The 55,670-nt window shown below is 55.2% G+C and carries 62 protein-coding genes (2 of these 62 running past the window's edge); 14 read left to right on the top strand and 48 right to left on the bottom strand.

What is annotated here, in order from left to right:
* The 10 genes from phnC to phnF all read right to left on the bottom strand — a co-directional run.
* Positions 1–828: the 5' portion of a phosphonate ABC transporter ATP-binding protein gene (gene phnC / locus ACIP6T_RS07930; RefSeq protein ID WP_345829181.1), read on the bottom strand. The gene continues 3 nt to the left of window position 1, outside the view; the window shows 828 of its 831 coding nt (coding positions 1–828); it begins with the start codon at positions 826–828; its stop codon lies beyond the left edge, outside the window.
* 265 nt (positions 829–1,093) lie between these two features.
* A complete protein-coding gene (phnN, locus tag ACIP6T_RS07935; RefSeq protein WP_345829180.1) occupies positions 1,094–1,624 on the bottom strand; it encodes a ribose 1,5-bisphosphokinase in 531 nt (176 codons plus the stop codon).
* Entirely contained in the window at positions 1,624–2,760 is a 1,137-nt protein-coding gene (gene phnM / locus ACIP6T_RS07940; RefSeq protein WP_400456273.1) for an alpha-D-ribose 1-methylphosphonate 5-triphosphate diphosphatase, read from the bottom strand. The genes phnN and phnM overlap by 1 nt, the downstream gene beginning before the upstream one ends.
* A complete protein-coding gene (gene phnL / locus ACIP6T_RS07945; protein WP_400456275.1) occupies positions 2,757–3,461 on the bottom strand; it encodes a phosphonate C-P lyase system protein PhnL in 705 nt (234 codons plus the stop codon). The genes phnM and phnL overlap by 4 nt, the downstream gene beginning before the upstream one ends.
* Positions 3,462–3,618: 157 nt before the next feature.
* Positions 3,619–4,380: a phosphonate C-P lyase system protein PhnK gene (gene phnK, locus ACIP6T_RS07950; RefSeq protein ID WP_097096853.1), complete on the bottom strand. Its 762-nt coding sequence runs from the start codon at positions 4,378–4,380 to the stop codon at positions 3,619–3,621.
* Entirely contained in the window at positions 4,370–5,218 is an 849-nt protein-coding gene (locus ACIP6T_RS07955) for an alpha-D-ribose 1-methylphosphonate 5-phosphate C-P-lyase PhnJ (protein ID WP_097096852.1), read from the bottom strand. Before ACIP6T_RS07955 ends, phnK begins: the two co-directional genes overlap by 11 nt.
* Positions 5,211–6,287, bottom strand: coding sequence for a carbon-phosphorus lyase complex subunit PhnI (locus ACIP6T_RS07960; protein WP_400456277.1), 1,077 nt, complete (start codon positions 6,285–6,287; stop codon positions 5,211–5,213). Before ACIP6T_RS07960 ends, ACIP6T_RS07955 begins: the two co-directional genes overlap by 8 nt.
* Positions 6,287–6,862: a phosphonate C-P lyase system protein PhnH gene (gene phnH / locus ACIP6T_RS07965; protein ID WP_097096850.1), complete on the bottom strand. Its 576-nt coding sequence runs from the start codon at positions 6,860–6,862 to the stop codon at positions 6,287–6,289. The genes ACIP6T_RS07960 and phnH overlap by 1 nt, the downstream gene beginning before the upstream one ends.
* The gene (gene phnG / locus ACIP6T_RS07970; RefSeq protein ID WP_097096849.1) at positions 6,859–7,308 is read right to left on the bottom strand and encodes a phosphonate C-P lyase system protein PhnG; all 450 of its coding nucleotides are present in this window, start codon (positions 7,306–7,308) and stop codon (positions 6,859–6,861) included. Before phnG ends, phnH begins: the two co-directional genes overlap by 4 nt.
* A complete protein-coding gene (gene phnF / locus ACIP6T_RS07975; protein ID WP_400457107.1) occupies positions 7,305–8,021 on the bottom strand; it encodes a phosphonate metabolism transcriptional regulator PhnF in 717 nt (238 codons plus the stop codon). The genes phnG and phnF overlap by 4 nt, the downstream gene beginning before the upstream one ends.
* Before the next feature lie 305 nt (positions 8,022–8,326).
* Between phnF and ACIP6T_RS07980 the strand changes: the two genes are divergently transcribed.
* Together ACIP6T_RS07980 and ACIP6T_RS07985 are read left to right on the top strand one after the other, a co-directional pair.
* Entirely contained in the window at positions 8,327–10,492 is a 2,166-nt protein-coding gene (locus tag ACIP6T_RS07980; RefSeq protein ID WP_400456278.1) for a putative bifunctional diguanylate cyclase/phosphodiesterase, read from the top strand.
* Positions 10,493–10,678: 186 nt separating this feature from the next.
* On the top strand, positions 10,679–11,131 hold the full coding sequence (locus ACIP6T_RS07985) for a transposase (protein ID WP_400456280.1): 453 nt from the start codon (positions 10,679–10,681) through the stop codon (positions 11,129–11,131).
* Between the two features lie 72 nt (positions 11,132–11,203).
* On the opposite strand, the gene ACIP6T_RS07990 is transcribed toward ACIP6T_RS07985, so the two are convergent.
* The 21 genes from ACIP6T_RS07990 to flgB form a co-directional block, all read right to left on the bottom strand.
* Entirely contained in the window at positions 11,204–12,046 is an 843-nt protein-coding gene (locus ACIP6T_RS07990; protein ID WP_400456282.1) for an oxidoreductase, read from the bottom strand.
* A 165-nt stretch (positions 12,047–12,211) separates the two neighbouring features.
* Positions 12,212–13,171 (bottom strand): HTH-type transcriptional regulator Cbl, encoded by a 960-nt coding sequence (gene cbl / locus ACIP6T_RS07995; protein ID WP_008109354.1) that lies wholly within the window; start codon positions 13,169–13,171, stop codon positions 12,212–12,214.
* 207 nt (positions 13,172–13,378) lie between these two features.
* Positions 13,379–13,873 carry a chemotaxis protein CheW gene (locus tag ACIP6T_RS08000; RefSeq protein ID WP_097096844.1) on the bottom strand — a complete coding sequence of 165 codons (495 nt, stop codon included), beginning with the start codon at positions 13,871–13,873 and terminating at the stop codon, positions 13,379–13,381.
* A gap of 47 nt (positions 13,874–13,920) precedes the next feature.
* The gene (gene cheA / locus ACIP6T_RS08005) at positions 13,921–15,852 is read right to left on the bottom strand and encodes a chemotaxis protein CheA (RefSeq protein WP_400456285.1); all 1,932 of its coding nucleotides are present in this window, start codon (positions 15,850–15,852) and stop codon (positions 13,921–13,923) included.
* The gene (gene motB, locus ACIP6T_RS08010; RefSeq protein ID WP_097096842.1) at positions 15,839–16,756 is read right to left on the bottom strand and encodes a flagellar motor protein MotB; all 918 of its coding nucleotides are present in this window, start codon (positions 16,754–16,756) and stop codon (positions 15,839–15,841) included. Before motB ends, cheA begins: the two co-directional genes overlap by 14 nt.
* On the bottom strand, positions 16,753–17,652 hold the full coding sequence (gene motA, locus ACIP6T_RS08015; RefSeq protein WP_097096841.1) for a flagellar motor stator protein MotA: 900 nt from the start codon (positions 17,650–17,652) through the stop codon (positions 16,753–16,755). The genes motB and motA overlap by 4 nt, the downstream gene beginning before the upstream one ends.
* 83 nt (positions 17,653–17,735) lie before the next feature.
* Entirely contained in the window at positions 17,736–18,314 is a 579-nt protein-coding gene (gene flhC, locus ACIP6T_RS08020) for a flagellar transcriptional regulator FlhC (protein WP_097096840.1), read from the bottom strand.
* Positions 18,307–18,669, bottom strand: a complete 363-nt coding sequence (flhD, locus tag ACIP6T_RS08025; protein WP_097096839.1) for a flagellar transcriptional regulator FlhD — start codon at positions 18,667–18,669, stop codon at positions 18,307–18,309. The genes flhC and flhD overlap by 8 nt, the downstream gene beginning before the upstream one ends.
* Positions 18,670–19,022: 353 nt before the next feature.
* Complete coding sequence (locus ACIP6T_RS08030) at positions 19,023–19,754, bottom strand: RNA polymerase sigma factor FliA (protein WP_097097683.1); 732 nt, start codon at positions 19,752–19,754, stop codon at positions 19,023–19,025.
* Between the two features lie 169 nt (positions 19,755–19,923).
* Positions 19,924–21,561, bottom strand: a complete 1,638-nt coding sequence (locus ACIP6T_RS08035) for a methyl-accepting chemotaxis protein (protein ID WP_400456290.1) — start codon at positions 21,559–21,561, stop codon at positions 19,924–19,926.
* Between the two features lie 77 nt (positions 21,562–21,638).
* Entirely contained in the window at positions 21,639–22,532 is an 894-nt protein-coding gene (gene flgL, locus ACIP6T_RS08040) for a flagellar hook-associated protein FlgL (RefSeq protein WP_097096837.1), read from the bottom strand.
* A 10-nt stretch (positions 22,533–22,542) separates the two neighbouring features.
* Positions 22,543–24,177, bottom strand: coding sequence for a flagellar hook-associated protein FlgK (flgK, locus tag ACIP6T_RS08045; protein ID WP_400456292.1), 1,635 nt, complete (start codon positions 24,175–24,177; stop codon positions 22,543–22,545).
* Between the two features lie 105 nt (positions 24,178–24,282).
* Positions 24,283–25,218: a flagellar assembly peptidoglycan hydrolase FlgJ gene (gene flgJ, locus ACIP6T_RS08050; protein ID WP_400456294.1), complete on the bottom strand. Its 936-nt coding sequence runs from the start codon at positions 25,216–25,218 to the stop codon at positions 24,283–24,285.
* Positions 25,218–26,339 carry a flagellar basal body P-ring protein FlgI gene (locus ACIP6T_RS08055; protein WP_097096834.1) on the bottom strand — a complete coding sequence of 374 codons (1,122 nt, stop codon included), beginning with the start codon at positions 26,337–26,339 and terminating at the stop codon, positions 25,218–25,220. The genes flgJ and ACIP6T_RS08055 overlap by 1 nt, the downstream gene beginning before the upstream one ends.
* A 7-nt stretch (positions 26,340–26,346) precedes the next feature.
* Positions 26,347–27,048: a flagellar basal body L-ring protein FlgH gene (flgH, locus tag ACIP6T_RS08060; protein ID WP_097096833.1), complete on the bottom strand. Its 702-nt coding sequence runs from the start codon at positions 27,046–27,048 to the stop codon at positions 26,347–26,349.
* A 59-nt stretch (positions 27,049–27,107) separates the two neighbouring features.
* On the bottom strand, positions 27,108–27,890 hold the full coding sequence (gene flgG, locus ACIP6T_RS08065) for a flagellar basal-body rod protein FlgG (RefSeq protein ID WP_097096832.1): 783 nt from the start codon (positions 27,888–27,890) through the stop codon (positions 27,108–27,110).
* A 21-nt stretch (positions 27,891–27,911) separates the two neighbouring features.
* On the bottom strand, positions 27,912–28,649 hold the full coding sequence (locus ACIP6T_RS08070) for a flagellar basal body rod protein FlgF (protein ID WP_345829159.1): 738 nt from the start codon (positions 28,647–28,649) through the stop codon (positions 27,912–27,914).
* Between the two features lie 11 nt (positions 28,650–28,660).
* Positions 28,661–29,899 carry a flagellar hook protein FlgE gene (flgE, locus tag ACIP6T_RS08075; RefSeq protein ID WP_400456298.1) on the bottom strand — a complete coding sequence of 413 codons (1,239 nt, stop codon included), beginning with the start codon at positions 29,897–29,899 and terminating at the stop codon, positions 28,661–28,663.
* A 29-nt stretch (positions 29,900–29,928) separates the two neighbouring features.
* The gene (locus tag ACIP6T_RS08080) at positions 29,929–30,627 is read right to left on the bottom strand and encodes a flagellar hook assembly protein FlgD (protein ID WP_400456300.1); all 699 of its coding nucleotides are present in this window, start codon (positions 30,625–30,627) and stop codon (positions 29,929–29,931) included.
* An 11-nt stretch (positions 30,628–30,638) separates the two neighbouring features.
* On the bottom strand, positions 30,639–31,043 hold the full coding sequence (gene flgC, locus ACIP6T_RS08085; RefSeq protein ID WP_097096828.1) for a flagellar basal body rod protein FlgC: 405 nt from the start codon (positions 31,041–31,043) through the stop codon (positions 30,639–30,641).
* 6 nt (positions 31,044–31,049) lie between these two features.
* Positions 31,050–31,463, bottom strand: coding sequence for a flagellar basal body rod protein FlgB (flgB, locus tag ACIP6T_RS08090; RefSeq protein WP_097096827.1), 414 nt, complete (start codon positions 31,461–31,463; stop codon positions 31,050–31,052).
* Positions 31,464–31,720: 257 nt separating this feature from the next.
* Between flgB and flgA the strand changes: the two genes are divergently transcribed.
* The 3 genes from flgA to ACIP6T_RS08105 all read left to right on the top strand — a co-directional run bounded on the left by flgA (position 31,721) and on the right by ACIP6T_RS08105 (position 33,260).
* Entirely contained in the window at positions 31,721–32,425 is a 705-nt protein-coding gene (gene flgA / locus ACIP6T_RS08095) for a flagellar basal body P-ring formation chaperone FlgA (protein ID WP_400456302.1), read from the top strand.
* Between the two features lie 72 nt (positions 32,426–32,497).
* On the top strand, positions 32,498–32,791 hold the full coding sequence (gene flgM / locus ACIP6T_RS08100; RefSeq protein WP_097096825.1) for a flagellar biosynthesis anti-sigma factor FlgM: 294 nt from the start codon (positions 32,498–32,500) through the stop codon (positions 32,789–32,791).
* A gap of 22 nt (positions 32,792–32,813) precedes the next feature.
* Positions 32,814–33,260, top strand: coding sequence for a flagella synthesis protein FlgN (locus tag ACIP6T_RS08105; RefSeq protein WP_097096824.1), 447 nt, complete (start codon positions 32,814–32,816; stop codon positions 33,258–33,260).
* Between the two features lie 316 nt (positions 33,261–33,576).
* On the opposite strand, the gene ACIP6T_RS08110 is transcribed toward ACIP6T_RS08105, so the two are convergent.
* The 3 genes from ACIP6T_RS08110 to fliD are packed head-to-tail and all read right to left on the bottom strand — an operon-like array spanning position 33,577 to position 35,838.
* Positions 33,577–33,888 (bottom strand): flagellar protein FliT, encoded by a 312-nt coding sequence (locus ACIP6T_RS08110; protein WP_400456305.1) that lies wholly within the window; start codon positions 33,886–33,888, stop codon positions 33,577–33,579.
* The gene (gene fliS, locus ACIP6T_RS08115; RefSeq protein WP_400457109.1) at positions 33,878–34,288 is read right to left on the bottom strand and encodes a flagellar export chaperone FliS; all 411 of its coding nucleotides are present in this window, start codon (positions 34,286–34,288) and stop codon (positions 33,878–33,880) included. The genes ACIP6T_RS08110 and fliS overlap by 11 nt, the downstream gene beginning before the upstream one ends.
* 44 nt (positions 34,289–34,332) lie before the next feature.
* Positions 34,333–35,838, bottom strand: a complete 1,506-nt coding sequence (gene fliD, locus ACIP6T_RS08120) for a flagellar filament capping protein FliD (RefSeq protein ID WP_400456307.1) — start codon at positions 35,836–35,838, stop codon at positions 34,333–34,335.
* A gap of 314 nt (positions 35,839–36,152) precedes the next feature.
* Between fliD and ACIP6T_RS08125 the strand changes: the two genes are divergently transcribed.
* Positions 36,153–37,610, top strand: coding sequence for a flagellin (locus ACIP6T_RS08125; RefSeq protein WP_400456309.1), 1,458 nt, complete (start codon positions 36,153–36,155; stop codon positions 37,608–37,610).
* 561 nt (positions 37,611–38,171) lie between these two features.
* On the opposite strand, the gene ACIP6T_RS08130 is transcribed toward ACIP6T_RS08125, so the two are convergent.
* On the bottom strand, positions 38,172–39,347 hold the full coding sequence (locus tag ACIP6T_RS08130; RefSeq protein WP_400456311.1) for a methyl-accepting chemotaxis protein: 1,176 nt from the start codon (positions 39,345–39,347) through the stop codon (positions 38,172–38,174).
* A gap of 807 nt (positions 39,348–40,154) precedes the next feature.
* On the opposite strand from ACIP6T_RS08130, the gene ACIP6T_RS08135 reads away from it, so the two are divergent.
* Positions 40,155–40,976 carry a winged helix-turn-helix domain-containing protein gene (locus tag ACIP6T_RS08135; RefSeq protein ID WP_097096818.1) on the top strand — a complete coding sequence of 274 codons (822 nt, stop codon included), beginning with the start codon at positions 40,155–40,157 and terminating at the stop codon, positions 40,974–40,976.
* Positions 40,942–41,466, top strand: coding sequence for a hypothetical protein (locus ACIP6T_RS08140; protein ID WP_400456313.1), 525 nt, complete (start codon positions 40,942–40,944; stop codon positions 41,464–41,466). Before ACIP6T_RS08135 ends, ACIP6T_RS08140 begins: the two co-directional genes overlap by 35 nt.
* Before the next feature lie 14 nt (positions 41,467–41,480).
* Here the strand turns inward: ACIP6T_RS08140 and fliR are convergent, their stop codons facing one another.
* The 13 genes from fliR to fliF form a co-directional block, all read right to left on the bottom strand.
* Positions 41,481–42,260, bottom strand: a complete 780-nt coding sequence (gene fliR, locus ACIP6T_RS08145) for a flagellar biosynthetic protein FliR (RefSeq protein WP_345829151.1) — start codon at positions 42,258–42,260, stop codon at positions 41,481–41,483.
* Positions 42,260–42,529, bottom strand: a complete 270-nt coding sequence (fliQ, locus tag ACIP6T_RS08150; RefSeq protein ID WP_097096815.1) for a flagellar biosynthesis protein FliQ — start codon at positions 42,527–42,529, stop codon at positions 42,260–42,262. The genes fliR and fliQ overlap by 1 nt, the downstream gene beginning before the upstream one ends.
* Positions 42,530–42,539: 10 nt before the next feature.
* Positions 42,540–43,286, bottom strand: coding sequence for a flagellar type III secretion system pore protein FliP (gene fliP, locus ACIP6T_RS08155; protein WP_400456317.1), 747 nt, complete (start codon positions 43,284–43,286; stop codon positions 42,540–42,542).
* Positions 43,286–43,684, bottom strand: coding sequence for a flagellar biosynthetic protein FliO (fliO, locus tag ACIP6T_RS08160; RefSeq protein WP_345829149.1), 399 nt, complete (start codon positions 43,682–43,684; stop codon positions 43,286–43,288). The genes fliP and fliO overlap by 1 nt, the downstream gene beginning before the upstream one ends.
* Positions 43,684–44,064 (bottom strand): flagellar motor switch protein FliN, encoded by a 381-nt coding sequence (gene fliN, locus ACIP6T_RS08165; RefSeq protein WP_097096812.1) that lies wholly within the window; start codon positions 44,062–44,064, stop codon positions 43,684–43,686. The genes fliO and fliN overlap by 1 nt, the downstream gene beginning before the upstream one ends.
* Positions 44,065–44,071: 7 nt before the next feature.
* Positions 44,072–45,064, bottom strand: a complete 993-nt coding sequence (gene fliM, locus ACIP6T_RS08170; protein ID WP_400456320.1) for a flagellar motor switch protein FliM — start codon at positions 45,062–45,064, stop codon at positions 44,072–44,074.
* A gap of 5 nt (positions 45,065–45,069) precedes the next feature.
* Positions 45,070–45,573 (bottom strand): flagellar basal body-associated FliL family protein, encoded by a 504-nt coding sequence (locus ACIP6T_RS08175; protein ID WP_400456322.1) that lies wholly within the window; start codon positions 45,571–45,573, stop codon positions 45,070–45,072.
* A gap of 128 nt (positions 45,574–45,701) precedes the next feature.
* Positions 45,702–46,808, bottom strand: a complete 1,107-nt coding sequence (locus tag ACIP6T_RS08180; RefSeq protein ID WP_400456324.1) for a flagellar hook-length control protein FliK — start codon at positions 46,806–46,808, stop codon at positions 45,702–45,704.
* Entirely contained in the window at positions 46,805–47,254 is a 450-nt protein-coding gene (gene fliJ / locus ACIP6T_RS08185) for a flagellar export protein FliJ (protein WP_097096808.1), read from the bottom strand. The genes ACIP6T_RS08180 and fliJ overlap by 4 nt, the downstream gene beginning before the upstream one ends.
* 4 nt (positions 47,255–47,258) lie before the next feature.
* Positions 47,259–48,623, bottom strand: a complete 1,365-nt coding sequence (fliI, locus tag ACIP6T_RS08190) for a flagellar protein export ATPase FliI (RefSeq protein WP_400456326.1) — start codon at positions 48,621–48,623, stop codon at positions 47,259–47,261.
* Positions 48,620–49,342: a flagellar assembly protein FliH gene (locus ACIP6T_RS08195; RefSeq protein WP_400456328.1), complete on the bottom strand. Its 723-nt coding sequence runs from the start codon at positions 49,340–49,342 to the stop codon at positions 48,620–48,622. Before ACIP6T_RS08195 ends, fliI begins: the two co-directional genes overlap by 4 nt.
* Positions 49,329–50,315 carry a flagellar motor switch protein FliG gene (fliG, locus tag ACIP6T_RS08200; protein WP_097096805.1) on the bottom strand — a complete coding sequence of 329 codons (987 nt, stop codon included), beginning with the start codon at positions 50,313–50,315 and terminating at the stop codon, positions 49,329–49,331. Before fliG ends, ACIP6T_RS08195 begins: the two co-directional genes overlap by 14 nt.
* Entirely contained in the window at positions 50,312–52,012 is a 1,701-nt protein-coding gene (gene fliF, locus ACIP6T_RS08205) for a flagellar basal-body MS-ring/collar protein FliF (protein WP_345829144.1), read from the bottom strand. Before fliF ends, fliG begins: the two co-directional genes overlap by 4 nt.
* Before the next feature lie 278 nt (positions 52,013–52,290).
* Between fliF and fliE the strand changes: the two genes are divergently transcribed.
* The 6 genes in view from fliE to flhB are tightly spaced (at most 18 nt apart) and all read left to right on the top strand, a layout consistent with a single transcriptional unit that may run on beyond the window.
* Positions 52,291–52,614 carry a flagellar hook-basal body complex protein FliE gene (fliE, locus tag ACIP6T_RS08210; protein WP_345829143.1) on the top strand — a complete coding sequence of 108 codons (324 nt, stop codon included), beginning with the start codon at positions 52,291–52,293 and terminating at the stop codon, positions 52,612–52,614.
* A 16-nt stretch (positions 52,615–52,630) separates the two neighbouring features.
* Positions 52,631–53,488, top strand: coding sequence for a CheR family methyltransferase (locus ACIP6T_RS08215; protein ID WP_097096802.1), 858 nt, complete (start codon positions 52,631–52,633; stop codon positions 53,486–53,488).
* Positions 53,485–54,573, top strand: a complete 1,089-nt coding sequence (locus ACIP6T_RS08220) for a chemotaxis response regulator protein-glutamate methylesterase (RefSeq protein ID WP_097096801.1) — start codon at positions 53,485–53,487, stop codon at positions 54,571–54,573. The genes ACIP6T_RS08215 and ACIP6T_RS08220 overlap by 4 nt, the downstream gene beginning before the upstream one ends.
* Positions 54,563–54,949 (top strand): chemotaxis response regulator CheY, encoded by a 387-nt coding sequence (gene cheY / locus ACIP6T_RS08225; protein ID WP_400456332.1) that lies wholly within the window; start codon positions 54,563–54,565, stop codon positions 54,947–54,949. Before ACIP6T_RS08220 ends, cheY begins: the two co-directional genes overlap by 11 nt.
* Positions 54,949–55,575, top strand: a complete 627-nt coding sequence (cheZ, locus tag ACIP6T_RS08230; RefSeq protein ID WP_097096799.1) for a protein phosphatase CheZ — start codon at positions 54,949–54,951, stop codon at positions 55,573–55,575. The genes cheY and cheZ overlap by 1 nt, the downstream gene beginning before the upstream one ends.
* An 18-nt stretch (positions 55,576–55,593) precedes the next feature.
* Positions 55,594–55,670, top strand: partial view of a flagellar biosynthesis protein FlhB gene (gene flhB, locus ACIP6T_RS08235; RefSeq protein WP_345829139.1) — the 5' end (the start) only. The gene runs 1,069 nt beyond the window's last position; 77 of the gene's 1,146 nt are visible here — the first part of the coding sequence; it begins with the start codon at positions 55,594–55,596; its stop codon lies beyond the right edge, outside the window.

Genomic DNA, 55,670 nt, shown 5'->3' on the forward strand with positions numbered 1-55,670 from the left:
GTGGAGCTGGTTAATTTCGTCGCCGTACAGCTCATGCATCAGGCCGTCGGTCAACTGGGAAGGATGTCCATCAAACAGCACTTTGCCGCGCTGAATGCCGATAACACGCGTGCAGTAGCTTTGCACCAGTTCGATTGAGTGCAGGTTGACCATCACGCTGATGCCCTGCTCGCTCACCTGGCGCAGCACGTCCATGATGCGTTTGGTATTTTTCGGATCGAGTGACGCTACCGGCTCATCCGCCAGCAGGATGCGCGGGTTCTGCATCAGCGCCCGGCAAATCGCCACGCGTTGCATCTGGCCACCGGAGAGGTTTTCTGCACGCTGTAGCGCCTGCGGCAGCATGTTCATCCACTGCAGCAGTTCAATGGCGCGAGCGCGGTCGGTTTCGGAAAAGACTTTGAAGAACGATTTCAGCGTTGAAGTCTGGCTTAAACGCCCGAGCAGCACATTGGTGATCACATCAAGGCGCGGCACCAGACAGAAATCCTGGAAAATCATGCCGCATTCGCTGCGCCATTCACGCATCTGGCGGCTGTTCAGCGTCACCACATCGCGATCCACTTCGCCCTGACGATTGCTGAGAATCGCGCCCTGTGAGGCGCTGATGGTGCCGTTCAGCATATGCAGCAGCGTCGATTTGCCTGCGCCTGAGCGACCAATCACGGCCACCAGCTCGCCCGCATGCAGATCGAAGCTGACGTTATCCAGCACCTTGTTAGCGCCGTACGCTTTACACAATCCTTGCACCGACAGCACCTTGTTGCCCTGCCCGGTGATGGGCGGGAACGGATTGTCGACGACGGTTTTCAGTAATGCCTGTGCCATGATGCACTCCATCTCTGCTGAGTGGTTGATTGCCCGCTATTACGGGCAAATCGCATGAAAGCTTGATGACAGTAAAGTGATTAAACGGTGACAGCGTGGTACGGACGCGAAAAATGCACATTGGCCCGTCGTAGGGTCGCCATTTATGGCGACCTGCCGCGTCGGTGTGTATTAGGTCGCCATAAATGGCGCCCCTACAAAATCACGTGCCCGGTGTCGTAGGGTCGCCATTTATGGCGACCTGGTGCGGCGGTGTGTATTACGGTCAATCAGCCAACAATTGCCGCAAATGCTCAAGCGTATCGCGCAATTCACCATCGTTATTCAGCGCATAGCAGTGTGCCGGCAGCGGTTCGGCCGCACGCGCCAGACGTTTTGCGATCTCAACGTCTGACTCCCGCCCGCGCTGCCGCAGCCGCTTCGCCAGCACTTCCGGCGACACCTGCAACACCAGCGGCAGCAGCTGCGTACCATAGTGCTGCTGCACTATCGGCAGATGCAGGCGCGAACCGTTGACCAGCACGTTAAGACCGCGCGCCAGCCACAGATCGATCTCCTCGCCCAGCCCATAATGCAGACCGTGCGCCTGCCAGCTCACGGCAAACAGCCCCAGCGCTTCACGTCGCCGGAACTCCGCCTCGCTCAGCGCCACATGATTCTCGCCGCCGGCATCGGCTGCGCGCGTGATGTAGCGATGGGCGATCAACAGATTATCCGGCGGTGCCTCACGCAGCGCGTTCAGCAGGCTATCTTTGCCCGCGCCCGAAGGCCCGGTCAGCCAGATGAGGCGCGCCATCAGAACACCAACTTGCCTTGCGACCAGACGTGGCGAATGTGTGAATGGCCATGATCGGTATGCGCCAGTACTAAATCGGCGCGCAGCCCTTCGGCGATGCGCCCGCGATCGTGCAGGCCAATCGCCTGCGCCGGATTGCACGTCACCAGCGCCGCCGCCTGCGGCAGCGTCAGGGTATTGCGTTCATCGGCGACCAAACGGAACACCGCGTCGAGCAAACTGGCGGGATAGTAGTCGGAGGAGAGAATATCCAGCAGGCCGTGGCTGGCGAGTTCCGCCGCCGCTACATTGCCGGAGTGCGATCCGCCGCGCACGATATTCGGTGCGCCCATCAACACCTGCATGCCACATTCACGCGAGGCGCGCGCTGCTTCCCGCGTGGTGGGAAATTCGGCGATGGCGCTGCCAACATCGTGTGACTCAGCCACATGCGCCGCGGTGGCGTCATCGTGGCTGGCCAGCGGAATGCCGCGCGAACGACACAAACTGGAGATGGCGTTGCGGTTCGGCGTCGAGAACTCAGCGGCCAGCGCCAGCTGTTCGCGTTCAAACTGATCCATCTGCGCGTCGCTGAGCTGATATTTGCCCTGATAATAGGTGCGATACATCTCCAGCGAGGCGTACTGACGCTGGCCCGGCGAGTGATCCATCAGCGACACCAGCGACAGCTCCGGCGTGTTCATCAGCGCCTCAAACAGCGGCAGCGTGGTGTTGTGCGGCAGCTCGCAGCGCAGATGCAAATGGTGATCGGCGCGGTTAATCCCTTTGCGATTGCTGTCCTGAATCGCGTCGATCATCTTTGTCAGATTATCCAGACGATGGCCGCCATCGCGCACGTCGCCAACGCCAATCGCATCCAGCACCGTGGTAATGCCGCTGGCGACCATCAGCGCATCGTGGCTGCTCATTGCCGAGTGCGCGGGCCAATCGACTTTCGGTCGCGGCGTGAAGAATTTATCGAGATTGTCCGTGTGCAACTCTACCAGGCCCGGCAGCAGAAAGGCGTTTTCGCCATCCAGCGCGCCCGCCAGCTGGCTACGACTGTCGCTGAAACTGGCAATGCACCCGTCGCGGATCTCCAGCGATCCGGCCACCACTTCCTGCTCCAGCACCAGCCGGACGTTGTTAATAATCATGCTTCTGCTCCTGTGTTCACTGGCTGCATGACGTGCAGGCGATCGGCGACGCGTGCACGCACCGCTTCGTCATGGAAAATACCGACAATGGCGGCACCGCGGGCGCGGGCCTGTTCAATCAGTTCCACCACCGCGGCGCTGTTGGCGCTATCCAGCGAGGCGGTCGGCTCATCCAGCAGCAGCACCGGATAGTCGGCGATAAAACCGCGCGCGATATTGACGCGCTGCTGTTCGCCACCGGAGAAAGTGGACGGCGCCAGTGACCACAAACGCTCCGGCACGTTGAGGCGCGTCAGCAGCTCTTTGGCGCGCTTTTCGCAGAAGGCACGCTCGGTACCGCGCTCCAGCAGCGGCTGCATGACGATCTCCAGCGTCGGCACGCGTGGAATGACACGCAGAAACTGGCTGACCCAGCCGATGGTATGGCAGCGAATCGCCAGAATCTGGCGCGCGGGGGCATTAGCCATGTCGATCCATTCGCCCTGATGTTGCAGCCAGATATGCCCGCTGTTGGCCTGATAGTTGCCGTATAGCGCGCGCAGCAGCGTGGATTTTCCGCTGCCCGAACGGCCATGTAACACCACGCATTCGCCGCCGCTGACGTCAAGATTGGCATCCTGCAACACCGGCAGCGCGGCGCTGCTCTGGTTGTGCAGCACAAAAGTTTTGCTGAGTTGCTCTACGCGCAATAAAGGTTGCATGTTGATGTCCTGATGTTGGTTGGTCGCCATAAATGGCGACCCTACAAGGCGTTACGGTTACATTTGGATATCGTGAGTTCGCCATAAATGGCGACCCTACATATGGCACGTCGTAGGGTCGCCATTTATGGCGACCCTATTGATGACCGCGTCGTGGTTAACTCAACACCGACGAAACCAATAGTTGGGTATACGGATGATGCGGATCGTCCAGCACGCGATCCGTCAACCCGCTCTCCACCACGCGGCCCTGCTTCATCACCAGCAGACGATGCGCCAGCAAACGCGCCACGCCGAGATCGTGGGTGACAATCACCACCGCCAGATTCAGCTCGCGCACCAGCGTGCGCAGCAGATCCAGCAGGCGCGCCTGCACCGACACATCTAAACCACCGGTCGGCTCATCCATAAACACCAGCGTCGGCTGCGTCACCAGGTTGCGCGCAATCTGCAAGCGCTGCTGCATACCGCCGGAGAAAGTGGTGGGCAGATCGTCGATGCGGTTGGCGGGGATTTCGACATCCTGCAGCCAGCGCATCGCCTCTTTACGGATATCGCCATAGTGGCGATTGCCCACCGCCATCAGGCGTTCACCGATGTTGCCGCCCGCCGTCACCTGCGGACGCAAGCCATCCAGCGGATGCTGATGCACCACGCCCCATTCGGTGCGCAGCAGGCGGCGGCGATCGCTCTCGCTCAGCTGATAAAGATCCTGCGCACGGTAAAGAATGTTGCCCTGCTGCGGGGCTAACCGCGCCGACAGGCTGCGCAGCAGCGTGGTTTTGCCCGAACCGGATTCCCCGACAATGCCTAACACTTCGCCAGGATAGAGCTCAAAACTCACCTCTTCAAAACCTTTGCCTGGCGCATAAAGATGCGTCAGATTGTTGACCGCAAGCAGCGGCTGTTCACTGTGCATGCTGTTGTTCCTGCTGCTGGTGGCAAAAATCGGTATCGGAGCAGACAAACATGCGCGTACCGGCGTCATCCATCACCACCTCGTCGAGGTAGCTGTGGCGCGAACCGCACAGCGCGCAGGGTTCATCCCACTGCTGCACGCTGAACGGGTGATCGTCGAAGTCGAGGCTTTCCACTTTGGTAAACGGCGGCAGCGCATAGATGCGTTTTTCACGTCCGGCACCAAACAGCTGCAGCGCCGGCATCATGTGCATCTTGGGGTTGTCGAATTTGGGGATCGGTGACGGATCCATCACGTAGCGATCGTTGACCTTCACCGGGTAGGCATAGGTGGTGGCGATGTGGCCGTAGCGGGCAATATCTTCATACAGTTTCACCTGCATGATGCCGTACTCCTCCAGCGCGTGCATGGTGCGGGTTTCGGTCTCGCGCGGCTCAATAAAACGCAGCGGTTCCGGGATTGGCACCTGGAAAATCAGGATCTGATCCTCTTCCAGCGGCGTTTCGGGAATGCGGTGCCGCGTCTGAATCAGCGTGGCATCAACCGTACGTTCGGTGGTTGCCGCGCCGCTGACGCGCTGAAAGAAGCGACGAATCGATACCGCGTTGGTGGTGTCATCGGCGCCCTGATCGATCACCTTCAGCACATCGGCATCGCCAATGATGCTGGCGGTGATCTGAATGCCGCCGGTGCCCCAGCCATACGGCATCGGCATTTCACGTCCGGCAAACGGCACCTGATAACCGGGAATCGCTACTGCTTTTAATATTGCGCGGCGGATGGTGCGTTTGGTTTGTTCATCCAGATAACCGTTGTTGTAGCCGGTTAACTCACTCATGATTCTGCTCCTGATGCTGTTGGCGCAGCCGTTTCAGCAGCTCAAGCTCCGCCTGGAAATCGACGTAGTGCGGCAGTTTTAAGTGCGAGACAAAGCCCGCCGCTTCCACGTTGTCGGCATGCGACAGCACAAACTCTTCGTCCTGCGCTGGACCGGCAATCCGTTCGTTATACTCCGGTGCCTGCAGCGCACGATCCACCAGCGCCATCGCCATCGCTTTGCGCTCCGAGCGACCAAACACCAGGCCATAACCGCGCGTGAAGTGCGGCGCGCTGGCGGTTTCGGTGGTGAAGCCGTTCACCATCTCGCATTCGGTCAGCAGGATTTCGCCTATCTCGATGTCAAAGCCCAGCTCTTCCGGGCAGATAGAGACGCTGAGATAGCCGGTGCGAATTTCGCCGGCGAACGGATGGTTGCGACCGTAGCCGCGCTGCGTCGAGTAGCCGAGCGCCAGCAAGAAGCCTTCGTCGCCGCGCACCAGCTGTTGCAGGCGTGCCGCACGCGTGGCGGGATAACCGGGCGGTTCACGCGTGATGTCGCACGGCTCGCTGCCGTCATCCTCTTCGCGCGCCGCCAATCCTTCATGGGTCATCATGCTGAACACGTGCGGGCAACGTTCGGGTAGCGCCTGATCGTCACGCTGCGCCGCCGGCGTTTCACCATTGGCCAGCAGGGTGAAATCGAGCAGGCGATGGCTGTAATCGTAGGTGGGACCCAGCACCTGGCCGCCCGGCAGATCTTTGTAGACGGCGGAGATGCGGCGCTCAAGGCGCATCTCATCGGTTTCCAGCGCCAGGCTATCGGCGAGGCGCGGCAGCGTGGTGCGATAGGCGCGCAGCAGGAAAATCGCTTCCACTAAATCGCCGCTCGCCTGTTTGATGGCTAAGGCCGCCAGCTGCGGATCATAGATGCCGCCTTCGGTCATCACGCGATCGACCGCTAAACCGAGCTGTTGCGCCAGCTGGTCGCACTGCAACTCCGGCAGCGCGCGGTCGCCCCGCCGCAAATCGGCCTGTAGCTCATGGGCGCTGGCAATCGCCTTCTCGCCCCCTTTAACCGCAACGTACATCAGCACACCTCCACGTCGGTGGTGCGTGGCAGCGCCATCATCGCTTCACCGCAGGTGAAAATCAGATCCACGCCCTGCGGGAAAGGATGCGGACGCTCGCGCAGGTAGTGCAGAATCGCCTCCGGCAGCTGCGGTGCAATGGCGCGCGGTTCACGTAAACCTGGGCCCGAGAGGCGCAGCGTCAAACCGCCGCTCAATGATGGCACCTCAACAATCAGCGTGGTGCTCTTCTCTGGCGACATATTGTCGCCAGACGCAAACAGTGCCGGATCGGGATTGGCCGCCGCATGCGTCAAGGCGAACGGTGCATCGCGCTCAGCGACAATCGGCACGCCGGTATGAAAGCGCAGGTTGCTGCGCACCACCTCGTTATCGATACGACCATCGAGCCACAGTGCGCTCTCCTGATCGACCAGCGTCAACAGCACCGCCGTGGCCGCCGGCGACAGATCGCCCCAGCCCTGCTGTAACGGTAGCGACACCAGCACGCCCGGCTCGCTCATCGCTTTGAGGATGCGGCGGAAGGCGCGCTGTGCATCGGCAACCGGATGGTTAAAACTTGCCAGTAATGTCATGAGTTATCTCCGCGAACCAGCGTAAAGAAATCCACTTTGGAGCTGGCGATTTCCCGCGCGCGCAGCTGACGCTGCTCTTCACGCAATGCCGCCAGCGGGGCAATCACTTTTTCCTGTAACAGCGCCTGGGTTTCCGGCTGTTGCAGCAGTGCATCGATTAACGCGCAGCGCTCGGCGTGGGATTTATCGCGCCCCAGCACGTAGCTAAAACCGAGCGTGCCGTCGTGCAGTTTCACCACCGCGCGCGTTACCGTGGCATCGCCCATGACGAAGCGCTTGCCGCTGCCGCCCATACGCGCCTGCAGGCGGGTTAATCCGGTTTCCGCCGGACGCACGCGCTCAAAATCCGGGCTTAAGTGCAGCGGCTGCCAGTGCGCATTCAGGCTGCTGGCTTCGCTGTGGGCCAGCACCGAAAGCCAGTGCTGGCGGGCTGTTTGCTGTTTCATTCGTGCTCCAGAGTCAGTTCAATCATGTCGCCGCGCGTCAGGCTAACGGAGTATTCCGCCACCTTGCCGTCGTGGTGCTTATTCAGGGTGCGCACACACAGCAGCGGCGACTGCAGGGCAATCTCCAGCTGTTTGCACTCTTTCGCCTGTGCGCGGCGAGTACTAATGCGGGTTTGACTGCGCGTCAGGCTTAAGCCCAGCTGCTGCTGCATAAAGTCATGCAGCGAACCGCTGTGAAACTGCTGCAGCGTGGGCCACCAGCTGAGATCGGCGAGGAAGTGATTAATCACGCAAACCGCAACACCATTAACGCGGCGCAGCGTGCGCAGATGGATAACGTTGTCACCCTCACTGATGCCCAGCGCGCTGGCCACATCGCCGCTGGCCGGACGCATTACCGCCAGCAAACGCTCGCTGGTGGGATGACTGCCCTGCTCCATCAGGTTTTGGCTAAAGCGCGCCTGTGCGTGCAGCGGATAATCGTAAGGACGCATCAGCACCAAAATGCCCACGCCGTGACGCCGTTGCAGCAGGCCTTTATTGACTAGCTCATCGACCGCGCGGCGCAAGGTGTGGCGATTGACTTCGTAGTGGTCCGCCAACTGCTGCTCGGAAGGCAAATAATCGCCGCAGCGATAGCGCTCCTGCAGCGCCTGCTCCAGCTGGGCGGCAACGGCCTGGTACACAGTGGTCGGATGTCTGGATATCTCCATCACGCTCAATACCTCATGTGGTTGAGGAGTGCAGCGACGCTCGCTGCGGGATGGCGATTACATTGCGGGCGGTAGATGACAGCGCCGTGACGGCTCAATGACGCAAAGATGAATTTGCTTTACGGCAGGAGGAACGCGGGACAAAGCGGGTTAATTCAATAAACTATCTTTAACTGTTTCCTTTGTGACCATATTCAAAAAATTTGCGTCCATTTTCACTGACTTATCGCTTCCCTTACTCCGTGCAGCCTGGGTAAGTTCTGCTAAGTTAAAAGATGAACCCTTCTTGTCAGGCGAATCTCAAAATGATTAACGCATTAAAACTATCGGATGGTTTTCGCCGTAACTTTGTCCGTGAAGTTATTTTGCCGCTGATGGCTATTTTACTCCTGACCTTTGCCGGCGCGGGGATAGGTCTGTTCTGGGGGACCTCGCTCACCAACAATGAAGCACGCGATCAGCAGCAGCGTATGATTGAGGCTTCCTTCGCGCAAAGTCTCAGTGAGCATCTGCGCCAGCTGCGCAGCCTGACGCGCTGGTCACCGCTGGCCGATCAGCTGGCGTTAGCGCATCCCGACCAAAGCTGGCTGACGCAAAATGTCGGCGGCTGGCTGTATGACATGTTTGACCACCAGCTGGTGATCTTACTGGATCGCGATAATCAGCTGGTTAATGTCTGGCGCAACGGCCAACCGGTGCCCGATAAGCGCGTGGGTCCCTATTTGCACGAGATGCTGCAGAGTCCGCTGGTGCTCAGCAGCGATGTGGCGGCGGGTCCTGCCGATCGCGCTGATTTTGTGCGCATCGGTCAACGCGCCGCCGCGCTGGCGGTGGGTGACATCAGCAGCACGAAACAGGCGGGACGCTATCGTCTGGTGAGCATTAAATTTCTTGATGATGGCTATTTGCGTAATCTCTCCGATCGCAGCCAGCTGCGGCAGCTGCACTTTAGCGACACTGAACCGGCGGGAAAAACCAAAGCGCGCTACCTGCTCAATTCCCAGCAGGGCAATCCCGTCGGCTATCTTAGCTGGCAGCCGGACAAACCGGGCGCTCAGATGCTGCGCACCCTCGGTCCTTCAACGCTGCTGTCGGTGATGTTAATCACGCTGCTGTGCCTGTTTATGGTACGGCGTATCTGGACCTCGTCGCTGAAACTGTCGCAGTCGTTATTGCAACTGGGCGCCAGTGAAGCGCAGGCACAGCATCTGGCGTTTCATGATGTGCTGACCGGTTTACCGAATCGTTCGCTGGTGGAAGATCGTTTAACCCAGGCGCTGGCGCTGGCCGGACGCCACGACCAGCGCGTGGCGCTGCTGCTGCTGGATCTGGATCGTTTTAAAAACATCAATGATACCTACGGTCATCACGCGGGCGACGAAATGATCATGGAGGTGGCGCGCCGTCTCAACGACATCGTGCGCGCCAGCGATACGGTCGGTCGTATAGGCGGCGACGAGTTCATTATTGTCATGCCGGATGTTGAGAATATTGGCCAGGTGCAATCGCTGGCGAACCGCATCATTGCTCGCCTCAGCGAGCCATATCAATGGGTGGGCAGTGAATTATGGGTCGGCGTAAGCGTCGGTCTGGCGCTGGCACCGAAGGATGGCATCGATCGGCTTGAGCTGATGCGTAAAGCGGATATCGCGCTGTATGAAGCGAAAAATCACGGACGCGGCCAGTATCGTCAGTTTGAAAAAGTGATGGATGAATCGCTGCGCACGCGCCAGCGAATGGCGGCGGATTTGCGTCAGGCGTTGGTGAAATGTGACGGTTTGGCGGTGTGGTATCAGCCGCTGATGGATATCAGCGGCCAGCGCGTGGTAGGCCTTGAGGCGCTGCTGCGCTGGCATCACGCCGAACGAGGCGATGTCTCACCGGGTGATTTCATTGCCATTGCCGAAGAGACCGGCATGATTATTCCGCTTGGCGAGTGGGTGCTACGTGAAGCCTGTAAAACCGCGCTCAGGCTGCCCGATATCGTTGTGGCGGTGAATGTTTCACCGGTACAGTTTCGCGCCAGCAATTTTGTTGAGCGCATTGTTGAAATTGTGCGGGAAGAAGGTGCCGATCCCACACATATGGAGCTGGAGATCACTGAAGGTGTGCTGATTGAGGATGAACATGAAGCGCGCAATAGCATTATCGCGCTGCGCGAAGCCGGTTTCCGCATTGCGCTGGATGATTTTGGTACCGGTTATTCCAGCCTCAATTACCTCAGCACCTTCCCGGTGGATAAGATCAAAATCGACCGTTCATTTACGCAGTCGCTCGGTGTGGCGCAGAACTCCACCGCGATTGTTGAATCGGTGGTGCGGTTGGGCCACGCCATGGGCTTAACGGTCACCGCCGAAGGGGTTGAAACCGAAGGGCAAAAGAATGCGCTGGCTGATGCAGGCTGCAACCAGCTGCAGGGGTATTTGTTCAGCCACGCCGTGCCGTTCGAAGAGATAGAGAAAATGGTGTGATCGCCAGAATACCAGGTCGCCATAAATGGCGCCCCTACGGTCTCGGTGTAGGGTCGTCATTTATGGCGACCTGAATAACCGCTCCACGCGCAATAAATTAACTCTGAATACGTCCCTCAAAATTAAACAACCTTCATCGCCTTCTCGCCGCAAATAAAATAATATTATGTCGGCAAGGAGGCCATGATGAAGAACCGTAAATATCCACGCTTGAAAAATCATGATTACCGCACCAACGGCGCCTATTTCATCACCCTGGTTTGCCATCGCCGCGCACCTTTATTTGGCCTATTCATCGCAACAGAATTCTGCCTCACGCCGATTGGGGATTATGCCATTAAAGCCTGGCAGGCCTTATCACAACGCGATACCGCGATAACTCTTGATGCCTTTGTCCTGATGCCGAATCACCTGCATGGCATTATTTGGCTAAATGAAAGCACACATCGGTCCCTGCTGAATATTGTTAATTGGTTTAAAGCGGAGATAACGCGTGAAACTGGGATAAAGGTATGGCAGCGCAGCTTTTATGATCGCGTGATTCGGGATGAGCACGAATTACTGAACATCCGCAGATATATTGAAGAGAATCCCATGAAATGGGAACTGGACAGGTTGTATGTATCTGGAAAACCGTAAGGTCGCCATTCATGGCGACCACATTACCAGGTGCGCATAAATGCGCACCCTACAAGCAACACAGAGATCTGTTTACGATGGAAAATCCGTCTCAATCGAGGTTTGTTTCCACGCTTCGATCTGCGTCAGGCGCTCTTTCAATTTATTGGTCACCGCATCGTAACCCCATGCGCCCATCACCAGATGGCGCGGTGGATTGGCGTGTTCGGTGATGGCGATCATCGCACTGGCTGCACGAGCCGGATCGCCCGCCTGGGTGCCGCTGTATTCCGAGGTGGATTTCATGCGCGCTGCTGCGGTTTCAGCATATTCCGGCAGCTTGCTGGGGGTTTGATGCAGCGAGCGACCGGCCCAATCGGTGCGGAACGGGCCAGGTTCGACGCAGGTAACGTGAATGCCCAGCGGTGCGGTTTCTAGCGCCAGCGAGTCAGACCACCCTTCCACCGCATGTTTGCTCGCCGAATAGTAGCCCGAGCTGGCGAAGCCAATAAAACCAGCGACCGAGGTGATATTGATGATATGGCCGCTACGCGCTTTGCGCATGGCAGGCAGCACCGCACGGGTTAGCGCGAACAGGCCAAACACGTTGGCATCAAACTGGGCGCGAATCTCTTTCTCTTCACCCTCTTCCACCGAACTTTGATACCCGTAACCGGCGTTATTAACCAGCACATCAACGCTACCGAATTTCGCCAGCGCTGCGTTCACGGCCTGTTCGATGCTGGCCTGATCGGTGACATCCAGCGCCAGAGCCAGCGCGTTATCGCGTCCGCTCACCAGATCCTGCACTTTTGATACATCACGTGCGGTGACAACCGTGTTGAAGCCGCGCGCGATGGTCTGCTGCGCCAGCTCGCGACCAAAACCAGTTGAACAGCCTGAAATGAACCAAACTGGCGTAGTTGCTGAAGCCATAGTAACGTCCCCTTCAATGTGAATAGGCCCAATGAAACCTCACCGGGCAAAGAGAGTAACTATGGCAAACCCGGTCAAGGGTGATTAGCGATGCGTGCGCCATGAACAGGCCGCAGGGCCTGATTCCCTCTCCGGCCAGCCGGAGAGGGTGAGGGAAAAGTACAATCAGATCTGGAAATCGATGGCCGGTTCGTTCTCGGTTTCGTAGGAGAGCGCCTGACGTTTGATCTCCTCCAGCGACAGATTAGCGTTACACAGCTCGAGGAACTGCCACACGTAGTTGCGCTGTAGTTGTCCGCGCTTCAGTCCCAGCCATACGGTATTGGCATCGAAAAGATGGTGCGTATCGATTTTTACCAGATCTTCGCCTTCGTAAATATCACACGCCTGATCGGCGAGAATACCCACGCCAAGGCCCAGCTCAACGTAGGTTTTCACCACGTCGGAATCCTGCGCGCTGAGCACGATATCCGGCCTGAGTCCTGCCGCCTGGAAGGCACGATCGACGCGCGAACGGCCGGTAATGCCCTGACGATAGGTGATCAGCGGATAGCGGCTAAGGCTGGCAAGCGTCACCGGCTGATGCTGCAGCAGCTCGTGATCGTGCGGCACCAGCAGCGAATGATGCCAGCTGAACCAGGGAAACGCTGCGAGGCTGCTGTTGTTCACCAACTGCTCGGAGGCAATACCGATATCGGCTTCACCGGCCAGCAGCATAGCGACAATCTCCTGCGGCGACCCCTGATTCAGCTCGAGACGCACGTTCGGATAGAGCTGTCGAAACGCTTTAATCACGCGCGGCAAACTGTAACGCGCCTGGGTATGGGTGGTAGCGATAGTCAGCACGCCGCTGGTTTCATTGGTAAACACATCCGCTAAACGGCGTACTTTGCCCGCCTCATCAAGGATGCGTTCAGCAATGGTCAACAACGCTTTGCCCGGCTCGGTCATGCCAAGGAGTCGCTTGCCACGACGAATAAAAATTTCCACGCCCAGCTCATCTTCCAGATCGCGAATATGGCGGCTTACCCCGGATTGGGAAGTAAACAGCGTATTCGCCACTTCAGTCAGGTTGAACTCGCAACGGGCCGCTTCACGTATAATTTTAAGTTGCTGGAAATTCACACCCTTTTCTCCTGATTCCTGCCCCTGTTTCGTCCATGTTATGAAGTTGGTGTGATTGCAACAAATAATAAAAAACGGTGTGTTATGCGGAATAGTAATAAGGGAAGGCGATGGGAGGTGAATAGCTGACAGGCATTACGCAGGGTAGCGGCGCACGGCATTGCGCCATAAATTGCGCCGCTACAGCGTAAGTAATGAACGTGTGACTTAGCGTGGCTGGCCGTCGACGAGGGAATCCATCAATTCCATCTCTTCGCGACTCAGCAGTTTACCAATGTTAACCAGGATGATCATGCGGGTGTCGATCACGCCAAGGCCCAGCAGATAATCACTGGAAAGCACCGAGGTGAAGTCGGGTGTAGGTCTGATCTGATCGGCTTCCAGTGACAGCACGTCCACCACGCCATCCACCACGATGCCCACAATGCGATCGCCAAAGTTCAGGACAATCACCACCGTGTCTTTATCATCTTCCGTAACGGGCAAATGAAAACGCAAACGTAAATCGATGATTGGCACGATGACGCCGCGCAGATTGGTCACGCCGGTAATAAAATCTGGCGAGTTGGGGATACGCGTGGCGCGATCGCAACCGCGTATCTCCTGTACCTTGAGAATATCAATGCCATACTCTTCGTCGCCGAGACGGAAAACTAAATACTCTTGCGCCACGGCGTCTTTGTTGGCCAGGGAAACTGACATGCTAAAACTCCTTCCACACCCGCGCGTTGGCGCGCGAGCGTTTGCTGCTAATCGTTAAGGGTCGAAAGCTCAACCACATCCAGAATCAGTGCCACGCTGCCGTCACCAAGAATCGTCGCGGCCGATACGCCTTTCACTTTGCGGTAGTTCTGCTCAAGGTTTTTCACCACCACCTGTTGCTGGCCGAGTAGTTGATCGACCCACAGCGCATAGCGGACGCCCGCGCTCTGCACAATCACCACAATGCCATCGTCGCTGTGCGCGTCGCCATTGACCGCGAAGCGCTGGCGCAACAGCACCAGCGGCAGATACTCACCGCGCACCTGCAATAGGCGCTCTTCACCGACAAAGCGGCAGATCATCTCTTCTTTCGGCTGCAGGGATTCCATGACGGCGCCCAGCGGCAGCACATAGATTTCATCGGCCACTTTCACCAGCATGCCGTCGAGAATGGCCAGCGTCAGCGGCAGGAAAATGCTGATCGTGCTGCCTTCCCCGGTGCGGGAGTGAATATCCACATGGCCGCCCATCGACAGAATATTTCGCCGCACCACGTCCATGCCCACCCCGCGTCCTGAGACATCGGTGACGCTTTCGGCCGTAGAGAAACCGGCAGCAAAAATCAGCATCCACACGTCGTCATCACTGATCGTTTCGCTGACGTTCATCCCTTGCGAGCGCGCCTTAGCAAGGATTTTTTCACGGTTCAGGCCAGCACCGTCGTCCGTCACTTTTATCACGATGTTGCCACCGTGATGTTCCGCCGAAAGCGTTAAATTGCCGCACGCCGGTTTGCCTTTCGCCAGACGTTCTTCGGGAGATTCGATACCGTGATCGAGACTGTTACGCACCAGATGCGTCAGCGGATCGATAATGCGTTCAATCAGGCTCTTATCCAGTTCGGCCGATCCGCCTTTTAGCGTCAACTCCACCTGCTTATTGAGGCGCGACCCCAAATCGTGCACCAGGCGCGGGAAGCGGCTGAACACGTAATCCATCGGCATCATGCGGATCGACATCACCGATTCCTGCAGCTCACGCGTATTCCGCTCCATCTGCGCCACGCAGTTTTGCAACCTGTCGTAGCTGCCGGGCTCGAGCGAATTGGTGAGCTGTGACAACATCGCCTGGGTGATGATCAGCTCGCCAACCTGATTGATGATCTGGTCAACTTTACTGACCGCCACGCGAATGCTGCTTGATTCCTGATTCGCCGCACGCGGCGCAGCGGCAGCAACTGCTGGCGCAGGTTTTTCTGCCACCACCGGAGGCGGTGCGATAACGGGCGCTGGCGCGCTCACTTCCGCTGCCGCTGTCGATTCAATCAGGATCTGCGTGTCGTCCAGCACAAAGCAGAGCACCGCCGAGATCTCCTCGGCGGTGACGCTGGTGAGCAGATCCACGGTCATGCTGTTGCCGAGGCTTTCCACCTGCATGATTGTGCCAAGATGCTGCAGCTCTTCACGTAGCAGTGTCTGTTCACGCGGCTCAACCGCGCTAAGGGTAACGCGTAAAAGCGATTCATCACCGCTCTGCGCCGGAACGGGGCTGGCAGCGACCGCCGCCGCCGCGGGTGGCGTTACCGGCTCGCCCTGCTCCAGCAAGGCAATCTCACGCAGCGCCTGACAAATATAGTGAAAACTCGCCTCATCGGGCTCCTGCGAAGACTGATACGCTTCCAGCTGCGCTTGCATAATGTCTTTACTTTCCAGAAACAGGTTAATGTGGTTACGGTTGAGCATCAGCTTGCCGCTGCGCGCCTCGTCCAGCAGGTTTTCCAGCAGATGGGTGGTTTGCTGCAGCGCACTGAAGCCAAACGTGCCCGCGCCGCCTTTCAGCGAGTGGGCCGCGCGGAAAATCGCGTTAAGCTGCTCTTTGTCCGGCGAAGCCAGATCCAGCTGGAGCAGATGCTGCTCCATATCCGCCAGCAGCTCTTCCGCCTCACTGAAGAAAATCTGCGAAAAATCATTCACGTCCATCGGTGTAACCCTGAACCTCTTTCAGCTGAGCGCCGTTAATTTCTGCCATTTCCGGCACCTCGGGTACCGGCTGCACGCTGCGGGTTTCGCTACGGATCGCCTGCTCTTTACTGCGGCTCAACACCAGAATACTGATGCGGCGATTGCGTGGATCGTCTGGTGCCACATCCTCTAACGGCAAGTGGCTGGCATTGCCGATGACGCGCAGGAAGCGTTCATCACTCAATCCGGCGCTCACCAGCACACGACGAACCGCATTGGCACGGCCGGTGGAGAGCTCCCAATTGCTATAGCCGCCGACGCCGCCCGAATACGGCAGTGAATCGGTGTGACCGGTCAGACTGATCTTGTTAGGCAGCTCATTCAGCAACGGCACCAGCGCTTGCAGGATGCCGTTCATATAGGATTCCGGTATTTCGCTACCAATCTTAAACATCGGTCGATTTTGCGAATCGGTAATCTGGATCAGCAGCCCATCGTTGGTAAGGGTGAGCAAAATATTGGATTTGAAGTTGTTCAGCCGCGGATCGGTTTGAATCATCTGCTGCAGCTTTTTCTTCGCCTGTCGCAGACTTTCCAGCGCCTGCTGGCGGCTCACCGCATCCATTTGCTTTTTAAAGACTTCGCCATCTTTTTTAACCAGATCGTCACCGCCGCCGGGGATCACGCTGTCGCTCAGGCTGGTTTTATTGCCTTGCGCCAGGGCGGGTTTTAACGGCACGCGAAAGTAATCGGCTATCTGCTCACGCTGCGTGGGATCGGATTGCGACAGCAGCCACATCACTAAAAAGAACGCCATCATGGCGGTCATAAAGTCGGCGTAAGCGATCTTCCAGGTGCCGCCATGGTGCGCGTGTTTATGCTTCTTGCGCTTGCGGACAATAATCGGCGTATCTTTTTTCATGCGGCAGCTGCATCCGAGGGTTTGGATTTCAGGCTGGCGTTCGATTTCACTTCGCGCACGTGCTCTTCCAGCTCTTCAAAAGAGGGACGTTCGCTGGTGTAAATGGTCTTACGGCCAAATTCCACCGCAATCTGCGGCGCGTAACCGTTCAGGCTGGAGAGCAGCGTGACTTTGATGCACTGCAAAATCTTCACCTGATCGCTACTTTTCTGGCGCAGCAGCGTGGCCAGCGGCAGAACAAAGCCGTAAGCAATCAGAATACCGAGGAAGGTCCCCACCAGCGCGTGGGCAATCAGCATGCCCAGCTCAGCAGCAGGACGATCGGCTGCGGCCAGCGCGTTCACCACGCCCATTACCGCCGCGACAATACCAAAAGCCGGAAACGCATCGCCGACGTTATTCAGGCTCTGCGCCGGGACTTCCAGCTCCTCTTCACAGGTTTCGATCTCTTCGTCCATCAACGCTTCGATCTCATGCGAATTCATGCTGCCGCCAATCATCAGGCGGAAGTAGTCCATGACGAAGTTGCTGAGCATCGGATCGCTCATCAGACGTGGATAGGCGCTGAGAATCTCGCTGTTCTGCGGATCTTCAATATCCTTCTCCAGCGTCATCAGGCCATGCACGCGGCTTTTGGTCAGCAGCAAAAACAGCATCGCCATCAGATCCATGTAGACCGCTTTGTTATAACGTCGACCTACGAAGAGCCTGGCAACCGCGCGACCGGTAGATTTGAGGGATTTAACGTTGTTACCAACAATGAAGGCGCCAACGCCAGCACCACCAATAATCAGCAGTTCTAGCGGCTGGAACAGGGCGGCAAGTTCACCGCCGGAGAGCACAAAACCACCAAAGACAGTGAAGATAACCACAAGATAGCCAATGATAACTAACACAACTTCTCCTTTCTGATTTTATCTCCGGCGCGGTAAAACCACGCCGGCTACTTGCCATCTTGTTAGCCGCACCTGTCAGGGGATCAGGCGTTTACCAACATAAAGTTGCTGGCAGCCAGCGGGCTCGACTCGCTAGCAAAATTCACCTGAGACTTCTTAAATGCACGCGATGGCGGACTACACAAACTGCACGTGAACGGATTTTTGATAAATTCCGTGGTCACAATAAAACCGCCCTGACATACGCTGCAGGCTTTACGCGAAATAATGCCGCAATCAATAAAGCGTAATAATGTCCAGGCACGCGTCAGCCCCAGTACCGGTTTATCACCCTCTCGTGATGGGCACTGTTCCAGATATAAACGATACGTTTTCATCAGCGTCTGGATGGACGGTGCCTTCTCGGTACTTTTTAAATAGAGGTAGATGTTATAAAACATCGACGAATGTATATTTTGTTCCCAGGACATAAACCAGTCTTCTGAGAACGGCAGCATCCCTTTCGGTGGCGGGCAGCCGCGTAACTCTTTATATAAGCGCAACAGGCGACGACGGCTTAATGAGGTTTCCGTTTCCAGAATCTGCATACGCGCGCCGAGGGTAATCAGCTCCATCGCAATATTTACTTCGTGTACTTCTTGCAGCAGGCTTTTCTCACACATTCCAGACACCTCGCTCTGCAACTTCTGCCGGTGCTTCACTGAGTGAATTAAGCAAATTGGTTGAAAGAATGATGCCAGTATGAATTTGCTGCAGTGCTTCTATACGCGAATCCTTGGTTAGGTTTTCGATGACCACTTCATCATCAACACGAAGTCGGCATATAAATTGATTGGTTGCCGCCAACTTCATTAACTGCGGCAGTGACAACTCTTTTAAGTTATCCATAGTTCCCTCGGATAATCCCAGGCGGAAACCAGCAGCAAACTTATCCTGACGGATTATCTGCTGAGCAAGCAGTAGATATGACAAATTGATATCATGGATGTGTTGAAGATATTCATCGAAATTAGACACTGAGTAACACCTCAAAGTTTATTAATCATAAACAGGTAAAATCAAAAAGGTGATCATTGTTATCAGCTGGAAATTCGCATCTCTGCAACACCGCTCGTTCACATTTATTTCACACCAATGTGTAGAGTGGATAACCCATATTCCAGACTAATGAAAACCACCTCATCGGAAAGTGGAAAAAGCATAACTTCTAGGATTATTCCTGGCAATCAGCCGAAAACAGGCCTAATCCGATGTTATTCACTAACCTTATGATTAAACTATGATTATTGAGCTGTTAAACGTTCTTAAACCTTATGCGTTAATATTAAGCCTCTATTTTAACCGCTGTTAACATTATTAACACCCTGGCTTCATACCTCGAACGAGGTATCATCCATCCGGCTGCGTAAGCGTTTAATTGCCAGACTATGCAACTGACTAACGCGCGTTTCCGTCACGCCAAGAATCAAGGCAATCTCTTTCATGTTAAGATCTTGTTGATAATAGAACTGCAGGATACGCTGCTCGCGCTCCGGGAAAAAACGAATATGCTCAGCAATACTCTCCACCAGCTTATTCTGAATGGTTTCATATAGCGGATTGAGCGATTCATGTTCGTCCGTGGACGTTTCCCAGGCATCCGGTGACATTTCCTGCAACTCTTCTATCGAATACATTTGGCTGGTATTGGTATCGGCCAGCATTTGATGAAATTCGTTGAGAGAAATGCCCATGCGCTCAGCAATATCCAGCTCGCTGGCTTCACGCCCCTGCTCTTGTTCTATTTCACGAATAATGGCAACCATTTCACGTGAATGGGTTCTGACGCGACGCGGCACCCAATCACGTTCACGTAATTCATCCATTAATGACCAGCGCACGCGTTGTATTATCCAGGCGCTGAGCGTGACGCCTTTCTTTGGGTCGAACGTTTCAACAGCACCTAAAAAACCGATGGCGCCAGCCTGAATAAGATCGTCCAGCTCGACACTGGCCGGCAATCGCTTTTGTAAGCGTAAAGCTTCCTGCCGTACCAGATAGTGGTATTTCGACCACAGCGCTGTTTTATCTTCCAGCCCTTCGGCTGTATAAATACCGTTCACGTTACTTTTCCACCCCATATTCTCAGTGAGAATTATCCGGTGAAAACGCCTTTTCAAATAGTGCAATAAGGCTTTATAACATGGCGCTTTCCGGTACTTAATTAGCCTGTTTGCGTAATTACGTTGAGAAAGCGCCAATCGGTGCGGCTATTTATCGCCTTTGAATAAATTAAAAGGTTTCCCACTGGGCGTGGTTATTATCTGGCTTCGCGTGTAAACGTGGCGCGTGCATTTTCATCGGCAGCAAATCGTGCTGATGGGTAACGTGTTCACCAAGCGCAAATTGCGCCACCAGTTTTTCCAGCTCGTCGGAATGCGCTTCCAGCTCACCTGCCGCCATCGCCGCTTCTTCCACCATCGCGGCGTTCTGCTGCGTCACCAGATCCATTTCGTTGACGGCCTGGGAAATCTGATTGATTCCGGCGCTCTGCTCATCGGATGCGGAGGTAATTTCACCCATAATCTGGCGCACCTGCGCCACGGACGTGACGATATCCTGCATCACTACGCTCGCCTGATTCACCTGACGTGAGCCGCTATCCATATTGCTTACGCAGGTATTGATCAGCGTATTGATCTCTTTGGCCGCTTCGGCACTGCGTTTCGCCAGATTACGCACTTCTTCGGCCACGACGGCAAATCCACGCCCCTGCTCACCCGCGCGTGCCGCTTCAACCGCAGCGTTCAGCGCCAGAATATTAGTTTGGTTGGCAATGCTGTCGATGACGCCGTTGATGTCGGCGATCTGACGCGAGCTATCGGTAATTTGCACCATGATCTGCTCAAGGTTTTGCATCGCTTCACCACCCTGCTGCGCATTGCTGCTGGCGCTTTCCGCCAGCTGGCGTGCGGCATAGGCGTTGTCGGCATTTTGCCGTACCGTGGTTTTGATCTGCTCCATGCTGGCGGCGGTTTGCTGCAGCGCAGCGGCCTGCTCCTCGGTGCGAGAAGAGAGATCGTTATTGCCCTGGGCAATTTCTTGTGAATTGGTGTGCATGCGCACTACGCCTTCACGAATGCTGAAAATCGTACTGCTGAGAGAGGCGCGCATCGCTTCCAGTTCGGCCAGCATGGCGCCAATTTCATCGCGATTGCCATGCTCAATGACGTTACTGAGATCGCCAGAACCCACGCGTTTCAGCACATCAATGGTCATATCCATGCGCTTCACCAGCGCGCGGCGCAGCCAGAAGCGCACCATGAACAACATCACCAGCGCAATCACCACCACCGTGCAGCCCAACACCATCATGGCGTTGTAGTCCGCTTCTGCCGTCGCCACCGCTTCATCACTGTGTTGGTCAGCGATCAGGCTAAACTGATTAATTTTTTCACGCAGCGCGCTGCGCAGCGACTGAAGATTTGCTGGCGTATGACGGTATTCACGGGAGCTATGCACCGCATCCAGATTCGCCTGCACCGCCGTATAAAGATCGTTAAATGCGCTGTTCACTTCAGCGGCAGCCCGCTGTTCCTGGTCATTATTGAACGGGGAAGCCATATAGTCGTCCACGGCATCGAGAGACATTTTCAGCACATTTTTGGTGAGCATTTCGGTTTCCGGTGAAACGGTTTCACCGCGCATCACCATCATCATCATGTCGCCAATATTCGCCTGCGCGGCGCTAATGTTATAGGCGGCATCACGCATCTGGTCGCTATTAGTTGCAGCCACTAAAATACGTTTAAAGTTAAGATTATTGATATAGGTGTTATAGGTCGTGAACGCCGTCACGCCCATTAGCGTCATGGCGAAAACGCCAATCACCAGGCTCAACCTGGTATATATTTTCAAATTATTAAACATAGTTTGTGTTCTCTACCGCCAGCAGAGAAACGGCTGGCGGTAAGAAGTCCTGGAAAGTGAATAAAGGAGTGAAGCGATTATTTATTGAATAAATTCATCTTCTGCATTGACTGGAATACCATCATCGAAGCCGTGAGGGAAAATTCCGACATTTTGGAATCCATCAACAGGCTGGTCATGGTTTCGTAATCAGAACCAATCGCCGTCTGCACCTGCACGGTTAGATCGTTGATCATCGTATCGCCATTCATATCTAATGCGTCGATCTGCTGCAAATTAGTCCCCAGCTCAGCCTGCGCTTTACCCAGGCGATCAATGCCGGAATCGACTGCTTTGCTCGCAACGCTAAGCGCCGCCTGCATGGCATCCGGATCGAGGGGATCGCGCAACAGTTCGGTGATTGCTCCATCCAGGTCTTTGAACAGATCGCCAAACACGTCGTTGCCCAAATGCCCCACCGTCATTTCGGTGCCGTCCGCAATCGTCAGCTTGCGCGCTTCCCCACCACCGATATAGGTGCCGCTGCTATCAAAAGCCGGACTGTCGGTTTTAAAACCGGAGAAGATGTAGCGGCCGCTGCCGTCGCGGTTGTTCGCCAGATCCAGCAGATTGGCACGAATACCCTGCAGCTCTTTCCCCAACGCAGCGCGATCTTCTGCTGAGTAAGTATCGCTTTTCGCCGCAACGATTTTTTCCGTCAGGCTGGTGGTCATTAAATTGCCCACGCCGCTTAAAATATTATCTTCATGCTGCAATGCATTACGCGTCGATGAACGGACATTTTTGTACAGCTCCTGCTTCGCCAGCGCATCCTGCGATTTTACCGCGCTGGTGGCAGCACTCGGATCGTCTGAGGCGCGCAATAATGATTTCATATTAGAAAGGCGTAACAGCACATCATTATTATCACTTACGCGCTTCGACATACCTTCAGCGCTTTGTTTAAACATATAAAGCGTACTTAATCGCATTATATTTTCCTTATTTAATGGCTAACAGGGTGTCGAGTAACGACGTTGCGGTTTGCAACATCTGCGCGCTCGCCTGGTAATATTGTAAGAACATCGTCATATTGACGTTTTCTTCATTCAGATCGACACCCGAGAAGGCCTGCTTGGTTTCAAGTTTGGTGTCGGCATCAATTTGGGCTGACGTCATATTCGACTGCACGGCGCGGGCGTTGGAACCGATGGTGCCCACCAGGCTGGAATAGGCTTCGCTCAGCGTGCTTTTACCAATCAGTTTCTCGTCCTGGATTTTCAGCATTTTTTCCAGGTTGTTGTTATTGCTTGGGCCGCCATCTACTTTGTCGGACGCGGCAAAGTCTTGCGCGCTGGCCAGCGCACGGCTAATGCCGGTTGCGGCACCGGCGACCGGGTTGAGCGTAAAACTGTCGCCCGAAGCGGCACCCGCCGGCACATCAATCTCTACGCCGTCAAAGGCCAGGGTATCGCCGGAGAGCGTGGCTGGCACGGTGCGTCCGTCCGAACCCGTCACTGTCCACTGGCTACCGTCAAAGCTGATACTGTAATCCTCAGCATTTACTTTGGTGTAATCCGTGACTTTGCCATTGGTGAGATTGCCCGTGCCGGTGTTTTTCGTATTGGCAAAGACCTGCATATCGGGCAGCTTGAACAGGTCGCCACCGGCGTCGCCCGCTGGCGTATAACCCTGACGATGCTGTTCGTTAAAGCGGCTGGCCATCTGGAACGCAATTTGATCCAGTTCGTTGCGCGCCAGCTCCAGATCTTCATTACGGAACTTGAACAAGCCCGACAGGCGGCCTTTGGTAAAGCTGGATTCGTTAATCGCCTCGCTTTTACCCTCTTTGTTCACGTAAGAGACAATGGTTTTATTGGGATCGCTCGGCGAAGGGGACGTGGCGAGTTTGTACTGCTCTTCACCAAACACCAGCGGGCGACCATCTGACAGCGTGACGTCAACGCGGCCGGTGATTTTATTCTCGGTGACATCAATGCCAACCTGCAAAGCCAACGATTCCAGCAGGGCATCACGCTGATCCAGTAGATCGGCCGGAGCGGAGCCATTCTGTGCCTGCACGCGCTCCAGCTGCTTGTTAATCTCCGCCAGCTGTTGGGTGTAGGCATTAATATCTTTGACGCTCAGATCGATCTGGCTGTTGGTGCTTTTTTCCAGATTATCCAGACGTTTGCCGCTTTCGTTAAAGCGCTGTGTTAACACGCCGAGTGAGCTATACACCGCCGCGCGTGCCGGGCCATCGGAGGCATCGCCGCTCAGCGTTGCCATCGATTTAAACAGGTTGTTCAGTGACACCGAAACGTTGTCCGACACATCGCCCAGCATGTTATCGATATCGGCCAACTGCTGATAACGTCCGTCCAGCGCCCCAAGTTTAGAGCCTGAATCCCGCAGCTGAGTATTGGTAAACGCATCGTAGACACGGCTAATATTGTTCACTCTGGCGCCGTAGCCGTAGAAACCCTGCGCCGTGGCGAGGCCACCCGATTCCTCAATAATCATTTCACGACGACTATAGTTCTGCGACGTAGCATTAATCATGTTGCTACCCACAACATTTAAAGCGGACTGACCTACATTCAGGCCACTTTTCGCTAAATTAAACAGGTTATTCATAAGTTCTCTGTAGATATCAAGATGACCTGCTAATTGCCGCCAGGCCAAAATATTCAGTCGGTATATAACTCATCGGTGATAGTAAAAATCTCTAAAACACCTTCTTCAAAATAATTGCGCCAGGTCAGTTTTATAGGCTGAAACGCCCTGCTGAATATCCCCTTTGACCTTTTGAATAATATTGATGAGTTTGGTTGCGTAGGCCGGATCGGTGGCATAACCGCCCGCCTGCAGCGCTTTCGCGCCCTGCTCCGCCGTGGTGGAATTCACCACACGGCTGTAGCGTGGATTGTTGGTCAATAACTTCGCGTAATCTGCCAGCGCATGTTCGTAGGAGTCGTATACGCGGAAGGCGGCTTTCACTTTCTGCTTCACGCCGTTGATATATTCGGTGGTGGTGATCTCAGCCGTTTTACCTTTCCAGTCGCCGGTCGCCTTAATGCCGAACAGGTTGTGGCTTGGGCTGCCATCGGCGGCCGGGATTTCACGCTGGCCCCAGCCCGATTCCAGCGCGGCCTGCGCCAGAATCAGATGCGGATGCACGCCACTCTGCTGCGCGGCCGCCTGCGCCGGACGCATCAGCTTGGCAATAAAGTTGTTGCCGCTGATGTTCTGGTTACCAAACGATACCGGTGCCGGTAAACGTACCGGTCCGGTGGCGGCACGCGCGAAGGCGGTGGGCTTGCCTGCCGCCAGTGACACCGGATCGCTGCCGGGTGCGCTGAGGTTATGTTGTTCACTCTCACCGCCGAGCTGGCGGACGATAAGATCGGCAAAGCCGAGCTGTCCTCCCTCGGCGATGTTTTGTGCAACTTGTTGATCGTGCATGGCGGTAAACATCTCCGACGACTGGCTATGCAGCAGATCGTCTTTGATGGTGGCATCGCGCATGCTTTTCATCATCATCTGCACGAAAATGCCCTCCATCTGCTGCGCCGCGGCTTTTAAGGCGCCGGGCGACTGCCGCCCGGCCTCCCGTTTCAGCTTATCCAGCGAGCGCACATCAAAGGCTGGCCGATCAAACTTATCCATCGCATCCATTAATTGATCTCCAGTTTCGCCCGCAGGCAACCGGCGTTTTTCATCGCCTCAAGAATCGACATCAGCTCATTCGGCGTGGCACCCAGCGTGTTCAGCGCGCGTACCACGGTATTGAGATCGGTGCTGCTGCGTACGCTTTGTAATGAACCGCCGTTATCACGCACCGAGATATCAGTTTGTGGCGTGACCACCGTTTGCCCACCGCCAAACGGCGTGTCCGGCTGGCTGACCACATTGTTTTGCGTCACTTCCACCGTCAGCGCACCGTGCGCCACGGCGCAGGCATCCAGCGAAACATGCCGGTTCATCACCACCGAACCGGTGCGCGAATTCACAATCACTTTGGCATCCTGCACGCTAACGCGTACCGGAATGTCCTGAACCGCCGCGAGGAAGCGCACGCGCTCTGGGCCGGTGGCCGGGGCAAACAGGCGAATGGTACGTGCATCTTCAGGAATGGCCGCCCCGCCGTTATAGCGCCGGTTGATCTCATCGCTGATCAGTTGCGCCAGCGAGAAATCGGATTCATTCAGCTGCAAACGCACCACGTTCTGGCTGGCAAAATCATTCGGTATTTCGCGCTCAACCGTGGCGCCCGAGCTGATGCGCCCGCCGTTGAGCTGGTTAACCTGCACGCGGCTGCCGCCTGCGGAAGCACCCGCGCCGGAGATCAGTACGTTGCCCTGTGCGATGGCGTAGATTTGGTTATCCGCGCCTTTCAGCGGCGTCATCAGCAGCGTTCCGCCGCGCAGACTTTTCGCATTACCCAGCGAAGAGACCACGATATCCAGCTTATCGCCGGAACGAGCAAACGGTGGCAGCTCTGCCGTCACCATCACCGCCGCGATGTTTTTCAGCTGCATATTGGTACCCGGCGGCACGGTAATGCCGAGCTGCGACAGCATGTTATTCAGGCTTTGGCCGGTAAAGGGCGCCTGCATGGTCTGGTCGCCCGTGCCATCCAGACCCACAATCAGGCCGTAGCCCATCAGGGCGTTAGAACGCACGCCCTGCACCGTAGCCAGATCGCGCACGCGTTCTGCCTTCGCCGCACCCGGCAGCATCACCGTACAGGCGATGAGCAGGATGCTAAAAAATACAAACAGGGATTCTTTTTTCATTGCCGTATCAGAATGGAGAAAGGTTCAGGAAGAAGCGCTGCAGCCAGCCCATATTCTGCGCTTCGTTGATATAGCCGTTTCCGACATATTCGATACGCGCATCGGCCACCTGGGTCGATGGCACGGTGTTATTGCCGCTGATGGTGCGCGGGTTAATCACGCCAGAGAAACGAATGAACTCGGTGCCCTGATTAATGGCGATCTGCTTTTCGCCCACCACTTGCAAATTGCCGTTCGGCAACAGCTGGTTGACCGTAACGGTAATGGTGCCGGTGAAGGTATTACGCGCTGCCGCGCCGCCTTTACCGGAGAAATCGTTGCTGCCGCTGGCGTCAAAATCTGCTTTGCCATTACCCAGCCAGCCTTTGAGCTTACCCGGCAAGGCGGTGAGGCCCGCACCGGCAGAGCCGTCACGATTGGCGCTGGCAGAAGAGCTTTTGCTGGCGCTGACGTTTTCCTGCAGCAGCACCGTCAGCGTGTCGCCGACGTTACGCGGGCGGCGATCCTCAAACATCGGCTGATAGCCATAATTCATCGACTGGCCCGCCTGGAACAGCGAACCGCTGGTGACTGTCGTCGCCATCGGCGTCGGCGCGGCCGAGGTGGGGCCGGTGACCAGCGGTTTCTGCATGATGTGGGCGCAACCGCTCAGCAGCAGTGCACAGGCGATGACCGCAACCGGCGGCAAGGTATAGAAAGAAGTTTTCATTTCAATGTCGTAATAGTCCGGGCGTGGCGAATGTTGCAGGCCGCGCCCGGAGAGGGAAATTACAGCTGAGAAAGACGCTGCAGCATCTGATCCGAGGCGGATACCGCTTTACTGTTGATCTCGTAAGCGCGCTGAACCTGAATCATGTTCACCAGCTCTTCGGCCACGTTGACGTTGGAGGTTTCGATGTAGCTCTGCTTCAACGTACCGGCATCTTCCAGGCCCGGGTTCAGCTCATTTGGCGCACCGGACGACTGGGTTTCGCGGTACAGGTTGCCGCCAATGCTCTCCAGACCGGCGTCATTGACGAAGGTCGCCAGCGTCAGCTGACCAATTTGCTGTGGCTGCGCCTGGCCAGGCACGGTGGCGCTGACAATACCGTCGGCGCTGATTTCCAGTTTCTTAGCATCCGCCGGTACGGTGATGCCCGGCTGCACCGGGTGGCCTTCGGCATTCACCAGCTGGCCGTTCTCATTTTTATCGAAATGGCCATCGCGGGTGTAAGCGGTGCTGCCATCCGGCAACTGCACCTGGAAGAAACCTTTACCCTCGATCGCCACATCGGTCTCATTGCCGGTCTGGTTCAGTCCGCCCTGCGTGTGAACACGCTGGGTCGAGACGGGACGCACGCCGGTACCAAGCTGCAGGCCGCTTGGCAGCGAACTCCCTTCAGATGCCTGCGCGCCAGGCTGACGCATGGTTTGGTACAGCAGATCCTGAAATACCGCACGCTGACGCTTAAAGCCGTTGGTATTCACGTTCGCCAGGTTGTTGGAGATAACGTCCATGTTGGTCTGCTGTGCTTCCAGACCGGTTTTTGCGATCCATAAAGAACGAATCATGTTGATGCTCCTTGGCGCGGCTTAGCCGACGCTCAGTAACTGGTTAGCCTTTTGGGCATTTTCGTCGGCGGTACGAATCACTTTCATGTTCATATCGAAGCCACGCGAGTTAGCGATCATCTCTGCCATCGCCTTAACCGGGCTGACGTTGCTGCCTTCCAGTGCTTCGGGGCTGAGGCGCAGCTGCTCATCCTGCGCCAGGGTGCCCGCCGCTGCGGAACGGAACAGGCCATCATCGCCGTGCAGCAGGCTGCTCATTTCCGCATTGACCATTTTCAGGCGGCCGACCTGCACCAGCGCGGTGGCATCGTCACCGCCGCCCAGCGCGGAGATGGTGCCGTCCGCGCCAATGGTCACTTCCGACTGCGGCGGCACGGTTAACGCCGCGCCATCGCCCATCAGTGGACGACCACCGACGCTCAGCGCGCCCTGGTTATCCACCTCAATGGTGCCGTTGCGGGTATAGGCTTCGCTGCCGTCCGGCATTTCCACCGCCAGCCAACCGTTCTGTGGCAGCGCCACGTCCAGGTTGCGTCCGGTGTGGGTGATGGGACCCATGCTCTCGTCGTGGAACGGCGTTGATTCCGCCACCAGCGCACGGGTGTTGAGGCTTTCGCCTGCCACCGGAACGGCGCGGAACGCCGCCAGCTGCGCGCGGAAACCGGCCGTTGAGCTGTTCGCCAGATTGTTGGAGGTAACCGCCTGGCGATTGAGCGAGGCGTTGGCGGCGCTCATGGCGGTATATATTGCGCGATCCATTCAGGCCGTCCTTAACGCAGGTTAACCAGCGTCTGCAACAGCTCAGACTGGGTTTTAATGGTTTGCGAGTTCGACTGGTAGTTACGCTGATAAACGATCATGTTGACCATCTCCGCGCCCATATCGACATTCGACTGCTCCAGCATGCTGCCGTTGACGTCACCAAAACTGCCGGTGCCGGACGCGCCGAGGAACGGCTGACCTGAGCTCGATGATTCTGACCAGACGTTGTTACCTTCCGACTGCAAACCGCTGGTATTGGGGAAATCGGCCAGCACGATCTGCGCCACGGTTTGACGCTTACCGTTGCTGTAAGTGGCAACCACTTCGCCGTTATCGCCAATCTTAAAGTTCTGGTATTTACCCGGTGCCTGACCATCGATTTCGCCGAGTTTCACCAGGCTGTCGCTGGCATTTTTCGTCAGCGCTTTTAAATCAAGCTGCAGATTAAGTGCGTTGGCGCCGTTGAGCGCAGCACCCGTAATGTTCATGACGCCGCCAGCGGGGACGGTGGTGCCAGGGATCAGGTTGCCGCTGGCATCAAACTTCAGCTGCATCTCTGAATAGATAGGCTTCGGCGGTGAACCCGTGTCCATCCGGGGTGACGTTTCATCACCCGCATAGGCTTTCCACTCGCCCGGCGAGGTCTGGACGAAATAGACTTTGACGGTGTGCTTGCTGCCCAGGCTGTCGGTGGCTTCGATCTGGCTGACGAAGTTATAGGTGCTTGGGTCTTCCGCATCAAAGGCGCTGGTGATCACCTTATCGTCATCAGCTTTCAGATTGCCCGTGAGCGTGCCGGCGGTTGAGGCTTCCGGCTGCATATCATCGGTAGGAATGCGGATCGGGCCAATCGGCGCGCCTGGCTCAATTTTCGGCGGTGTGCCCGTGGCCTGGTAGCCGGTCAGGTACATGCCGGAACTGTTGATGACGTTGCCCTTTTCATCGGTATTGAACTGGCCGTTACGGCCGTAGAACACGCTGCCGCCCTCGTTCACAAAACGGAAAAAGCCTTTGCCATCGATCGCGATATCCAGATCGCGTCCGGTTGATGCGAGGCTGCCGCTGTTGAAGTCCTGGTTGATGCCCGCAACCTGCACACCCAAACCGGTGGTACCGGCGAAGATGTCGGCAAATGAAACCGAACCGGCTTTGAAACCAACGGTCTGGGAGTTGGCGATGTTGTTGCCTACCACGTCCAACGCTTTAGATGCTGCATTGAGGCCGCTCAGGCCCTGAGAAAAACTCATAATGAAATTCCAGAAAGTAAGAGGGATTATTATTGGATGACAAAAATATCGGCCAGCGTAACCATGTCGTCGCGACCCACCAGGTGCAGGTACGGGCCTGCGTCGGTTAAGGTCACACCCGCGACCGTCTCTGCCGTCAGGCCAGTGACATCAACGGTGTCCTCACCTTTTTTGGCGCTGAAAGTGACGGTGTACTCGGTATCAGGTGCGGGTTCAGCCGGTTTGAATTCTTTCAGATCGTCGAGGCTGAATTTCTTGGTGCCCGCCTTAACGTTTTTCAGATCTGCGGTGTAGGCATTGCCTTCCGCATCGGTCAGCGTCACGGTGACGGTGTCAGCATCGTTCTTCAGGTAGAAGTTGAAGTCTTGAGACTCTGGCGTCGCGTTCGTATCGGCGATCGGCAGAATTTCGTTATTGCGGCCCACGGTCACCTTAGGATCCCCTTCCATCAGCACGCTACGCCCAACCCATGACGCCGCATTCATGCTTCCCAGCGAAATCATCGTCTGCTGCATATTTTGCGCTGCGGTATTCAGCTTCTCGATGCCCGCTGCGGTATTGAACTGTGCCAGCTGTGAAGTGAGCTGGTTGTTGTCCATGGGATTGGTGGGATCCTGATTTTGCATCTGTGCCACCAACAGCTGCATAAAGCTGTCGGATAAATCGGCGGCGGCGCTGCCGTTGCCTGATGATGCTGTGTTAATGCTGTTATTTACTGCAGAAACCATGTGCTCAGTCCTTACTGGCCAAGGGTTAAGGTTTTCAGCATCAGGCTCTTAGCAGAGTTCATCACTTCTACGTTGGCTTGATAGCTGCGTGAGGCGGAGATGGTGTTCACCATCTCATCCACCACGTTGACGTTGGGCATGCGCACATAGCCCTGCTGGTCGGCCAGCGGATTACCCGGCTCATACACCATGCGATCCGGCGCGCTGCTCTCCACAACGTCACTCACCCGCACGCCGCCGACATCCTGACCGGCCTGTGCCTCCACCGAGAACACCACCTGACGTGCGCGATACGGCTGGCCGTCTGGACCGACGACGCTGTCGGCGTTCGCCATGTTGCTGGCGCTAACGTTGAGGCGCTGTGATTGCGCCGCCATCGCTGAGCCGGAAATATCAAATATGCTGAAAAGTGACACTGATCATTACCCCTGGTTTAATACCGTCATCATTTTCTTAATATCCGCGCCAAGGAAGGTCAGCCCGGATTGATATTTCACGCCGTTATCCGCGAAATTAACGCGCTCGCGGTCCATATCCACGGTATTACCATCGGCACTCGGCTGATCCGGAATGCGATACATTAATTGATCGTCGTCAATTAATTTTCCTTTGGCTGCAATATGCCGGTCTGACGTTAATGCCAGTGAGACCGGTGATTTCGCCATTTGTTGATTATCCATGGCGTTTTTTAACTGCTTTGTAAAATCAATGTCACGCGCCTGATAACCCGGCGTGTCGGCATTGGCAATATTTGATGCCAGGATATCCTGGCGGCGCGAGAGTAAACCCAGCGCTTGCTGCTGAAAACGAAACGCGTCGTCCAGTTTATTGACCATTAAAGATGGCTCCTGCTACAGATTATTTTACCGGCGATAGTGTAGACAGCAGCGGTGAATTATCACACTGCGAAGAGTCGACAGAAATAAACGCATTTAGACTCATAAAATAAAGCAATGCGGGTTGAGAGGAATGAAGCGAGTAAATGGCGACAAAGGTGTTGCCATTTACCGCATTAAAAGCAACGCATCAGCGGTTATAATTTAATCACGCTGAATACAGCACACGTTTTCTTTTTATATTTAAGGCACCCCGGATGAAAATCCCTCTTGTAAATATCTTCGCTACCGCGTTGGCCTGCTGTTCGCTGCCGTTAATCGCCAGCGTGCCGGATACGCCCTCCGCCATTGAGCGGCTGCAAACGCGCCTGGATGCGCTGCTTTCACCTCAGGTGGAAGTGAACACTGACATCGTGCGCACCGTGGAGCTGCTGGCCACGCCACAGCAGCTGGCGGTGTTATGTGAAAACCCGGAGCTGCGACTGGCGGGACACGATACGCGCCTGACCGGCAAGCGCACGGTGATCGCCAACTGCGGCAAGCGCAATCACTACTTACCGGTGCGCATCAGCGCCCAGGGCAGCTGGTGGGTGGCCGCCCACGATCTGGCCGGTGGTGACATCATCCAGCCAGGCGATATTAAGCGCGTAACGGGAAATCTGGAGGGGCAACCGCTGGGACTCGTGTTTGAAGCCAATGAGATTGTGGGTCAGCGTTTGACCCGGGGGTTAGCGCTGGGAAAGCCGTTAGTACAGAGTCAGTTGCGCCAGCAGTGGCGCTTGCGCTCAGGACAAACCGTTGACCTGGTCACCACCTCGGCGGGCCTGCGTATTCGCAGCCAGGGCAAGGCAATGAACAACGCGGCGGTCAACGATACGTTAAAAGTTCGGCTTAATAATGGTCGTACAATCAATGGCAAAGTGAACGAAGACGGCCAGGTGACGATTTTTTTACAACAATAATTTTAGTTTTTTCGCCAATCACCGATGACTAGTTTATACGCAGTGGCACACCTAAAACTGGCGAGGATGAATATGAGTATTGAAAGCACCAAAGCAACCGCAGCGATTAACACGATCGCCGCCACGCAGGATATGCGCACCCGCTCACAGACGCAGAATAATGAACCGTCATCTGCTGGCCGCGCAAAGGCGGATAAAACCGAAGTCACCCTGAGTGCGCTGACCAAACAGATTCAAACCAACGACAGCCGCGACGTAAATTATGCGCGCGTTGCTGAAATCCGTGCCGCATTAGCCGCAGGCGAAATGCCGATTGAGCCCGAGAAAATAGCGCAATCGCTGGTGCAGGAACTCTTTCAGTTTTAATAATTGCAGGCCTTTTTAAGTTATGGAAAAGCTTTTTCCTATTTTGACACAGATGAAAACGTCTCTGGACGAACTAGAGGCGATTATGATTGAGGAAGTCAATCAGCTAAATCGCACGCAGATAAACCCGGTTTCACTGCAAATCCTGACCGATAATAAAAGTCAGCTGCTGTCGACCATTCAATATTATGATGAACTGCGTCGCCAGCAGGAGCAGCAGTCTGCGCTTGAAGCGCCCTACCATCAACACAGCAAATTATTTGCCTGCTGGCAATTGGTAAGCGAACGCGTGCGCATTACCAAATCACTTAATTTACAAGTGGAACATCTGCTGCAAGGCCATATGAAGAAGAATCAGCAAATGCAAAAAGTGGTAGAGAAAGTCGGCCACAATACCAGCACACTTTATGGCCCCGCAGGAGAATCCAATAATCTGCCGAGCGGACGCAAATACAATATTAGTATCTGATTTCCTGACCTCTGGATGTTTATTTACTCGCCTTCACGGCGAGTTTTTTTTGCCCGGCGTAAAAGAATAATCACTATCCCGGTAGGCAACGCGCGCAATAAATTGCGTATATGCAGGTGCGCATGAATGCGCACCCTACGAAACCTTAGGGTCGCCATTGATAATAAGCCATGAAATTACCGAGAGCACCTTCCGTAGCGGCGCAATTCATTGCGCGATAAATCGCGCCGCTACGGAAGGTGCGGTGATTTGATACGGCGCTAACCGATCGGCATTACGCCATCAACGGCGACCGCACGCCGGTAACTGACAAGAATTAAACGGCGTTATACGCCTGGGAAGAGCTGCGCGATTTGCGCATTGCGGACATATCCTGGCTGAGGATAGAGAGGCGGGATTTGATAAGAGTGCGCAGCTGGGCATCTTCTGCCAGCAGCGCCGCAAGCTGCTGCGCAGTGAGCGTCTCCGGCTCTTGCGTAAAATCGCGCTGGCATAACGCCTGCATCTGCGCTAAATAGGCACCGATCTGCTCGCTAAATGCCGCCCACTCTTCTTTACTGGCCAACGCTTGCAGCTGCTGGTTTACCTCCTGCAGCTGCATAATCTGCGCCATTATCTTATTTTGCATGGCTCACCTGACGTGCTTGCGGTTCGATGGCTTTCCACGTCTCAGACAAATCAACCATCAGCGTGATCAGGTGCGGCAACTGCTCGCCTGATTTATTGACGCTGGCTTCCAGCAGGCTGCGTGAAACGTATTCATATAAACGCTCAAGATCGGCGGAAATCTGGCCACCGATGTCGTGGTCGAGCCCGGAACGCAGGCCGTTGTCGATAATGTTGATCGCGCGTGAAATCATCTCTCCGCGGCGCGCCACGTTGCCAGTTTGAAAATAGATTTCAGCGCGGCGCATCGCATTTATCGCACCGTCAAACAGCATGGTGATGAGCTGGTGCGGCGTGGCGCCAGAAACCTGGCTGTCGAGGGAAACATCAGAGTAGGCATTCTTGCCGGTTTTGCTGTACATCATTTTGTCCTGCCGGGCAGACGCGCTGCCCGGGAATTAGGGGATTAACTGTTCATCATACCGAGCAGCGCAGACTGCAGCTGGGTACTCATGTTATTCATTTCTGTCATCGCTTTATCGAGACGGATGAACTCTTTCTGGCTGCGCGCCAGGCTTTGCTTGATCAGATCTTCAATACGGCTGATCTGCTTTTCATTACGCTTATCCTGGGCCTCAATGCCTTTTTTCGCCGTGGCAATAGCGCCCTCAACTTTCGGGTAACCTTCGTTATCGCCCAGATAGGTTTTGAACAGTCCGTCCATCTTGCCTTTCAGGCCTTCGGCGCCATCTTTGCCGAGGAACAGCGCTTCCACCTCTTTCGGGTTGTTTTTCAGCGCTTCTTCGAGCTTTTTACTGTCGATGGTGAGCGTGCCCATCGTCCCGGTGCTCTCCTGGCCCGCTTTAAATTCATCAAATTTAACGCTAATGCCCAGGCTACCCAGCGAGGGGAAAACTTTGCTGATATCGCTATAGCTCCCCACTGCCGTTGATTTCAGCTGGCTGCTTAAGCGGCGCAGCGTGCCATCACCAAACAGCGCGCCGTTGTTGGGGTTTTGCTGTGCCAGCTCGCCGTCATTCTTGGTAGGCTCTTTATAAACGCTCACGCTGGAAGCAGTGCTGAGGAAGGCGTTGTACTGCTTGACGAACTCCTCAATCATGCTTTTGACTTTGGAGGTGTCGGCGGTTACCGCGAGGGTTTCAGGCTTATATTCGTTCTTTTCAACTTCGCCGCCATCTTTGGTAATTTCGGAGACTTCACGCAGTTCAAACGTAATGCCTTCAATGGCATCGGTAATAGTGTTTGAGCTACGCTCTACAAGCTCTCCGTCAATGTACATCTTGGCGTTAAGCGCTTTGGTCATTTCTTCCATGCCGGAGGTTTTGCCTGGACCATAATCCAGCACGCCAGCCAGCGTATCATCCCCGCTAACCTCCATCTTAATCTCGCCTTCACTACCGGTTTTCTTGGAGGTGACAACCAGTTTGAACTTGCCGCCTTCCGCCGCCATCACCGTGGCGTTGACGTCTCCGTTCTGGGCATTGATCTTTTTCGCGATCTGCACCAGCGATGTCTCATCATTTTTGAGCGTCACTTCCATCGGCTGACCTTCACCGACGGTGATTTTTAAGGTGCGCGTGTCGCTGCCGTCGCCCAATTGCGCATCGTTGGTGTCCTGCGCGGCTGAACCAATTTTGTGCGACTTGGCCAACTGCGCCACCGCCACGGAGTAGCTGTTAGGAATGGCGCCTTTACCTGCGGTGGCTTTAAAGGCTTTGTTATCGCCAATGCTGACGCCATTAAAACCTTCATCCTGCAGTTTACCCAGGTTGGTTTTTAATGCGTCCAGCGAGCTGGAAATCTTGCTCCAGGCAGAGAGCTGGCCACTATAACTGTTTTGTTTCTGTAAATAGGGGTTAAGCTTTTTACTTTCTGCGGCTTCAAGCTGGCCCAGCAGTTGTTGAATATCGAGTCCGGATCCACCCAAGCCAGAAATTGGTGCAATCGCCATAATAAGGTTCCTGTAAGCAATATAAGAAGTGTTCTTCTTTTCCCATCGGAATTTCAGGGAATAAGTTTAATTTTTTACATTCGCCGCAACAACGCTATCGTCGATAAAATACACACTTTGCCGCTTATTAAGGAATTAGCTGGCGCTAGTCGTATAATTGGCGGCATTTCTGTTGCTATTTATTGGCATTAATAAAAAATTCAAAAAAATATTTATGTGATTTTCCTGCCCACCGATGAATGGAGTATGCGCAACAACAGACGCATATTTCTCAGCAGCAGTTCTTAAAATTAACTTTATAAAGGAATTCGATCATGGCCCAGGTCATTAATACCAACTCACTGAGCTTGATGGCTCAAAACAACCTGAACAAATCACAGACTTCTCTGGGTACTGCTATCGAGCGTCTCTCTTCAGGTATGCGTATCAACAGCGCGAAAGATGATGCCGCTGGCCTTGCCATCTCTAACCGCTTCACCTCTTCTATCCGTGGCCTGACTCAGGCTGGTCGTAACGCCAACGACGGCATCTCACTGGCGCAGACCACTGAAGGCGCGCTGAACGAAGTGACCGAAAACTTGCAGCGTATCCGTGAACTGACCGTACAGGCGAAAAACGGCACCAACTCTTCTGATGACCGCGCGTCAATCCAGAAAGAGATCACTGCCCGTCTGGACGAAATCAAGCGTATCTCTGAAACCACTAACTTCAACGGCGTTAACGTGCTGGACGGTTCTAAAGATGCACTGACCATTCAGATCGGCGACAAAGATGGCCAGACCATCAATATCGACCTGACCAAAATGGACCTGGAAACCCTGAACCTGGACGACTTCGACGCTGAGTTCGCTAAGCTGCAGTCTTCGGCGATGAAGGGTTCACAGTTCAAGGCGGCGGGTAGCCCTCTTGCTAAAGACGCTAGCATTGCAGTAGGTAAAGCTGAAGACTTCGTATTAGCTAACAGCGAAATCACCCAGATTGGTGCTAAAATTGGTCAGACAGATAATACTAAAGTCGAAGTTACAACCGTGACTGAAGGCACCAATACGCGTTTCTTCGCCACTGACACCGCGACAAACAAAACGTATGAGCTCGAGATCAGCTTTAAGGATAACCCAACCGCAGGCGATCCTTCTCTGATTAATACCGTTGCGAAAGGTGCTGAACTGAGTGAATTGGATGCGGATGTATTAAAAAGTGGTCCAAGTGCTCTGACCAGCCTGAGCAACGTGAAAAAAGGCGGCGAGCTGACTGAAGCAGGTGGCGCGAAGTTCAAACTCGACGCGGCGAAGCTGGAAGAAATTTCTCAAGCAGCGTTTGGTAAGGACGCGAAAACCAGCGGCATCAAAATCATCGCTGATGATAAAAACCCGAACTCTTACTACGCCGTTAGCGGAGATGATGTTCAGAAGTTCACCATGGACACAAACGGTGTTCCGCAGATCGATGCTACCCCAGTACGCGCAGCTGATGCTCAGGCAGTGAAAATTGCAGCGAACGATTCTCTGCTGGAAACCCTGGACGGTGCGCTGACTCAGGTGACCAACTTCCAGGCGGATCTGGGTGCGATTCAGAACCGTTTCAGCTCTATCATCGCTAACCTGAACACCACCGTGATCAATACCACTGAAGCACGTTCACGTATTCAGGATGCAGACTTCTCTGTTGAAGTTTCAGCAATGAGCCGTTCTAACATCCTGCAGCAGGCCGGTGTTTCCGTACTGTCCCAGGCTAACCAGGTTCCACAGAACGTACTGAGCCTGCTGCGTTAATAATAAAATAACGCTGTACACCTCACATTAAGTTGCACTTACATGCATCTTTTGCCCTCCCGTCGCGGAGGGCTTTTTTTTGCGCGATGATTGTGGGATTTTGCTGGTGCGCATGAATGCGCACCCTACGAAACAACCGTGCCTGATATTACTGCGCGCTGCCTGGTGCGCATTAATGCGCACCCTACGAAACGACCGTGCCTGATATTACCGCGCACTGCCTGGTGCGCATTAATGCGCACCCTACGAAATACCCATGCCTGATACGACGGTGCAACCTGCGAAAACGATAATGACTGCAGGAGCACGACCTGATGGCGCAATGCATTGCGCGATAAATCGCGCCGCTACAGAAGGTGCGGTGATGTAAAACGGCGCCTAACTGCACGGCTTTACGCCATTGATGGCGAACAGGAAATAAGCGCCCCAATCCCCCGCACAAAACCTTTCATTGATTAAAAGAAAACGGGCCTTGGACGAATTGCGCCCATAAAAAAACCCTCCGCTGGAGGGTTTTTAATGCAACACGCGCGCAAACCTATTTAGCGCTGGCCATGGTCTTTAGCCGTTGGTGCGCTGCAGCAGCGTATTCGCCGAGGAATACACCTCCTCAATCAGCACACTGTTATTTTGCAGCGGCGTATCGCCCTGCGCCTGCATAATGGCATCGGTAATCAGTGCGCGCAGCTCTTTCGAAGAGCGGGCGCAGCGCTGCGCCAGATTGCGTGCTTCCACGGCAAAAATGCTCTCTTCCTGATGCAGTGAGTAACTGTAAGCCCGGCTGGCAAGTTGCACCAGCGCGCCGGAACTGTCTGCAATCACCGAGGCGGCTTCCTGCAACCCCTGCAGCGTCTGCACAATGCCGGCAACGCTGTCGGCCAGCATCGCCACTCGATTGGCGTTGGCCTCCGGTGTTTGTAGCAGGCTTTCATTCTGCTGGCCAACGCGGATCGCCGCGCGCGCCATAACGGCCATCTGCTCGCCAATCTCCTGCATCAGCGGTGGCAGCTGGGCGCTTTGATCGCGCACCGCCGGCACCTCATGGCGCAGCAGGGTCGGCAACTCATCATTCATACGCGCCAGATGCAAATTGAGGCTGCGCAGCAGCGTTAAGGTCGAGACTAATACCATCACCGCCAGCGGCCACGGCTTGTGCAGCGGGATGTCGGGCCGCTCGCCAAGGCGACGCGTCGGCACATCGATGGCTAGCATCCACGGCGTTTCAACGATCGGCTGCACAATCAGCGTGTGCTCACCGCTGGCACTGCGAAAAGTGGTGTGGCGCAGCGCCTCACCGCTTTGCGCCAGCAGCGAACGTAAGGGAATCGCCATCGGCAAATCACCTTCACTGAGTGAGTGCTGACCTGCGGCGCCTGCGGCATCGCCCACAATGCGGCCGGTATCTTCAACAATCCAGATACGACCGCCGAGACGATCGCTCAACTCACGCACCAGCGCATTAAAGAAGTGGCGTTCGCTACCGGAAACATCATCCAGCAAGCCATTGCCCGCCAGCGGCTTATCCAGCGTGTAACTTCTCAGTGTCACCACGCTCTCGGTCACAGAGCGCTGCTGGGCCTCAACGCGATCGAGCTGGCCGCGCAGTTGTTCTGCTAACTCATCGACCTGGGAGCGCAGCCGCTCACCTTCATATTTAATAAAGCGCGGAATAATCCCCGCCTGAACTAATACCAGCAATGTAATAAGGATAACAACCAGGATAAGTGCAAAGATCATGGAATCAATACCTGTAATACCACGGCAGCAGGACGCCGCCAGCCTGAGCCTATTTTATTACGGCTGGTGGCGTAAGCCTCGGCTAAATAGCGGATTCAAAGGGTTGATAAGCGCGCAATATTGATGCGTCAGAAGGGATAATGTGATGAAAAAAGCATTTCAGAGTATTAATCCGCTAAAGCGTCCATAAATAATAACGTAAATCATAATCGGCCCCGTTAAAACTCCATTAGAATTCCGCACCATTTTTGCCAACTCATTAGCGGTGAAAGAGTTTTTAGCATTGATAACGTCCAGGCAAATAGCGGGCCTCAGCGGAGAAGGAGTTATGAGAAACCATTAATTAATATTAATGACATTTCTGGTAAAAAATGCGTAAGTACTGATATAATCGCGGCCGCAAATCAACTCGGACTTTTCCGATTTGTTAGTCAGTAGTGGATGGGAAGTTTGCGCATATTCATGCCACAGTGCGCGAAGCCAGTGTCTATAGTTAGTAGCAGGTAGGTGCAGCCGGGTGAGTTTTATCGCAGCCATTTCTGAGTGGTCTTTGGCTGCTATCAGCGCCCGCGTTAATGTTATTAAATGCCCCTGACGCTTAATGAAAGGGATGGCATGTTTGATTAGCAGGTGATTAATAATATTAATTGTGCCAATTCATACCCCCCCTGCTGGTTGAAAAAAACAGGCTTTGGGCTTAAAAAACTGGCACCTTTTCATACGCCCCTGAAACTGGCGAAGTTGTGAACGTTAATAAAAACAATTATTAGATTGTTCCCTCTAAAAACACAGAAGAATCAATTATCTATGTTGAATCACATTGCGATCGGATCGTCAATGACGCTGGATGTACAGACGCGAACGCTGACACGGCTGTCCGACGGGGAAAGTGTTAATCTACCGGCCAGCGCCAGCCTCTGTTTACAGGCGCTGGTTGAGGCGGAAGGTGAAGTGTTATCTCAGGAGCAGCTGATGGATATCGGCTGGCGCAGTTCGGGAGTAGAAGTCACCGACAACAGTGTGCGGGTGATGATCAACAAGCTACGGCGTGCCCTACACACCCTGGCGTCACAGCAGGAGATTTCTCTGTTAGCCGTCACCCGCAGCGGTTACCGTCTGCTGATCCATGAACCCCAGGCAACACCCGCGCCTCCTTACGCTACCGATGCTCCTCCGCAACCCACTCGTGCACCGCAGGTCACGCTTTCAGAAGCGTTGCCACTTGCCGCAGTCCAGCCGAAACCCCGCAACCGGCGGTGGCTCAGATGGAGTGCGGCAGGCTGCTGCGGCGTGATACTCGGTTTGATCGTCGCCTATACGCTGTACGGTCAGTTTATGGCCCGGCTGGATCACATCCAGTTCGTGCCCTGGAGCGGTCCCGGCGTGCCTGCCGATACGCAGGTATTCGTGCCCCAGGATCGTCAGGATCAGCAGGCGCTGATTGAGGCAACCCTGAGCACTTATGAGAATCATGTCATTAGCAAACGCCCGTTAGAAAAACCGGCGAAAGTGCTGTATATCACGCTGGGGGCCAGCCCATCAACGCATCATCAGGGCCTGATTGCCTGCCAGCAACCCTTCCAGGACGCAGAGAATGACTGTGAATCGTTCTATTTTAAAATTTATTAACCTGCCGATGCTGCTGCTGTTTATTGGCGGCTTCGCGGCGGCGATTGGTGGTTTTGTCATCCACACGATGTACACCTCACCGCTGAAATCGCAGTGCGTAATGCCGGTGTCGTTTTATGACATCAAGCAAGGCAAAGACGTGGCGCTGCTGCGCGGCAGCTACCGCAGCTACCGCGACAGCATTAGCCGTGGGCATGTCACCTTTGTCGGTAGCCTGTCGCGCTTCAGCGACGGACAGCGCGTAGGACAGCCGGTGACGGTGAATCGTGAATTGCGTTTTGAGGGCAGCATCACCCACAACCTGCTGCAGATGACCATTACCGGCCATAACCGCCGTATTGGCGACCAGAGCAGCGATGACGATGTCTCAACCTACGTCTTCCCGGCGCTGCATAATGGTGAAAGTGGTACCACTTCGCTCTATTTATTGGATGGCAAGGTGATGGCGACGGGCGTCGAAACGGTGGCGCGTATTGCCTGCATGAATTGAGGCTGGCGCGGCAATTAAAACAGCGCGAGCACTAATTCTGCCAGCGTATCGAATCCCCGCTCCATCAGACGTTCAAAGAAAGGTGCCAGCGTTTGCGCCAGCAGGAACAGCGCCACCATACCGATGCTGAGCGTGAGCGGGAAGCCGATAACAAAAATGGAGAGCTGCGGCGTCAGGCGATTCAGCAGCGCCAGAATAAAGTTAATGCACAGCAGCAGCGCGATGATCGGCAGGCCGAGCATTAATCCCTGGCTGAAAACCATCCCGGCGCTTTTCACCACGTAAAGCAGGCCGCCGCTGTGCAGCGGTGTTGCATCTATCGGCAGCGCATGAAAGGTTTCCGCCACGAAGGCCAGCAGCCATAAATGGCCGTTAAAGGTGAGAAACAGCAGCGTAACCAGAACGTTGAGGAAGCGTGAAATGACTGGGCTGTTGCCGCTGCTGGGGTCAAAAAAGGTCGCGAAAGAGAGGCCCATCTGCATGCCGATGATCTCCCCTGCCAATCGTACCGCGGCAAACAGCAGCTGCATGGTCAGCCCGAGCGCCGCGCCAATCAGCAGCTGCTTTGCCATCACGCCAACGCCGCTCCACGAGTAAATGCCAATGCCGGCATCCGGAATGCTGGAACCCAGCAGCAGCGCAATCAATAAGGCTAAACAGAGCCGCAATCGCGCGCTCACGCTGCGCTCGCCAAACACCGGCGCCACCTGCAGCACCGCGCCAATGCGCACCATAATCAGGAAATAGTGGCTCATCCAGGCGTAGAGCTGCTCGAGCGGGATTCCGAACGCCATTAGCCAATCACAAAGGGAATGCTGGTAAATACCGTACGGGCATATTCAATAAAGATCTTCATCATCCACGGTCCTAATACCACCGCGATACCAACAATCATCAGGATTTTGGGGATGAAGGTCATGGTCATTTCATTAATCTGCGTGGCGGCTTGCAGGATACTGATGATCAAACCGGTTACCAGGGCGGCCAGCAGCAGCGGCGCGGAGATCATTAATCCCACTTTGATCGCCTGCATGCCCATCGCCATTACGCTTTCGGGAGTCATTTCCGTGTCCTTAGCTAAAGAAGCTTTGCGCCAGTGAACCGATGATCAGCTGCCAGCCGTCAACCAGCACAAACAGCATCAACTTAAACGGCAGCGCGATTGTCGTGGGCGGCACCATCATCATACCGAGCGCCATCAGGATACTGGCCACCACTAAATCGATGATCAGGAACGGAATAAAGATGGTGAAGCCAATCTGGAAGGCCGTTTTCAGTTCGCTAGTGACAAAAGCGGGCACCAGAATACTGAGCGGCACCTCTTCAGGCGTGGCGATGTTCTCTTTTTTGGCGATAGTGGCAAACATCGCCAGGTCACGTTCACGCGTCTGATCCAGCATAAATCCGCGCAGCGGTTTCACCCCTTCAGTCAACGCCTCTTCCATGGAAATCGCATTGCTCTGCAGCGGCAGCCAGGCGTTGTCATAGATTTGGTTGAACACCGGCGACATCACAAAGAAAGTGAGAAACAGCGCCAGACCGACAATCACCTGATTCGGCGGCGCCGTGGGCGTGCCGAGCGCATTACGCAGCAGGCCGAACACGATAACGATGCGGGTGAAACCGGTCATCATCAGCAACACGCCGGGGATAAAGGTAAAGCCACTCAACAGCACCAGCGTTTGCACCGGCAGTGACCAGCCCTCTTCGCCCGTTGGACGTGCGAGAGTGATATCGCTGTTGGCCGCCAGCGCGCTGACGACGGGCAATAGTAGCCCGGCGGCCAGCAACAGCAGCTGACCGGATTGACGACGTTTCATTAGCGGTTTTCCTTGCGGTATTTCTGCAGGAAAGATTCCAGCATGTGCGGGAAGGAGTTGCTGGCCGGTGGCGTAGCAGCAGGTTCGGTTTCCGGACGCGGTTGCGTGTTCAGGCAGGCGATCTGCGTGGCGGTGACGCCCAGCACCAGACGCTGATCGCCGACATCCACCAGCACCAGGCGTTCACGGTTGCCGAGCGACTTGGTCGCCACCAGCGTCATTACATTTTGGCTGTCGTGTAAGCGACGGGAAAGACCGCTGCGCCGCACAATCCAGGCCAGGATCACCATGGCGAGAATAATCAGCGCCAGCGCACCGGTCACCGTCATCAGTACAGAGTCGGTCGCCAATACGTCGCTGGCAGGTGCAGCCTGGACAAGCGGGGCAGCGGTATTCATTAGCGGCTCAAACGATGCATGCGTTCAGAAGGCGTAATAATATCGGTGATACGGATACCGAATTTATCGGAGACCACCACCACTTCGCCCTGCGCAATTAAATAACCATTAATCAGAATATCCAGCGGCTCACCGGCCAGACCATCCAGCGAGACCACCGAACCCTGGCTTAAACGCAGCAGTTCTTTAATGGTCATCTTGGTACGGCCCAATTCCACGGTCATTTTTACCGGAATATCGAGGATCAGATTCATGTCATCTGAAAACGGAGAGCTCGCCATGTGTTCGCTTATTCCCGCCGAGTGTTGCTCGCTCAGTGCGTCACCCCAAAGGTTGTCGATACTCTCTTCACCGCCTGACGAGTTGTTCATATCACTCATAGGGAAATTAGTCCTTAGTTAATGATGATAATGCTGGCTGAACCATCTGTTCGACCTTTAGAGCATATTGATTATTTACGGAGCCATATTTCGCTTTCAGCACCGGCACGTTGCCGACGCTGGCTTCAATAAGCTCTTGTTTGTCGAAGGCAATGACATCACCTTTCTTCATTTGCATCACATTCGAAAGCCGCGTTTCCACACCCGCAAAGCTGGCAACCAGCTCCAGCTGGGTTTCACGCATCTGACTGGCAAGTAATCCGCGCCAGTTAGCATCTTCATAACGTGAGTTATCCATCGGCGGATTACTCAGCAATTCACGTAAAGGCTCAATCGAACTGAAAGGAATACAGATATTAAATTCGCCACGATGTGAACCAATTTCCACCGAGAACGGTGTGGTCACCACCACATCATTGGGCGACGAGGTGATATTGGTAAACTTCACCTGAATTTCAGAGCGAATGTATTCCGTTTTAATTTTATAGATGGTGCTCCAGGCGAATTCATAAGCTTCACGCGCCATTGACAGCATGCGATGAATAACGCGCTGTTCGGTCGGGGTAAATTCCCGCCCGTCGGCCTTGGTGGGGAAACGGCCATCGCCACCAAACAGATTGTCCACCGCCATAAACACCAGCCCTGGCGAAAACGCCATCAGCGAGGTGCCGCGCAGCGGATTCAGATGCAGCAGATTCAGGTTGGTCGGCACCGGCAGGTTACGGGCAAACTCATGGTATGGCTGAATCTGAATATTGCCCGCAGTGATATCCGGGCTACGGCGCAGTAAATTAAACAGTCCCATACGGAACTGTCGGGCAAAGCGTTCATTAATTATTTCTAGCGAATGAAGTCGTTCACGAATTACCCGGCGTTGCGTATGCGGATCGTAGGGTTTTATGCCCCCGTCCACTTCGCCACCGGCATTTTCGTTGCTGCTACCGCTATCGGCATTAAGCAGCTGATCAATTTCATCCTGTGATAAGAAGCTATCCACCATAATATTTACCGCAGAATAAATTCATTAATTAAAATATCGGTAGGTTTCACCGCCAGGTTTTTACCGATGGGCTTTGCCATCTCTTCTTTCAAACTTGCAATCAGCTGCGTCTTGCCTTCATCGGTGGATAACGCTTCATAGGTCTGCTGGGTTAATAACATAAACAGACGACTGCGATATTCCGGCAAATATTTTTCCAGCAGCAGCAGCGATGGCTGATCGGCCACGCGCACCGATATGCCAATAAATAACACGCGATCGGCTTCATTGCTGGTTGGCTTAAGGCTGACGGTAAAGGTATTCAGCGATAAATAAAGCGGATTAATTTCTACCGCCGGCTGGACGACTTCTGCCTGCTCAGCCTCTTCCGTCACCGGTTTAGCTGACTTCATTTGCCAGAATAAATATCCCGCCGCGCTACAGGCGGCGACGGTAATTAGCAACAACAGGGGAACCAGCAGCGAGCGTGATTTTCCACCCTGCGTGGCATTTTGCTTTTTCTTACTCATTGATTGTTAGCTCTAAAATAAAGAAAGACGGTTCACAGCCCTGTCATTCGCATGGCCGGTATTGTAGTCCAGGTTATCCGCTGAATAATCAGGCGATAAAATTTCATACATGAAGCTATTTCAGCACTTCAGGCAAAGGTATTGATTCCGTGGATATTTCCCGCGGTTTGGTTGATCACAACAGGCGAAGTTTCTTCTTCTAGGCTGTTTTCATCCCCCTGCTGCGGTGCCGGATGCTGATTTTCTGACGATTCGCCCTGCGCACCTGCGCCGGCATAGGGGTTATCAGCGCTGACGCTCGCCTGCGAAAGCTGCAATCCTGATTCCGCCATGGCGGCACGCAGCTGCGGCATCGCCTGCTCCAGAGCATGACGTACCTGCGCATGTTCACTGACGATATGAATCTGCGCCTGCTCCTGATGCAAACGCAGGCTGATCTGTAACGAGCCCAGCTCTTCAGGATGAAGACGAATTTCGGCGTTGTGCACGCCGTTACGGCTGAACATCACAATCTGCTGGCTAACTGCCTGCTTCCATTCGGGTGTTTGCGGCGCATAAGGCACGGTAGCGACGGCGCTGATGCTAACGTTGTTACGGACAGGCGCGGATACGGGAGCCGCCACTGCGGCTACCACGCTGGCTTCATTGCCAGGCAGCGTCTCGCTGTGCTGTGGCGCGGCACTGCTGCTGGCGATCATAGAAGCCAGAGAAGGCTCTTTGCCCGGTCCGGGTGTCTTCGTCTCGGTAGCGGCGGCTTTTGCCAATGCGCCAAACGCTTCGGTTAACGGCGCGGGGTCTTTTGCGGCCTTCACGGTGATGCCATTATCCGCTGCCGAGGCAACGTTGTGGCTCACCAGCTGCTGAAGCTGCCATTGTGGATTGCCCGGCACCAGCGTTTCGAGCAGCGCCAGCGGGTCTGCTTCCCGCTCAGCCTGCTCCACCAGCGTCTCGCCCTGTTGCGGTACGAGGCTGTCCAGCGCGGCGGCGAGATCGCTGGGCAACGCGTCACTCAGTTCTACTGGCAACACGGCTGCTTCGAGCTCGGGCATCAGATCGGCAAGGGCCACATCGCCAGGCAATAGCATCGCTGGCCCCGTCGGCAACGCGGTGTGCACCAGGCCCAGGTTCTGCAGCTTATCGTCCAGGGCGACAGCAAAGTCCGCGCCGGTAAATTTCCCTTTCGCTGGCAGCAGATCTGCACCGCCGCTGAGCAGTGCAGTAACGTCAATATTCATAGTCTCTCTCGTTTCTGTCCGGCCCGTTGGGCGAACTCATCCATCAACTTCTGTTCCTGCCGTGTTTCCACCTGAGCACGCGCGGTTTCACGTCGCACAATCAAGGTTTCAAACGCGTTCAAGCGCTGTTTGTCATGCACCCAGCTGGCTTTTGCTTGATCCACCGCCTTTTCACAGCGGTTAACGTGGGTAGCGTGCTGCTTCACCACCTGGTTAAGGGATAAAACAAAGGATTGGTGATTCACCAGATCGGCCATCGACATGCCGCGCTCCATCATTCCCTGGCGCAGCGAGTGCTGATACTCCCGCTCATAGTGCTGTAACTGCTCATGCTGCTGAACCGCATCCTGCAAGCGCTGCTGCACGCCACCCAACGCGCGAGTGGTATCCGTCAGCTTCTCTTCTGCCATATCCCGCAGCAGGGTCATCGGGTTTTTTACCTTCATCAGCTTATTCCGTTAGGGTGGGAAACAGGTGGTTCAGCGCGCCGATAGCGTCGTCATAGCCGCTGCGTTCATGGATGGCCTGATGGAGAAAGGCCTCCAGGTCCGGATATTGGCTAATCGCCTGGTCGAGCAAGGGATCGCTGCCTTTTACATAGGCACCTACGCTGACCAAATCGCGGTTACGCTGATAGGCAGAGAGCAGCTGTTTAAAACGCTGCACTTTGCGGTACTGCGCGTGCGGGATCAGTTCGGTCATGGCACGACTGATCGACGCTTCAATATCAATCGCAGGATAATGCCCCTGCTCTGCCAGCCGGCGCGACAGGACGATATGGCCATCCAGAATGGCGCGCGCCGAATCGGCAATCGGATCTTGCTGGTCGTCGCCTTCGGTCAGAACGGTGTAGAACGCGGTGATGGAACCGCCGCCAGGCATACCGTTACCGGTGCGCTCAACCAGCGCGGGCAAGCGGGCAAATACCGACGGTGGATACCCTTTGGTCGCCGGTGGCTCACCAATGGCCAGCGCCACTTCTCGCTGCGCCATGGCGTAACGCGTCAGGGAATCCATAATCAGCAGCACGTTCATGCCCCGATCGCGGAAATCTTCGGCGATGCGCGTCGCGTAAACGGCACCCTGCATGCGCAGGATCGGCGAGACATCGGCAGGCGCGGCAATCACCACCGCGCGCTCACGTCCATCTTCACCGAGAATGTTCTCGATAAAATCTTTCACTTCACGGCCACGTTCACCAATCAGCCCCACCACGATCACATCGGCGGTGGTGAAGCGTGCCATCATGCCCAGCAGCACACTCTTACCCACGCCCGATCCGGCGAACAGGCCCATACGCTGGCCACGACCGACCGTCAGCAGGCCGTTGATGGCGCGTACGCCCACGTCCAGCACGGTTTTAATAGGATCGCGATGGAGCGGATTGAGTACCGGCGTGAACAGGCTGGCGGCTGGTTTACCGGCCGGTGGACGACCATCCAGCGGCCGCCCTTGCGCATCCAGCACGCGGCCTAACAGGTGCGGCCCAACCGGCAGCTGTTTGCCCTGGCTGGTATCGGCTTCGGGCGCGTACACGCGTGCGCCGGGCAGAATGCCATCTACCTGCTCAAGCGGCATCAGGTAGAGCGTGGAGCCGTTAAAGCCCACCACTTCGCTCTCTACCGCGCTAATGCCCTGACTGGTGCGACGCTCAACAACGCACAGCGCGCCAATCGGCAGTTTGAGCCCAACGGCTTCCATCACCAGACCGGTGGCGCGCGTGAGTTTGCCGTACTGGCGGAAACAGGGCATGTCGCCCAGCTTCTCTTCCACGCGATCCAGCGCCTGCAGCCAGTTTTTCAACTGCTGACTCATTGTGACAGCTCCTCGCGCGCCAGCTGGCACAGCGCCTGCCAGCGTGTTTCCAGGCTGGCATCAAACTCCACTTCCGGCGAGATGATGCGGCAGCCGCCGGGGGCCAGCTGCGCATCGCTGTGCAGCTCCCATCCCAGCTGCGCCAGGGTGTCACCCATGGCGGCGGCGACATTCTGCCGATCGTCTGGATGCACGTAGAGTTGCATGGTGCCGTGCAGCAGCGCGTCCTGTTTCATCAGGTTGCGGATCTGCTTCAGCAGCGCCGTGTTGTCCGCCACGCTGGCCGATCCGTACAGCTGCTGCACCGCCATTAATGAAAGCTGCACCAGACGCCCCGGCACCAGGCTCTCCAAGCTGTCCATCGCCAGTTTAAAATTGCTGACCCAGCCCTCGGCCTGACGCAGCAGCTGTTGCTGCTGGGCGACGGCATCGGCTTTGCCCTGCGCCAGTCCGGCTTCGCGGCCTTCGCGTACGCCCGCGTCAAAACCCTGCTTGCGGCCCTCTTCCTGACCACTGCTTAGCCCCTGCTGATATCCCTGCTGTTCGGCCTGCTTGCGCAAGCGGGCCAGTTCGGCCTGAATGTCCTGTTCGCTTTGATGGCTATCCAGCGTTGGCAGCGGTGCGGCCACGGCGCTGGTATCACTCAGCAGGTTATCAGGCTGCCAGCTGCGCCATTCCGTGCCGCTGGCCTGCTCAAACTTTTTATCAAACGTAGGCATCGTCGCTGCCTCCGATGATGATTTCGCCGGTTTCGGCCAGGCGGCGCACCACGTTGAGGATGGTTTTCTGCTCCGCTTCCACCTGCGACAGGCGTACCGGTCCGCGCGACAGTAAATCTTCTTTCATCAGATCCGCCTGACGACGCGACATATTGAAGAAGAATTTCTCGCGCAGCGGTTCGTCGGCCCCTTTCAGCGCAATCAGCAGGGTTTCGTTCTCGATCTCCTGCAACAGGCGCTGGATGCTGCGATCTTCCACTTCGACCAGGTTTTCGAACAGGAACATCTCGTCGATGATCTTCTGCGCCAGTTCGCCATCGAACTCACGCACGGCCTCAATGGCCAGCTCTTCCTGCTGCGATTTCATCAGGTTGAGAATCTCTGCGGCAGGTCGTACCCCGCCCATTTTGCTGCGTTTGAGATTCTGACCGTGCAACAGGTTATTCAGCACTTCGGTCAGCTCCTGCAGCGCAGCTGGCTGAACGCCGCCGAAGGTTGCAATACGCAACATAATGTCGTTACGTTCGCGATCTTCGAATTTGCCCAGTACATCAGCCGCCTGGTTGCGCTTAAGGTGCACGAGGATGGTGGCGATGATCTGCGGATGCTCTTCGCGGATCAGATCAAACACCGACTGCGGCTCCATAAAGTTCAGCGTTTCGATACCGTTGGTGCCCTGATGGGTATCCAGCAGATCTTCCAGCAGCGAGGTCGCGCGCTCTTCGCCCAGCGCCTTAACCAGCACGCTGCGCAGATAATCGTTGGTGTTGAGGCTGAGCGCAGCGTACTCGGTTGAGTCTTTCTTGAACTCACGCAGTACCGCAGCCATCTGGTCATGGGTGAATCCCGCCATGTTGACCATAGAGCTACTGATCTGCTTTACCTCATGGGCATTGAGATGCTTAAACACCTCAGCCGCCAGTTCATCGCCCAGCGTCAGCATGACAATGGCGCTTTTATCTGAGGCCTTCATTTAGTGTGTTCCTTATTCATCCACTGACGGATAACCAGAGCAATGACGCGTGGCTCCTGCTCCGCCAGTTCACGCAGCTGTTGGCTGTTGATTTCGGTATCGACGCGCTGCTGCGCCCGATCGCTGGCTTCCTTCTCGGCGGCACGTTTTTTCGCCGCAATCTCTTCCTGACGCGTCTCTTTTTCAATCTCAAGACGGCGCAAGGTGATCTCGTGGTGGCGCAGCCACGCTGGCTGAACCAGCTTGCGCCACATCACCCAGGCAATAAGCGCAATCATCAGATAGCGGGCCAGCGTCATCATCAGTGACTGGAATCGCTCTTGCTTCCAGATCGGCGGCAGCGGCTCTTCCACAATGCCGTTGAACGGCGAGTTCATGATATTGACGCTGTCGCCACGGCTTTCGCTGTAGCCGATCGCCTCTTTCACCAGCGCGCTAATGCGCGTCAGCTCCGCCTCACTCAGCGGCTGCACTTTGCCCTCTTCGCCCTGCGGTAGATGGTTAATCACCACCGCGACCGAAAGACGTTGAATGCTGCCCATGTTGGACTTGATGTGCGTCAGCGTGCGATCCAGCTCGAAGTTGGTGGTTTCATCACTGCGGTTGTTAAAAGGCTGTCCGCTGCTGGCAGGCGTGGACGTTGACGTCGTGGTGCTATTCGCATTGGTGCCTTTCTTCGCCTCCGCTGCCGCCGTGTTCAGCGGTTGGGTAATCGGTGCCGACGCCGGCGTTGGTGGCGAATTGCTCAGCGCACCAGGCACGCCGCCGGTGGCGCGACCATTGCCCTGCTCAGCAAGGCTGGCCTGACGGCTACGAATCGCCATTTTTTGTGGATCGGCGTTCGGCTGATACTGTTCCTGCGTTTGCTCTTGCTGGGTGAAATCAAGCTGCGCGGTGACCTGTGCCCGCACATTACTGTCGCCCACCAGCGGCGCCAGGATGCGCTGGATGCGCTGCTGATAATCATTTTCCAGTTCACTGGTGTATTTCAGCTGTGAAGTTTGTAAGCCACCCACGCCACGTTGCGTCAGCAGATTGCCACGCTGATCGACGATGGTGACGTTCTCTGCGGTCAAACCCGTGACCGCACTGGAGATCAGATGGGTGATCGCCACCACCTGCCCTTCATCCAGCGTCCGGCCTTTAATCAGGTTGACGGTCACCGATGCCGTTGGCAGCTTTTGGTCGCGCACAAACATCGAGGGTTTCGGTACCGCTAGATGTACACGCGCCAGCTGGATAGGACCGAGGTTTTCGATGGTGCGAGCCAGTTCGCCTTCCAGCGCGCGCTGGTAATTCACCTGCTCGCTGAACTGGCTGGTGCCGAATTTCTCCTGGTCCATCAGCTCAAAGCCTACCTCGCCACCTTTCGGCAGCCCCTGCTGCGCCAGCTTCATGCGCACTTCATGCACCTGGGCTTCCGGCACCATAATCACCCCGCCCGGTGTATCAATGCGATACGGGACGTTGAGCTGAGACAGCTGCGCGACAATGGCACCGCCATCCTCATCGCTGATGTTGCTAAACAACACTTTATAGTCCGGCTCTTTCGCCCAGAACATCAGCGCGATAATCACTGACAATGCCGCGGCGGCGCAAATCACCAATAGCAATTTCGGGCTGCTGCGCAGCCATGATATTGCCGATTTAAATTGCTCAGCCGGGTTGTTGGTTAAATCATTCAATGTGGCACTCATGCCTGATCCTGTAAGAAATATCATGTATCGATAATGCGTGCCGGCTGACGCCTGAGCGTATACCGATAACGACAAATTCAAATTCGTGGGAGAATTTTCAGGCAGGCATTATCGACGCATTAGGGGAAAATTTAATCCCGGATAAGCTCAAAGTTCTGTTCGCTTATCGGATTTTCTTCAGGTTTTATATACATGTTAAGCTGCTGACGTTTAAAAGATGTGCAATTAACTCAGTATTAACAAATAGCGTTTTATTTTACTCACTCAGGACGTAAAAAATGTCAGCAACACTCATGCGTGGCGTGCTTGATCAGATCCAGACCCAGGCGCAGCAGCTTTCAGGCGCACCGAAAGCCAGACTGGACGCGCCCGAGAAAGGCTTCTCTTTTTCAGATGCGCTATTTAACAGTATCAATGAAATAAACAAAACTCAGCTCGATGCGAAGAATACCACGCAGCAATGGATGTCTGGCGCCAGTGATATTGGCCTGAATGACGTTATGCTCTCTATGCAGAAGTCATCAATTTCATTTAGCTTCGGCATGCAGGCGAGAAATAAGATGATTAGCGCCTATCAGGAAATAATGAACACGCCGGTTTAAGGCTTGTTAATATTCTATGAGCCTAATTACTAGCAACTCTGCGCGCTTATTACGTCATCAGCTGATTTTATCGGATGGCGAATTAGCGCGCTTTGGCAAATTAATTTACCGCCGCGCCGGCATTGTGGTTAATGCCCATAAACGCGAGATGATTTTTAATCGTCTTTCGCGTCGTGTGCATGAACTGGCGCTGAATAACTTCAGCGAGTACGCGCAGATTCTTGAATCCCATCCGGAACATCCGGAGTGGCAAACATTCATTAATGCGCTGACCACTAACCTGACCTCCTTCTTCCGTGAGGCCCACCATTTTCCGGTGCTGGCGCAACACGCGCATCAACGCCGGAACGGCTACCGCGTGTGGTGCACCGCCGCCTCTACCGGTGAAGAGCCCTGCTCAATCGCCATGACGCTAAATGAAACGCTCGGCGCCTCCCTTTCCGGACCGCGTATCTGGGCCTCGGATATTGATACCGACGTGTTAGCCCGGGCCGAAGCGGGCGTCTACCGTCTGAGCGATTTAGACACGCTGTCGCTGATGCAGAAGCGCCACTATTTTTTACGCGGCTCGGGTGAGAACAGTGAAATGGTGAAGGTGAAGCGTGAACTGCTGGCGAGCATCAACTATCTGCAGCTCAACCTGCTGGATGCCAACTGGGCAAGCGTGCCTGAGTCTGTCGATGCGATTTTTTGCCGTAACGTGATGATCTACTTTGATGCACCTACCCAGGAGCGTCTGCTGCAACGCTTTGCCCGCATGCTGAAACCCGGTGGGTTGCTGTTTGTTGGCCATTCCGAGCATTTCAACTATCCGAATATCCCGCTGCGTCTGCGCGGACAGTCGGTATATGAAGTGCTGGAGAGCCGCGCGTGAAGCGGATTCGCGTCATGGCCGTGGATGATTCCGCACTGATGCGCAACATGCTCAGCGCCATCATCAATCAGCAGCCAGATATGGAAATGGTGGCCACCGCACCGGATCCGCTGGTGGCGCGCGAGCTGATCAAGAAACTCAATCCGGATGTGCTGACGCTGGATATCGATATGCCGCGCATGGATGGGCTGGAGTTTCTTTCCCGCCTGATGCGGCTGCGCCCAATGCCGGTCGTGATGATCTCATCCATGACCACGCAGGGTTCACACACCACTCTGCGTGCGCTGGAACAGGGCGCGGTGGATTTTATCGCCAAACCCGATGCGCACACCAACAGCGACTGGCAAGAGTGGGGCGAACGCGTGGTGGAGAAGATTCGCAGCTCGGCAAAAGCCCGGGTGGGCCAGGGTCACACCAGCCCGCAGCAGCGTCAGCCCATTTTTGACGCGCGCGTGGGTCACGAAAGTCTCATTGCCATCGGCTCCTCCACCGGCGGCACCGAAGCACTGCGCCGGGTGCTGGTGCAGATGCCGGTCAATTGCCCGGGGATTGTGATTGCCCAGCATATGCCCGCGGGCTTTACCCGCTCCTTTGCACAGCGCCTCGATTCGCTATGCGCGATCAACGTGCGTGAAGCGCAGGATGGTGAGCGCGTGCAGATGGGCACCGCGTTGATTGCGCCAGGCGATTTGCACATGGAGATCGTGCGTCAGGGCAAAGGTTATGCCGTTCGCCTGAGCAACGCGCTGGAAGTGAATCGCCATCGTCCTTCGGTGGATGTGCTGTTTCACTCGGTGGCGTTGCATGCCGGTCGACACGCCAGCGCCGCCATTCTCACCGGCATGGGCCACGACGGCGCGCGCGGCATGCTGGCGTTATACAACGCTTGCGCTTACACCCTGGCGCAAAGCGAAGCCACCTGCGTGGTGTTTGGCATGCCGCGCGAAGCCATTGCGCGGGGCGGCGTGAAAGCGGTGGTCGATCTCGATGATATCAGCCAGCACCTGCTGGACAGTTTTAGCCATAACAAACAACGAAACAGAACGTCTGCCGGACGTTCAGGAGACAACTCACATGACGGATAAAAGCCTGCGTTTTCTGGTGGTCGATGACTTCGCCACCATGCGACGCATCGTACGTAACCTGCTGCAGGACCTGGGTTACAAGAACATTGAAGAAGCCGAAGACGGACAGGATGCGCTGAATAAGCTGCGTGCTAGCGAATTCGATTTCGTGGTCAGCGACTGGAACATGCCGAATATCGACGGTCTGGAACTGCTGAAAACCATTCGCCTCGATCCCGCTATGGCGAAAATGCCGGTGCTAATGGTTACCGCTGAAGCCAAACGCGAAAATATCATTGCCGCCGCCCAGGCCGGTGCCAATGGATACATCGTTAAGCCGTTTACCGCTGCCACGCTGGAAGAGAAGCTCGGCAAAATTTTTGAAAAACTTGGGTAATGAGCATGGCTTCGGATAACACGAAAGACCTCTTTTTACGCATCGGTCAGCTGACTCGCCTGCTGCGTAATAGCATGGCCAATCTCGGGCTAGAGCAGGCGATTATGGAAGTAGCCGATGCCTTTCCCAATACCCGCGATCGCCTTAACTATGTGGTGGGTAAAACCTCACAGGCCGCCGATCGTGCGTTAACCAGCGTTGAAGTGGCCCGTCCGCTGCAGGATACGCTGAGCGAAAATGCCACGCAGCTGAGCGCTCGCTGGGATGCCTGGTTCGCTAATCCACAGCCGCTGGACGATGCGCGCGAGCTGGTTAAAGAGACGCGCGGCTATCTGCAACAGGTACCGGAATTAACCCAGCTGACCAATCGCCAGCTGACCGAAATCATGATGGCGCAGGATTTCCAGGATCTCACCGGCCAGGTGCTACAAAGCCTGATGCATGTGATTGAGACCGTGGAGAAAGAGCTGATTAATGTGCTGGTTGAAAACATGGGTGAACGTGAAGCCGTCGCGCCGCCTGAGATGGAAAATCTGAAAAACGGTCCGCAAATCGATGCCATGGCAGAAGGCATCGCCACGTCTCAGGATCAGGTAGATGACCTGCTGGAGTCGCTCGGCTTCTAACCAGGCCTGGCGAAACCTATGTCCGAAGAGAGTGAAAACGACAAAACGGAAGACCCCACACCCCACCGAAAACAGAAGGCCAGGGAAGAGGGACA

The organism is Pantoea sp. NPDC088449 (genome assembly GCF_044753225.1).
Lineage (GTDB): Bacteria > Pseudomonadota > Gammaproteobacteria > Enterobacterales > Enterobacteriaceae > Pantoea > Pantoea floridensis.

What these genes read in the sequence shown, in the direction of transcription:
- phnN (WP_345829180.1), bottom strand. Translation starts at nt 1,624, where the DNA reads ATGGCGCGCCTCATCTGGCTGACCGGGCCTTCGGGCGCGGGCAAAGAT.
- phnM (WP_400456273.1), bottom strand. Translation starts at nt 2,760, where the DNA reads ATGATTATTAACAACGTCCGGCTGGTGCTGGAGCAGGAAGTGGTGGCC.
- phnL (WP_400456275.1), bottom strand. Translation starts at nt 3,461, where the DNA reads ATGCAACCTTTATTGCGCGTAGAGCAACTCAGCAAAACTTTTGTGCTG.
- phnK (WP_097096853.1), bottom strand. Translation starts at nt 4,380, where the DNA reads ATGCACAGTGAACAGCCGCTGCTTGCGGTCAACAATCTGACGCATCTT.
- ACIP6T_RS07955 (WP_097096852.1), bottom strand. Translation starts at nt 5,218, where the DNA reads ATGAGTGAGTTAACCGGCTACAACAACGGTTATCTGGATGAACAAACC.
- ACIP6T_RS07960 (WP_400456277.1), bottom strand. Translation starts at nt 6,287, where the DNA reads ATGTACGTTGCGGTTAAAGGGGGCGAGAAGGCGATTGCCAGCGCCCAT.
- phnH (WP_097096850.1), bottom strand. Translation starts at nt 6,862, where the DNA reads ATGACATTACTGGCAAGTTTTAACCATCCGGTTGCCGATGCACAGCGC.
- phnG (WP_097096849.1), bottom strand. Translation starts at nt 7,308, where the DNA reads ATGAAACAGCAAACAGCCCGCCAGCACTGGCTTTCGGTGCTGGCCCAC.
- phnF (WP_400457107.1), bottom strand. Translation starts at nt 8,021, where the DNA reads ATGGAGATATCCAGACATCCGACCACTGTGTACCAGGCCGTTGCCGCC.
- ACIP6T_RS07980 (WP_400456278.1), top strand. Translation starts at nt 8,327, where the DNA reads ATGATTAACGCATTAAAACTATCGGATGGTTTTCGCCGTAACTTTGTC.
- ACIP6T_RS07985 (WP_400456280.1), top strand. Translation starts at nt 10,679, where the DNA reads ATGAAGAACCGTAAATATCCACGCTTGAAAAATCATGATTACCGCACC.
- ACIP6T_RS07990 (WP_400456282.1), bottom strand. Translation starts at nt 12,046, where the DNA reads ATGGCTTCAGCAACTACGCCAGTTTGGTTCATTTCAGGCTGTTCAACT.
- ACIP6T_RS08000 (WP_097096844.1), bottom strand. Translation starts at nt 13,873, where the DNA reads ATGTCAGTTTCCCTGGCCAACAAAGACGCCGTGGCGCAAGAGTATTTA.
- cheA (WP_400456285.1), bottom strand. Translation starts at nt 15,852, where the DNA reads ATGGACGTGAATGATTTTTCGCAGATTTTCTTCAGTGAGGCGGAAGAG.
- motB (WP_097096842.1), bottom strand. Translation starts at nt 16,756, where the DNA reads ATGAAAAAAGATACGCCGATTATTGTCCGCAAGCGCAAGAAGCATAAA.
- flhC (WP_097096840.1), bottom strand. Translation starts at nt 18,314, where the DNA reads ATGTGTGAGAAAAGCCTGCTGCAAGAAGTACACGAAGTAAATATTGCG.
- ACIP6T_RS08035 (WP_400456290.1), bottom strand. Translation starts at nt 21,561, where the DNA reads ATGTTTAATAATTTGAAAATATATACCAGGTTGAGCCTGGTGATTGGC.
- flgL (WP_097096837.1), bottom strand. Translation starts at nt 22,532, where the DNA reads ATGCGATTAAGTACGCTTTATATGTTTAAACAAAGCGCTGAAGGTATG.
- flgK (WP_400456292.1), bottom strand. Translation starts at nt 24,177, where the DNA reads ATGAATAACCTGTTTAATTTAGCGAAAAGTGGCCTGAATGTAGGTCAG.
- flgJ (WP_400456294.1), bottom strand. Translation starts at nt 25,218, where the DNA reads ATGGATGCGATGGATAAGTTTGATCGGCCAGCCTTTGATGTGCGCTCG.
- ACIP6T_RS08055 (WP_097096834.1), bottom strand. Translation starts at nt 26,339, where the DNA reads ATGAAAAAAGAATCCCTGTTTGTATTTTTTAGCATCCTGCTCATCGCC.
- flgH (WP_097096833.1), bottom strand. Translation starts at nt 27,048, where the DNA reads ATGAAAACTTCTTTCTATACCTTGCCGCCGGTTGCGGTCATCGCCTGT.
- flgG (WP_097096832.1), bottom strand. Translation starts at nt 27,890, where the DNA reads ATGATTCGTTCTTTATGGATCGCAAAAACCGGTCTGGAAGCACAGCAG.
- ACIP6T_RS08070 (WP_345829159.1), bottom strand. Translation starts at nt 28,649, where the DNA reads ATGGATCGCGCAATATATACCGCCATGAGCGCCGCCAACGCCTCGCTC.
- flgE (WP_400456298.1), bottom strand. Translation starts at nt 29,899, where the DNA reads ATGAGTTTTTCTCAGGGCCTGAGCGGCCTCAATGCAGCATCTAAAGCG.
- ACIP6T_RS08080 (WP_400456300.1), bottom strand. Translation starts at nt 30,627, where the DNA reads ATGGTTTCTGCAGTAAATAACAGCATTAACACAGCATCATCAGGCAAC.
- flgB (WP_097096827.1), bottom strand. Translation starts at nt 31,463, where the DNA reads ATGGTCAATAAACTGGACGACGCGTTTCGTTTTCAGCAGCAAGCGCTG.
- flgA (WP_400456302.1), top strand. Translation starts at nt 31,721, where the DNA reads ATGAAAATCCCTCTTGTAAATATCTTCGCTACCGCGTTGGCCTGCTGT.
- flgM (WP_097096825.1), top strand. Translation starts at nt 32,498, where the DNA reads ATGAGTATTGAAAGCACCAAAGCAACCGCAGCGATTAACACGATCGCC.
- ACIP6T_RS08105 (WP_097096824.1), top strand. Translation starts at nt 32,814, where the DNA reads ATGGAAAAGCTTTTTCCTATTTTGACACAGATGAAAACGTCTCTGGAC.
- ACIP6T_RS08110 (WP_400456305.1), bottom strand. Translation starts at nt 33,888, where the DNA reads ATGCAAAATAAGATAATGGCGCAGATTATGCAGCTGCAGGAGGTAAAC.
- fliS (WP_400457109.1), bottom strand. Translation starts at nt 34,288, where the DNA reads ATGTACAGCAAAACCGGCAAGAATGCCTACTCTGATGTTTCCCTCGAC.
- fliD (WP_400456307.1), bottom strand. Translation starts at nt 35,838, where the DNA reads ATGGCGATTGCACCAATTTCTGGCTTGGGTGGATCCGGACTCGATATT.
- ACIP6T_RS08125 (WP_400456309.1), top strand. Translation starts at nt 36,153, where the DNA reads ATGGCCCAGGTCATTAATACCAACTCACTGAGCTTGATGGCTCAAAAC.
- ACIP6T_RS08130 (WP_400456311.1), bottom strand. Translation starts at nt 39,347, where the DNA reads ATGATCTTTGCACTTATCCTGGTTGTTATCCTTATTACATTGCTGGTA.
- ACIP6T_RS08135 (WP_097096818.1), top strand. Translation starts at nt 40,155, where the DNA reads ATGTTGAATCACATTGCGATCGGATCGTCAATGACGCTGGATGTACAG.
- ACIP6T_RS08140 (WP_400456313.1), top strand. Translation starts at nt 40,942, where the DNA reads ATGACTGTGAATCGTTCTATTTTAAAATTTATTAACCTGCCGATGCTG.
- fliR (WP_345829151.1), bottom strand. Translation starts at nt 42,260, where the DNA reads ATGGCGTTCGGAATCCCGCTCGAGCAGCTCTACGCCTGGATGAGCCAC.
- fliQ (WP_097096815.1), bottom strand. Translation starts at nt 42,529, where the DNA reads ATGACTCCCGAAAGCGTAATGGCGATGGGCATGCAGGCGATCAAAGTG.
- fliP (WP_400456317.1), bottom strand. Translation starts at nt 43,286, where the DNA reads ATGAAACGTCGTCAATCCGGTCAGCTGCTGTTGCTGGCCGCCGGGCTA.
- fliO (WP_345829149.1), bottom strand. Translation starts at nt 43,684, where the DNA reads ATGAATACCGCTGCCCCGCTTGTCCAGGCTGCACCTGCCAGCGACGTA.
- fliN (WP_097096812.1), bottom strand. Translation starts at nt 44,064, where the DNA reads ATGAGTGATATGAACAACTCGTCAGGCGGTGAAGAGAGTATCGACAAC.
- fliM (WP_400456320.1), bottom strand. Translation starts at nt 45,064, where the DNA reads ATGGTGGATAGCTTCTTATCACAGGATGAAATTGATCAGCTGCTTAAT.
- ACIP6T_RS08175 (WP_400456322.1), bottom strand. Translation starts at nt 45,573, where the DNA reads ATGAGTAAGAAAAAGCAAAATGCCACGCAGGGTGGAAAATCACGCTCG.
- ACIP6T_RS08180 (WP_400456324.1), bottom strand. Translation starts at nt 46,808, where the DNA reads ATGAATATTGACGTTACTGCACTGCTCAGCGGCGGTGCAGATCTGCTG.
- fliJ (WP_097096808.1), bottom strand. Translation starts at nt 47,254, where the DNA reads ATGAAGGTAAAAAACCCGATGACCCTGCTGCGGGATATGGCAGAAGAG.
- fliI (WP_400456326.1), bottom strand. Translation starts at nt 48,623, where the DNA reads ATGAGTCAGCAGTTGAAAAACTGGCTGCAGGCGCTGGATCGCGTGGAA.
- ACIP6T_RS08195 (WP_400456328.1), bottom strand. Translation starts at nt 49,342, where the DNA reads ATGCCTACGTTTGATAAAAAGTTTGAGCAGGCCAGCGGCACGGAATGG.
- fliG (WP_097096805.1), bottom strand. Translation starts at nt 50,315, where the DNA reads ATGAAGGCCTCAGATAAAAGCGCCATTGTCATGCTGACGCTGGGCGAT.
- fliF (WP_345829144.1), bottom strand. Translation starts at nt 52,012, where the DNA reads ATGAGTGCCACATTGAATGATTTAACCAACAACCCGGCTGAGCAATTT.
- fliE (WP_345829143.1), top strand. Translation starts at nt 52,291, where the DNA reads ATGTCAGCAACACTCATGCGTGGCGTGCTTGATCAGATCCAGACCCAG.
- ACIP6T_RS08215 (WP_097096802.1), top strand. Translation starts at nt 52,631, where the DNA reads ATGAGCCTAATTACTAGCAACTCTGCGCGCTTATTACGTCATCAGCTG.
- cheY (WP_400456332.1), top strand. Translation starts at nt 54,563, where the DNA reads ATGACGGATAAAAGCCTGCGTTTTCTGGTGGTCGATGACTTCGCCACC.
- cheZ (WP_097096799.1), top strand. Translation starts at nt 54,949, where the DNA reads ATGAGCATGGCTTCGGATAACACGAAAGACCTCTTTTTACGCATCGGT.